Below are 57,671 nucleotides of genomic sequence, written 5' to 3' on the forward strand. Positions count from 1 at the left end.
CCTCCTCTTTGGAGATTATTTCAACTATTCTTTATGCAACAGAATATCAGTTCCCGGAACAATCTTTCCCATCGACCATACACATCGTACATTCAGTTCCTTATCAAGAATCACAATATCAGCATCCTTTCCCTTTGCCAACGCCCCTTTCCGGTCACTCACTCCAATTAAACGGGCAGGAGTTTCAGAAGCCATACGCACGGCATCTTCCAAAGGTATATTCGCTTTCTTCACCATGGTGCGAACCAATACATCCATCGTAGCCAGGCTACCGGCCAATGCAGAATGATCTGCCATCTTACATACGCCGTCCTCTATGATATAGCGAGGATCAATCGGTTCATTCCCTTCATAAGCAGCATAAGCCAAAGCATCGGTAACGAGGCACGTATTCTCTACACCTTTCAACTTATAAACCAACTTTAGAATCGTGGCAGGCAAGTGAATACCATCTGCAATCACTTCCACTGTCATCCCATCCGTCAAATATACGCTCTCCACCGTACCCTCATATTTATACTCACGACGTTTATGGAAACCCGGCATCGCATTATAAAAATGGGCAGCATGAGAGAAGCCCACTGCATACGCAGCCTTGATTTCATCATATTCGGCTTCCGTATGTGTTACGGCAGTCATAATTCCTTTCGAACGGGTATACTTTGCAAAATCATGTGCACCGGGTAGTTCGGGACTAATATCCCAACGTCTGATGCAAGACGTACGCGCCAATAAAGGAATATATTCATTTTCATCCGGAGTTTTCAGAAAACCGTCATACTGTGTTCCCGCCATCTTCGGATTCAAGTAAGGACCTTCGATATGCAGGCCAAGAACAGGAGAATCCTTCTCTTTCATCAGGTTTTCACAGACATCAACTGCCTGGTAGATTCTTTCGAACGAGGTAGATGATAATGTAGGAAATATCCCGGTAGCACCATGTTTCAGATGTGCAGTAGTTGCCGTGCGGAATGCTTCTTCCGTTGCTTCCGTATAATCATGTCCGCCACCTCCATGTGCATGCATACTTACAAATCCGGGCACAATCGTCATCCCTCTGGCATCAATAACCGTTGCACCGATAACCGCCAAATCACTGTTGGTCACCTCTAATATTTTTCCATCACAAATCAATACGGAACCATCTTTCAACCAGCCTTGCGGGGTCAATATTCTTCCATTTATTATTTGAGTCAACATAGTTTTCGTTATTTATTAGATTTAAAACAGTTTATTGGTGCCTTCCACCAGTTCTCCCATCGCCCATACAGCTCTCACATTCAAGTCTCTGTCTAAAGCAATTATATCGGCATCCTTGCCACGCTCCAGCGTTCCTTTACGGTCGAGTACTCCCATAATCCGGGCAGGAGTTTCGGAGGCCATTCTCACGGCATCCTCCAAAGGTATTTCCGCCTTCTGCACCATGGTACGAATCAGTCGATCCATCGTTGCAATACTTCCCGCCAGTGCTGAATGGTCTGCCAGCTTACATACTCCGTCCTCGATAATCACACGCGGATCAAAAGCCACCTGACTATCACTGGCGGCACAAGCCAATGCATCCGTTATCAGACAAGTGCGTTCCACTCCTTTTATCTTGTAAACAAGGCGCAAGATTGTTGGAGGCACATGAATACCGTCTGCCACCACTTCCACTGTCATATCATCAATCAGATAAATACTTTCTACCGTACCTTCATACTTGTACTCTTTCCGTTTATGGAATCCCGGCATTGCATTATAAAAATGAGTGGCATGCGTATATCCCGCCTCATAGGCTGTCTGTATATCCTCAAATTCGGCCTGGGTATGTCCTACCGAAGCCAACACCCCTTTCGCTGTGATATATTTACCAAATTGCATGGCTCCGGGAAGTTCCGGTGCGGCATCCCAACGTTTGATACAATGAGTTTCTTCCAGCAACGGAATATATTCTTCGGGATCGGGATCTTTGATATTTTCGGGAATCTGTCCACCTGCCATCGCCATATTGAAATAATGTCCTTCCAGATGAAGTCCGAGCACAGGGCTATTAGGCTCCGCCATCATTTTTTCAGTAGTTTCCGCGGCTGCACGGATCATTGGAATGGTAGAAGAAGAAAGAGTAGGAAAAATACTGGTAGTGCCATGCTGCATATGAGCTTTGATTGCTGTCCGGAAAGCCTCTTCGGTGCCTTCCATAAAGTCTCTTCCACCGCCACCGTGAACATGGATTTCTACACCTCCCGGAACAATATACATTCCTTTGGCATCAATCAGTTTGGCTCCGATAATTGCAAGGTCACAATTGGTTACTTCCAGAATTTTATTGTCACGAATAAGAACTGACCCATCCTTCAACCAGCCTTGCGGGGTGAGGATGCGTGCATTAATAATCTGTGTTAACATATCACAAATAGTTAAATTAATTAAAGGTCTGTGTGAATCAATGACGCTCTTTTTTGGGGGGAGTACATTGATTTTTTCGTTTGCAAAATTACGCTTTTCCGTTCAATCTATCGATACAATCGTCCGGTAAACTTCCAATATTATACAAAAAAAGGTTGCCAATCTTATCGACTGACAACCTCATCTTATATGGAGCGGAAAACGAGACTCGAACTCGCGACCCTAACCTTGGCAAGGTTATGCTCTACCAACTGAGCTATTTCCGCAAACTAAATTTCGTCATTCAGAAATCTGAAAGATGGGTGCCCAGAACAGGACTCGAACCTGCATGCCTCTCGACACACGCACCTGAAACGTGCGCGTCTACCAATTCCGCCACCTGGGCAAAACTTAGTTCCATTATTTCAAAGAAACAAGAGCGGAAAACGAGACTCGAACTCGCGACCCTAACCTTGGCAAGGTTATGCTCTACCAACTGAGCTATTTCCGCATTTCACTTTCATAAACTGTGAAGAGGAGGAGACTCGAACTCCCACAACATTTCTGTCACTACCACCTCAAAGTAGCGCGTCTACCAATTCCGCCACCTCTCCATAATTTTAAAGTTTAACCTTTGTGCCCAGAACAGGACTCGAACCTGCATGCCTCTCGACACACGCACCTGAAACGTGCGCGTCTACCAATTCCGCCACCTGGGCAAAGATTATTGTTCCAACATTTCAAAGAAACATGAGCGGAAAACGAGACTCGAACTCGCGACCCTAACCTTGGCAAGGTTATGCTCTACCAACTGAGCTATTTCCGCATTTTTTCGTTTGCGGTTGCAAAGGTAGGGATTTTCCGTAAACATGCAAACATTCTGCCTACTTTTTTCACAGAAATCTGTTCACTTTGCACCTACCGCAAAACAATCATTTTGATTATCAACTCATTCGGTCACGATAATCTTCATAAGAAAATTGCTTGTATATTTCAGCTTTCCCCTCTTTTGTCCAAATGGCAATGGCAGGATGATGAATTCCGTTAAACATATTTGTCTTGACCATCGTATAATGAATCATATCTTCGAACACGATACGCTCTCCGATTTGCAACTCGTGATCGAAGCTCCACAGTCCCATATAATCACCGCTCAAACAGGAATTTCCTCCGAGACGATAAATATATTTTCCTTCATTTCCCATCTCTGCACCACGCACGGCAGGTTGATATGGCATCTCCAGACAATCCGGCATGTGGCAAGTGAAACTAACATTCAAAATAGCCGTCTTGATACCACGACTTTCCACAATATCCACCACTTCGGAAGTCAGCACTCCCGTCTGCCAGGTAAAGGCCGAACCGGGCTCCAGGATAATGCGCAAATGAGGATAGCGTGCTTTTAATCCTTGCAACAGTCTTATCAAATGTTCGGTATCATAGTCCTTACGGGTCATCAGGTGTCCACCACCCAGATTCAACCATTTAATCTGTGGAAACCAATGGGCAAATTTAGCTTCAAGATGTTCCAATGTACGTTCCAGCTCATAAGAAGAAGATTCACAGTGACAATGACAATGAAAGCCTTCAATACCTTGCGGTAATGCTTCGGGCAGCAAATCGGTTGTTATCCCAAAACGTGTGCCGGGTGCACATGGATTATAAAGTTCGGTTTCCACTTCCGAATATTCAGGATTTACGCGGATACCACAAGAGATGCCACTTCCTTCTGCAACCACCATCGGATAGAAGCGTTCAAACTGCTGCATTGAGTTGAATGTGATATGACTGCTGCAACGCATGATTTCCGGGAAATCCTGTTCCGTATAAGCAGGAGAATATGTATGCGCCTTGCTGCCGAACTCTTCCAATGCCAAACGGGCTTCATACACCGAACTTGCCGTAGAATGATCTATATATTCACGGAATATGGGGAAAGAGCGCCACATGGCAAATGACTTAAAAGCAAGAATGATCTCCACTCCCGCCCTGTCGGCCACGCTTTTTATCAAACACAGGTTCTTTCTTAAAAGCTCTTCTTCCATGATGTAACAAGGAGAAGGGAACTGATTAAAATTTATCATATATAAATTATTATCTAAAATAACGCCTTACGAACGTGGATGCAAAAATACAAATTCAAAAGCAAAGAGGGATTGTTTTATTTTTAATTAAGATATTGGTTTTCGCGAACTTTTTCTTATTTTTACACCTTTATAATCTATAAGTAGTTATATCATCCTAAATACCTGATTGAATATGAATAAAGATTTAAGAAAAGTAGTGATCCTGCTGGCACATCCAAACATGAAAGGATCTCAAGCAAACAAAGCATTAATTGATGCCGTTGGTGACATTGAAGGAGTAGCCGTATTCAACCTTTACGAATTATCGCCTGACATCGCTTTCAATGTAGACGAATGGAGTAAAATCATCTCTGATGCCTCTGCTGTGATCTATCAGTTTCCTTTCTATTGGATGTCTGCACCGTCATTACTAAAGAAATGGCAGGATGAAGTCTTTACTTTCCTATCCAAGACTCCGGCAGTCGCCGGTAAACCGCTGACAGTGGTAACAACTACCGGATCTGAATTCGATGCTTACCGCAGCGGAGGAAGGAATGGTTTCACTACGGACGAACTTTTACGCCCTTATCAGGCCAGTGCTATCCATTCAGGTATGGTGTGGCAGACTCCTATCGTTGTTTATGGAATGGGAACAGCGGATGCGGGAAAGAATATCGCTGAAGGAGCAAATACATACAGACAGCGGGTAGAGATGCTGGTCAATAGCAGTAACGCCGGAAATAATTGGTAAGACTATGAAAAGCGTAGCTTTAGATTAGATAAAGCTACGCTTTACAGATGCTAAAGCATAGCTTTGGCTTTCACAAAACACTTCTTTTTTCAACGTCAGTAGCGGCAAGAAAATCTCCCCCCCGATTACAGACATTATTAATCCGCCAATAGTACCTTAAAAGGAACACATCGTTATTCAGACGAATATCTACCACGGATATTTATCTTTAGCAACAGCATTTTTCATATCATCTTCCTATTTTATGATCCACTGCCCCAAAGTCCGTGTTGGACTATCAAAATTCACTCCAACCTTGACAACCTTGCAATGATCTATCTCGTAAGGAATAGCATATTGTTTACTATCAATTTGAGCCAATGCTTCTTCAGGAGTTCCATCTACCTTAAATTCAAATACATAAATTGCATCGGACATCTTTATTACCACGTCAGCCCTGCCAATAGCATTCTTTACTTCTACATCTACATATTGGCCCATTAAACGGAATAATAAATAGAAGATAGTCTGATAATGTTTCTCCTGATTATTCTCCAAATCATAAGGTATGGAAGAAAAGAAAGAACGAGTACGAAGAAGACACTGCTCAATATCACCTTTCATCAGGTCTCTTACAAAAGAGACTACATAAAAGTTACTTTCTCGTGTCGGTTGATTGAGATAGGAAGGGATCAACGTCTCAATAAAGCCTATTTTAACTTCTTCGTTGGGATAACCTAATGTGTATGTACGAAAGAGAGGTTCATACCCTTTGATAGTCAAATAGCCACTCTGATAAAGCACAGGAATCGGATCGGTAATAACCTCTGTCGCTTTATCAAAATCTTCGTCTTTCACTTCCATCTTTTCCAATAGATTAAGACTGAAGTCCATTCGCTGTAACATTTCAATCAAGAAAGTAGGCGTGCCGGTAGAAAACCAAAAGCTCTTATAATCTCTTTGCGAAAATGCATTGAAAAGGCTGAACGGATTGTAAATATCTTCACAATTCTTACTGAAATGATAACCGTCATACTGCCGTTTCAAATGCCGACAAGCCTCTTCATAGGTTTCATTATTCGCTTGAGCTATCCTCTCAATATCCGGTTGCATCTGACTTAGCAACTCTTGCTCTGTAATACCACAAATAGCACTATAATCATCGCTCATACTGATATTCTGCAAGTTATTCAGCTCACTAAATATACTCATCTGACTGAACTTGCTGATTCCTGTCAAAAACAAGAAACGAAGATATTGCCCTTGTGCTTTAAGAGGACTGAAGAACTTCCGCATTTCAGTTCGCAATTGTCCTTGTAAAGCAGAGTCACTATTACTATCCAATAAAGGTGCATCATATTCGTCAATCAATACGACAGCCTGCTTTCCTGTCTGTTGGTAGATTCGTTGAAGCAAACCGGTTAAACGGGCTGCATAGCTCGTTTCTTCTTCATTTTTCCCATAAGTCCTCTCCCATTCGCTTAGATAAAGATTCAATTGCTCTTGCAAATCTTCGATTGTGGTGTATTTTGTTCTGCTAAAATCAATATGCAACACAGGATAAACAGTCCATTCCTGTTCCAATTGTTCCATTGCAAGTCCGTTAAATAATTCCTTTTTACCGGAAAAATATGCTTCCAACGTAGAGACTAGAAGACTCTTTCCAAAGCGGCGAGGACGACTAAGGAAATAAATCTTATTTGTATGGGTCAAATGATAAATTAATGCAGTTTTATCAATATACACACAATCATTATTACGTAAATCCTCAAAATTCTGTATTCCGATAGGATATCTTCTAAATGTCTCTTTCATACCACTCTAATGCTTTTATTGGAAATATGAACAAAGATACGAAATAAAATGATTACATGGCACTTAATATTATTATAAAACCCTACAATATCATTCAATTTCATTGTTCAATTCACTTAAACTTATCTAAAGAACTACCTTATTAACAGCTATTAAAAGAGTGACGCTATCCCACCAACATAGTGACGGTATATGCTTAGGATAGCGTCACTATTCCAGGCATATACCGTCACTATGTTTAAACCGGATATTCGGGCTGTTACTTCTAGTTTCCGCGCTGTGTAGGCAGAGTAAACTCTTGCGAATCACAAATCACTCCATTCTCGTCCGCCACTGCGACACGGAATGTCACTTCACCGTCTTTCAATTTTTCACCTGCGTGAATGGAAGCGGTATAACGGATGCCTTCACCCGGAAGAATTTCCTCCACCATCACGGAAGGAGAAATGCCGAGATGTTTCACCTTCCCCACCGTTTCTACCACAGGAACTACATTATAAACAGGATTTCTCCCTTCATTCATAATCTCAAAAATTATCTTGCTATTTTCTCCCGCATCAATCACATGACTGCGATTATCATCTATAAAACGGATCTTGCGCAACTTCAGTTGAGAAATAGGCTGCTGCACCGGCTGCTTCTTATATTTTTGCACACGGACTTCCCTCACTTCAGGAATATACGCATCTTCCTCTATTTGCTCTTGTCTCGGCGCCGTCAACGCGTTTCCAATAGCCGCACCGGCAATGGTTCCCACAATATTCCCAATAGCAGAACCACGGTAACCGCCCCTCCAGCCATGATTATTATCTCCGATAAGTCCGCCTATCGAACTTCCCAGACTACCTCCGATAGAAGCACCTGCCATGATAGCTCCCGGATTTCCCATACGCCCCGACGCACATCCACTCACAATCAAAGCGGAAAGCAAAATTACTGTTAGTTGTTTCTTCATGAGTCTCTCTATTTAGTGTTATTATTTATTCTACCACTTTAAAACGAGCGAAACGTAATAATAGTTGTTTGTCTCCCGCATTTTTAAAATGAATAGTTGCTTTCGCATTGTCTCCCGTTCCTTCTACTTTAATCACTTCACCCAATCCGAAACGTTCGTGCTCTATCATCTGTCCGGCCTGTACTCCTGCTATCGATGCTGAAGTGGAAGAGGTTGCCTGTACACCGTTACTTGGGCTAACAGTACTAACTTTCTTCAAATTCCTCGGTACGCTGGGAGCAATGATCTGTGCTTTCGGACGTTCACGCTGTTCGGAAGATGTACTTCCGAAAGGGGCACGCGACGGAGAAGCTGAACGGGTGAATCCTCCTTCAATCTCTCTACGGAAACGTCCTGCACCTTCATCGACAGCCCGACTCACTCCTGCCTCATGCGGCAGTTGCAAGTAATGAACATCGATATCACGCAAGAAACGACTGGGGCTTCCAAATTCCATCCTTCCATAACGGAAACGGGTTTTGGCAAAAGACAGATAACAATGTTCCTCCGCACGAGTAATAGCTACATAGAACAAACGACGTTCTTCTTCCAGTGCCCGGGGAGAATCTCCTACCATCCCACTGGGAAACAGGTTTTCTTCCAGACCGACCACAAATACATTCTTAAACTCTAATCCTTTAGCCGAATGAACTGTCATCAACGTTATCTTTTCCCCATCATCCGCCTTGTCGGAATCCTGATCGGTAAGCAATGCAATCTCCGAAAGGAAATCGGTAAGAGACACATTCGGATTACCCTCCTCCTGCCGCAAAGCGCAGAAGTCATTCATTCCATTCACCAACTCTTCTATATTTTCCTTACGACTTAGATTCTCGGGGGATGTGTCCTGACAAACATCGTTGATAATGCCGGACTGACGGATGATATTCGTTCCTATTTCATAAGCGTTCTTATCTGCCTGATCGACAATGAAACCTTCTATCAATTCACGAAAGCCTTGCAGTTTTGCATGCGTTCCTTTATTTATATCCAGTCCGTAACTCAATGGTTCACAGAGTGCCGCCCAAAGACTTACGCCATGATCGGTAGCCGCCGATATAATCTTCCCGACTGTCGTATCTCCAATACCACGAGCCGGATAATTAATGATTCGCTTGAATGCTTCTTCATCATTCGGATTCACTACCAAACGGAAATAAGCAATCACATCTTTTATCTCTTTTCGCTGGTAGAACGAAAGTCCTCCGTAAATCTTATAAGGTATACTCCGTTTCCGAAGAGCCTCTTCAAAAATACGGCTTTGTGCATTCGTACGATACAGGATGGCAAAATCAGCATATCCGTAGCGATACTCCCGTCGTAGCTCTGCAATCTTATTAGCTACAATATCTCCCTCTTCCACATCGCTATACGCCTGAAATACGCCGATAGGTTCCCCCTTTTCTTTCTCCGAAAACACGGCTTTCCGTATCTGGCGTTCATTCTTCTCAATCAAGCTGTTGGCAGCACAAACAATGGTTTGTGTGGAACGATAATTCTGCTCCAGTTTAAAAACTTTCGTATTGGGGTAGATTTTTGTAAAATAGAGAATATTGTCAATATCCGCCCCACGGAAAGAATAGATACTTTGCGCATCGTCTCCCACTACACAGACCCGTTGATTTTCTTTAGTCAGTTGCAGAACAATGCTATGCTGCGCATAATTCGTATCCTGATACTCGTCCACCAATACATAACGGAACTGATCGCGATAACGTGCCAGCACTTCCGGAAAGTCACGAAACAGAATATAGGTATATACCAATAAATCATCAAAATCCATCGCTCCCGCCTGACGGCATCTGTCCCAATAACGAGTATAGATATCACGGATAGCAGGCATCTTGGCAGCCATATCTCCTTCGTAAGCCTCTTTATTGGCAGCGTATCCCGTAGGAGTGACCAAATGGTTTTTGGCATTGGAGATGCGTGCCTGCACTACTCCCGGTTTATAAGTTTTCTCGTCCAATCCCATCTCTTTGATGATGGAACGGAGCAGACTCTTACTATCAGCCGTATCATAGATGGTGAACTGGGAAGTGAACCCGATAAATGTTGCTTCGGCACGAAGAATCCGTGAGAAGATGGAATGGAAAGTCCCCATCCACAAATAACGTGCCCGTTCCATACCTACCTGACGGGCAATACGCTCTTTCATCTCGCGCGCCGCCTTATTCGTAAAGGTCAGTGCAAGGATATTCCACGGATTGTAGCCGTTCTCCTGTTCCAGCAAGTAAGCGATTTTATAAGTCAATACGCGCGTCTTCCCCGAACCTGCACCGGCTATCACCAGCGAAGGACCGTCATTATAAGTCACTGCAGCACACTGACTCTCGTTCAATTCATCTATATAATTGGTATTCATAACAGCATTATAAAAACAATGTGGATTTTTAACAAACCCTTGGCATTCAAATTTGTTCTCAATACAAAAGTATAATATTCATTCGAGAATGAAGGTATTTTTATGAATTTTCATCACTAACTATTTTAACCTAACACCAAAAAGCAATGAAAAGAAGTATATTTTTATCGATTATTTTGAGTTTGTTTCTGGTCGCCTGCATTCCACAGGCAATGGCACAAAAGCAGAGCCGCCTGGAAAAGCTGCTAAGGTATCTGAACGATAATGACGCCGACAAATGGCAGAAAAACCGTGATAAGATAGATGACGAGACACAAACCTATTATGCCGAGGAACTGGCATTATTGGATGTGCTCAACGGATTGTGGAACGAGCAAAGCGAACAGGCTGCCACCAACTATTTCGGATGCTACGAAAGGGCAACGAAAGCTTATTTTCCCAATATCTGTGAAGAAGAGAAAATACAACTTTCCAACGTACAAAACAAAGCAGAACTGGCCGTTATCTCCATTCTGGATGCTTCGAAAGATCAAATTCCTTTTAGCAAGACGTTGATGGACAGTATCCAGTCAAGCGGTTATCCGGGAGATTCTGCCATCTTGCAAAAGGTACGGGACATCCGTGAAATGGCTTTACTGGAAGGTATGCTGAAAACACCTACGCTGAATATTTATCAAACGTACATCACGGAATATCCGAACGGCAAATTTATCTCTCAAATCAACACTGCGGAAAACAAACGGCTTTACCAGATTGTAAAGAGTAATCCGACATCAGCGAATTTCAAGGCATTTTTTGATAACGCCAACATGCAGAAATTCTTCACGGATAAAGATACGCGTCCATTCCTTCCGGAAGTCCGCGCGTTATACGATGATTTTCTGTTTCAAGGAATCGACAGCCTCCGGGAGAAAGGAAACGCAACAGCCATCCGGCAGATTATTGACGAGTATAAGCAATCACCTTACCTGACTTCCACAGCACGTACTCATCTGGACGAACTTGAATATCTTAGTGAAAAAGCTGATTTTGAGCTTTTAAAAGCTGCCATTGTCAATTCCGAATCTTTGAGTATGCTGCAGGATTTTCTTTGCACACACAAGTATAAGGAATTTCGTGACCAGGCCAATGCACTACGGACACCGTTTATTCTGCAAACAATCATATCCACTCCTACTTCCGTGAAATACTATAATGGAGGACGATTGATTAAGTCTGCGGAAAATGACAGTACGGGAAATACCTCGACCACTTATTCGTATGACGATAAGGGGCAGCTCATTTCTACATTGTCGCTTACCGTAAAGAACGGTCAGCCAAGCAATGAAATACAAACGAACAGATTATACGATCCGCAAGGTCACTGCATCTTTGAAGTGCAAACGAATCCGAAAACCAAAACGGATCTCTACCGACGGACACGCCGTATCGGTACGGACGGAAGTATCGAGAGTGATTCGCTCAAGTATACAGATGGAAGAGTTATCATAAGTTCCTATAATAAACAGGGATTATTGACCGAAACCAAAGAGTATAATAAGAATGGAGAACTTCAGGCATACACCGCAAACAAATATGATGATAAAGGCAGATTGATTTCATCCCAACATCAAAACCTGCTTTTTGCCAATTCTTCGGATCAGATTATTTCACAAAAAGATGCTTATGAATACGATAAATACGGTTATCTGACACAGATCGTTTACCAACGGATTTTAGGCAATAACCAGAAAACATCGGGATGCCTGACCTGCCTGTACGATAAATACGGAAACCAGATCGATAGCAATTCTTATTATGAATATGATAATACGGGCCAATGGATCTGCCGGACCGACCGTGAGCATCCGAAAGAAGTGGAACGTATACAGTACATTTACAAATAAAGTAAGATGCTGTGAACATTTTGCAAAGGGCTTCTGTTATTATAGTATAACAAGCCAATTAAAACTTGTAACATTATGAATACTATATTAATGTCTTTAATTATGATGACCATGACTTACGAAATGCCTAAACTTCCTTACGCTAACAATGCGTTGGAACCTGTAATCAGTCAGCAAACAATAGATTTCCATTACGGAAAACATCTACAAACGTATGTAAATAATCTGAATAGCCTCGTGCCCGGAACAGAATATGAAGGTAAAACGGTAGAAGAAATCGTTGCAGCCGCACCGGATGGAGCTATATTCAATAACGCCGGACAAGTATTGAACCACAACCTGTACTTCCTGCAATTTGCCCCGAAACCTTCAAAGAAGGAGCCGGCCGGTAAACTGGGAGAAGCCATCAAACGTGACTTTGGCAGCTTTGAAAACTTCAAGAAAGAATTCAATGCAGCAGCAGTCGGATTGTTTGGTTCAGGATGGGCTTGGCTATCCGTAGATAAAGACGGTAAACTGAAAATCACTAAAGAGGGGAACGGCAGCAATCCAATACGTGCCGGTTTGAAACCACTTCTTGGATTTGACGTTTGGGAACACTCCTATTATCTGGATTACCAGAACCGCCGTGCCGACCACGTAAACGCCCTGTGGGATATCATCGACTGGGATGTGGTTGAAAAAAGAATGTAAGCAAATTTACAAGCTAAACTATACTTATGGAAAAGGTCGCTGTGAAAAACACAACGACCTTTTTTACAGATTAAAAAGAACAGACTTTTATTGTATATCAGATGCATTAGTTGTATTTTTGCAACTCATAAAACAACATAACAAACAATTATGGTACTGTATAAAAGAAAAAAAATACGATTTATTGTCTCCATTGCCGTACTCCTTTTCCTCCCCTTTTTTAGCAATGTTGGCAATGCTGCCACCACAGAAGAATCTGAGGAAGAAATCCTGTTTATCACCTCTTATAATTCTGACACTAAATATACCTACGATAACATCAGCACATTTATAGAGACCTACACCCAATTGGGAGGAAGATATTCGACCATGGTAGAAAATATGAATGCAACAGACTTAATGCAGGCGCATCAATGGAAAAAAACATTAACTGATATTCTCGACAAACATCCGAAAGCCAAATTAGTTATTCTCCTGGGTGGTGAAGCATGGAGCAGTTTCCTTCATCTCGAAGATGAAAAGTACAAGCAGCTTCCTGTTTTCTGTGCAATGGCGTCACGCAACGGAATACGTATTCCGGAGGATTCGACCGACATCCGAAGCTATAATCCCGAAAGCATTAACTTAATGGAACGCATGAAGGAATACAACGTAAGATATTGTAGCACATACGAATATGACATTAAAAAAGATATTGAAATGATACAGGATTTCTATCCGGAAACAGAACACCTTGTATTTGTATCGGATAACACATACAACGGACTTGCCGAACTGGCATGGTTCAAGAAAAACCTGCAACATTTCCCACAGTTGTCTATCACCTACGTCGATGGCCGCATCCATACACTCGATATGGCTGCCAGTCAATTGCGCAATCTTCCCAGAAACACAGTCATGTTGCTTGGCATCTGGAGAATCGATAACCGGGGTATTACTTACATGAATAACTCCGTTTATGCTTTTTCCAAAGCCAATCCTCTCCTGCCTATGTTCAGCATGACTTCCACTGCAATAGGTTACTGGGCTATCGGAGGATATGTCCCGCAATATGAAGGAGTGGGACAAAGCATGGGAGAATATGCCTACCGCTTTTTAGACCAGAAGGAAACTGATATCAGCAGTATCAATATCTTACCCAACAGATATAAATTTGATGCGAAGAAACTAAAGGAATGGGGATTTGAAAACAAGAAGTTACCTGTTAACTCAATGGTAATCAATCAGCCCATCCCGTTCTTTGTGGCCTATAAGACAGAAGTGCAATTCATCCTGATTATATTTCTCGTATTAGTAGGAAGTCTAATGATTTCGCTGTATTACTATTACCGGACTAAAATCCTGAAGAATCACCTTGAAAGAACTACGAAACAACTACGGGAAGATAAAAAGAAGTTGGAAGAGTCTGAAGTCGAATTGCGTGATGCTAAAGAGCGCGCCGAAGAAGCTAACCAACTGAAAAGTGCCTTTGTTTCGAATATGAGCCACGAGATACGGACTCCGCTAAATGCTATTGTCGGTTTCTCCAGTCTGATTATCGGTTCGGTAGAGCAGAATAACGAACTGAAAGAATACGCAGATATTGTCCAGACCAACTCCAATCTGTTGCTCCAACTGATTAGTGATGTACTGGATATATCACGCCTGGAATCAGGAAAACTGCAATTCAACTATGAATGGTGTGAGCTGGTGAACCATTGCCAGAATATGATTACTCTGACCAACCGGAACAAGACAATGGATGTAGACATTAAACTGCAAATGCCTAAAGAGCCTTACATGCTCTACACAGATCCCTTGCGCCTGCAGCAGATTATTATCAATCTGCTGAACAATGCCTTGAAATTCACTCCTGCCGGAGGAAGTATTACGCTGGATTATGAAGTGGACGAAAAAAAGCAATGTATGCTGTTCTCGGTAACTGATACCGGCACCGGAATCCCCGAAGATAAACAGGAGCTGGTATTCCAACGTTTCGAAAAGCTGAACGAGTTCGTACAGGGTACAGGATTGGGACTGGCTATCTGCAAACTGACCATCCAATATATGGGAGGTGATATCTGGATTGACAAGAATTACAAAAATGGCGCCCGATTTATCTTTTCTCATCCTATCAAAAAACAGGAATCAACAGAAAAATGAAAAAAAATCGAATGATTTAGTGTTTTTCTGTTTCTTTTTCACTTACTTTGCCCCCGTAAAGACAAAGGGGTGCCCCATGAGGGGCTGAGATTATACCCTAGGAACCTGAGGCAGTTAGTACTGACGTAGGGATTGTGTTTCTTCTTATCGCCTTTCCATTCAAGCACGCTCTTTGTATTTACTTTCAACTTATTTATTCTGATAGGACAATGAAAGTACAAGTGAACAACAAAGAGGTGGAAATTACTCCCGACTCTACCCTTACACAACTGACAGCACAGCTCGAACTTCCGGTTCAAGGCATTGCTATCGCCGTAAACAACAAAATGATTCCCCGTACCGAATGGGAGGGTTTCATATTGCATGAGAACGATAACCTGGTGATTATCAAAGCTGCTTGCGGAGGATAAGGGAATGGTCAGTCTACAATTTATCACGCATCAGACCGAACGGTACTCGTACCTCGAATCGGCACGTATGGCACTCGAAGGCGGGTGCAAATGGATCCAACTACGCATGAAAGAGGCTCCTCTCGAAGAAGTGGAGGCAGTAGCCCTGCAACTGAAACCGCTTTGTAAAGAGCACGAAGCAATCCTGGTTCTGGACGATCACGTTGAACTGGCGCGAAAGCTGGAAGTGGACGGTGTTCATCTGGGCAAAAAGGATATGCCTATCGACCAGGCCCGCCAAATTCTTGGAGAGGCTTTCATTATCGGCGGCACTGCAAATACATTCGAAGATGTTGTACAGCACTATCGTGCCGGTGCCGATTATCTTGGCATCGGTCCTTTCCGGTTTACTACCACCAAAAAGAATTTAAGCCCTGTACTGGGATTGGAAGGCTATTCCTCCATCCTTTCACAGATGAAAGAGGCGAATATCGAAATCCCCGTAGTAGCGATTGGAGGAATCACTTATGAGGATATTCCTGCCATACTTCACACAGGAGTAAACGGGATAGCCCTGTCGGGAACCATTCTCGGAGCGGATAATCCGATAGAAGAAACACGTAGAATCCTGAATCATGCGTAAAGCAATGATGTACAATCAGTAATTTAATTTATAATATATATAGAATGGAAAAGTTAGTAATTGCGGGACGCGAATTTAACTCCCGTCTTTTCCTGGGAACAGGAAAATTCAATTCCAATGAAGTAATGGAACAAGCTATTCTGGCTTCAGGCACGGAAATGGTTACTGTTGCCATGAAACGAATCGACATGGACAACAAAGAGGATGACATGCTGAAACATATTATTCATCCGAATATTCAGCTATTGCCCAATACTTCCGGTGTACGTAATGCAGAGGAGGCTGTTTTTGCAGCACAACTGGCTCGCGAAGCCTTTGGAACAAACTGGCTGAAACTGGAAATTCACCCGGACCCACGCTATCTGCTCCCTGACTCTATCGAGACACTGAAAGCTACGGAAGAACTGGTAAAACTGGGTTTTATCGTGTTGCCTTATTGTCAGGCTGACCCTGTACTCTGCAAACGTCTGGAAGAAGCGGGCGCAGCTACCGTTATGCCGCTCGGTGCACCAATCGGTACCAATAAAGGATTGCAGACCAAAGAATTCCTGCAAATCATTATCGAACAGGCAGGTATCCCGGTAGTCGTAGATGCGGGTATCGGTGCACCCAGTCATGCTGCCGAAGCAATGGAACTGGGAGCTTCCGCTGTATTAGTTAATACCGCAATAGCCGTTGCCGGAAATCCGGTAGAAATGGCAAAAGCATTCAAAGCGGCTACAGAAGCCGGAAGACAGGCTTACGAAGCAGGATTAGGATTACAAGCCGTCGACTTCGTGGCAGAAGCAAGTTCACCTCTAACGGCTTTTCTTGATTAAAAACGAATAAACTATGGAACAAAAAATAAAATTCCCCCGCTCGCAGAAAGTCTATTTACCCGGTAAACTTTATCCGAATATCCGTGTAGCGATGCGGAAAGTGGAACAAGTGCCCAGTGTCAGCTTTGAAGGCGAAGAAAAGATAGCAACACCGAACCCGGAGATATATGTATATGATACCAGCGGACCGTTCAGCGATGCAGATATGAGCATTGATCTTAAAAAAGGACTGCCCCGTATGCGTGAAGAATGGATTGTAGGCCGTGGTGATGTGGAACAACTTCCCGAAATTACTTCGGAATACGGACAAATGAGAAGGGACGATAAAAGTCTCGATCACTTACGTTTCGAGCACATCGCTCTGCCCTATCGCGCTAAAAAAGGAGAAGCAATCACTCAAATGGCATACGCCAAAAGAGGGATTATCACCCCTGAAATGGAATATGTAGCAATCCGCGAGAACATGAATTGCGAGGAATTGGGAATTAAGACCCACATTACTCCAGAATTTGTCCGTCAGGAGATTGCAGAAGGACGTGCTGTATTACCGGCCAATATCAACCACCCAGAAGCTGAACCGATGATTATCGGACGCAACTTCCTTGTGAAAATCAATACGAATATCGGAAATTCGGCTACTACCTCAAGCATAGATGAAGAAGTGGAGAAAGCATTGTGGAGCTGCAAATGGGGTGGCGATACCTTGATGGATCTTTCCACAGGAGAAAATATCCATGAAACACGCGAATGGATTATCCGTAATTGTCCCGTACCCGTCGGCACGGTTCCTATTTATCAGGCACTTGAAAAGGTGAACGGCATAGTGGAAGACCTCACCTGGGAAATCTACCGGGATACATTGATTGAACAATGTGAACAAGGTGTAGATTACTTCACCATTCATGCAGGGATCCGCCGCCATAATGTTCATCTTGCCGATAAGCGGTTGTGCGGTATTGTCAGCCGTGGAGGAAGCATAATGAGTAAATGGTGTCTCGTACACGATCAGGAAAGTTTCTTATACGATCACTTTGATGATATTTGTGATATCCTGGCACAATATGATGTAGCCGTTTCTTTAGGCGACGGACTTCGTCCGGGTTCTATCTACGATGCGAACGATGAAGCGCAGTTCGCCGAACTGGATACCATGGGAGAATTAGTGCTTCGTGCCTGGGATAAGAATGTTCAGGCATTTATTGAAGGCCCCGGACACGTTCCGATGCATAAAATCAAAGAGAACATGGAACGTCAGATTGAAAAATGCCATGACGCCCCATTCTATACACTCGGCCCGTTGGTGACGGATATTGCTCCCGGATACGACCATATCACTTCTGCTATCGGTGCCGCACAAATCGGATGGCTGGGTACGGCTATGCTTTGTTATGTCACTCCGAAAGAACACCTTGCCTTACCCGACAAAGAGGATGTACGCGTAGGAGTCATTACCTACAAGATAGCCGCTCATGCCGCTGACCTGGCAAAAGGACACCCGGGTGCACAGGTACGAGACAACGCATTGAGTAAAGCTCGCTATGAGTTCCGCTGGAAAGATCAGTTCGACCTGTCTCTCGACCCGGAGCGGGCGCAGACCTATTTCCGTGCAGGACATCATATCGATGGAGAATATTGTACGATGTGCGGACCTAATTTCTGTGCAATGAGATTGTCACGCGATTTAAAGAAAAGCGCTAAAACCAACAAATAATGAGTGGGGAGAAACAGAAAGTCAGCCCACTGACCGAACCTGCCCTCCCCTCATTTCAATTTTCAATTTTTAATTCTCAATTTAATAAGAATGTTCTCCGACGAATTAGAAAAAATATCCTGGGAAGAGACGACAAAAGCCATCTATTCCAAAACAGATGCCGACGTACGCCGTGCATTGGGTAAAAAAGAGCATCTGGATGTCAACGACTTTATGGCGCTGATTTCACCTGCCGCCACTCCTTATCTGGAAGTGATGGCACGCCTTAGTCAGAAATATACGATGGAACGGTTCGGTAAGACTATCTCCATGTTCGTACCGCTCTACCTGACTAATTCATGTACCAACTCCTGCGTCTATTGCGGTTTCCACATCAGCAATCCGATGAAGAGAACGATACTGACAGAGGAAGAGATTGTCAACGAATACAAAGCCATCAAACGACTGGCTCCTTTTGAAAATCTACTGCTCGTAACCGGTGAAAACCCTGCCGCAGCAGGTGTTCCCTACATTGCCCGGGCGCTGGATTTGGCAAAACCTTATTTCAGCAACCTGCAAATTGAAGTAATGCCCCTTAAAGCAGAAGAATATCAGGAACTGACTAATCATGGTCTGAATGGAGTGATCTGTTTTCAAGAGACTTACCATAAAGCAAATTACAAGACATATCATCCGAGAGGCATGAAATCTAAATTCGAATGGCGTGTAGACGGCTTCGACCGTATGGGACAGGCAGGTGTACATAAGATTGGCATGGGTGTCCTGATCGGTCTGGAAGAATGGCGGACAGACGTAACGATGATGGCTTATCATCTGCGTTATCTGCAGAAGCATTATTGGAAAACAAAATACAGCGTAAATTTCCCGCGTATGCGTCCGTCTGAAAATGGCGGATTCCAACCGAATGTAGTCATGAACGACCGGGAACTGGCTCAACTTACATTCGCGATGCGAATCTTCGACCACGACGTAGATATCTCCTATTCCACCCGTGAAAGTGCAGAAATCCGAAATCACATGGCAACGCTCGGTGTTACAACCATGAGTGCGGAGAGTAAAACTGAACCGGGAGGATATTACAGTTATCCTCAAACCCTGGAACAATTTCACGTAAGTGATGAGCGAAAGGCGGTTGAAGTGGAACGTGACTTGAAGAAACTGGGTCGCGAACCGGTTTGGAAGGATTGGGATCAGTCTTTTGATTTTAAAAGATAGGCAGATGCGGTACGATAGACAAATCATACTTCCCGAAATCGGAGAAGAAGGTCAGAAGAAACTGCAGGAAGCCAAAGTGCTTATTGTAGGTGTGGGAGGGCTAGGCTCTCCCATCGCTCTCTACCTGGCAGGCGCCGGTGTGGGATGTCTCGGACTGGTAGATGACGATTTGGTAAGCATCACTAACCTGCAACGACAAGTTCTCTATTCCGAAAAAGAATTGGGTAAACCGAAAGCTATCTGTGCAGCGGAACGGCTCTCCGCTCTCAACAGCGAGATCAGAATACATCCCTACTCTACCCGGTTGACGAAAGAAAATGCTTATCATATCATTCAGGAATATGATATAGTAGTCGACGGCTGTGATAACTTTGCCACCCGCTACCTGATTAACGATATCTGCATTGAACAGAAAAAGCCATACGTATATGGTGCTATCTGCGGCTTTGAAGGACAGGTTTCTGTATTCAACTATGGAAACCAGAAAAAGAACTACCGGGATCTTTATCCTGATGAAGAAGAAATGCAACGAATGCCTCCTCCGCCCAAAGGTGTGATGGGAGTTACTCCTGCTATTGTAGGAAGCGTTGAAGCTACGGAAGTGCTGAAAATAATCTGTGATTTTGGAGATGTTTTAGCCGGCGAACTATGGACAATCGACCTGCGGACATGGCAATCTAACAAATTTTCACTATAAAGGTTGGTTTCTGACATAGTTAATTAGTAACTTTGCTAAGCAATCCAATTTTAACAAAAGAAATGAAACTAATTGTAGTTACCACCCCTACCTTCTTCGTCGAAGAAGATAAGATTATTACCGCTCTTTTCGAAGAGGGGCTGGATGTCCTACATCTTAGGAAGCCGGAAACTCCGGCTATGTATTCGGAACGGCTATTGACACTTATTCCGGATAAATATCACCGCCGTATCGTCACGCATGAACATTTCTATTTGAAAGAAGAATTTAATCTGATGGGGATCCACCTGAATGCACGTAATCCCAAAGAGCCGCATGATTATTATGGTCACATCAGCTGTTCGTGCCATTCAGTGGAGGAGGTAAAAAACAGAAAGCATTTTTACGACTATGTTTTTATGAGTCCTATTTATGATAGTATCTCTAAAGTGAATTACTATTCAACATATACTGCCGAAGAATTGCGTGAAGCACAAAGAGCCAAAATTATCGATTCGAAAGTGATGGCATTGGGAGGTATCAATGAAGATAATTTGCTGGAGATTAAAGATTTCGGTTTCGGAGGAGCTGTCGTATTAGGAGATCTTTGGAACAAATTCGACGCCTGTCAGGATCAGAACTATTTAGCCGTAATCGAGCACTTTAAAAAGTTGAAAAAGCTATCAGATTAATAAAAAGCCGATAGTAAACTGACTGTACATTCCTATTGTATATCCAATAAAGGAAATGACTTTCTCAATCATAAAATAAAAAAGCCGCCGCGAATTGTCTTCCGCAACGGCTTTCTGTATTTTCGGTGTTTTCTTATCAGAACTTATATCCCACGATAATAGAGAAGTTCATGTTTTTAGGATTACCAACTTTTTCCACATCAACCAGACCAAATTGACCATCCAAGCCTGCAATGATTCTACCAAATTCCAATGCAACTCCTACACCAAGACCTGCATCAAAACGCTTCAAAGCATCATCACCAAAAGTGTCGACTTTACGTTCTGTGTCATTACCTAAGTCAAACTTTGTTTTACCGGCAATACCACAAGCAAAATAAGGACCTGCATTCACCACCAGATTAGTATTATCTGCTACATTGAAACGTGCAGCAGCCATTACTGGCAATTCCAAATACATTGCATTAATGCTATTGCCATCTTTCTTTGCACCTTTACTAGTTAAGAATAATGAAGGTTGCAGTGACCATGTATCAGTAAAAGCATATTCAAAACCTCCACCAAGTTTGAATCCAACCTTTGCATTCAGATCAAGATCACCGGTGTAATTACTAAAGTTCATACCTACTTTGGCATTCCAACCTGTAATTTGAGAGAAACCTGCCACTGAAATCAGTGCAAATAAAACAAACAAAACACTCTTCTTCATAATTTTAAAGTTTTAAATTAATACTAAAGGTTTCTATTAACCTCATTGTTTAACAATACAAATGTATAATTGTAATTTGTATTAAACAACTTTTTCGTTAACAAGTGCGCAATTTATAGAGATTATACATAAAAAAAGGGAATTCCCTATTTTTGAGAACTCCCTTTCCTAATTTGTTGATTTGTTTTCTTCTTATTAGAATGCGTAATGGAAACCAATTGAAAGATCTTCACTAGTAAGTTCAAGACCAAAAGAATCTCCAAGCGTATTTATATTTCTACGATATCCCAGGAAACCATACTTGGCAATGAAAGAGAAGTGATCGTTCAATTTAACAGCAATACCCGGTCTAAGTCCCACTTGTCCGGCTTTAGTAGTGTCTCCGTCTTTAACCTTCACGAAGCCGAGAGCAGCAGTTCCGTCCAGAAACAGGCGAACCGCACCGGTTTCACAGTAAGACCAACGAATGTATGGAGCAACAATTACTGAATTCTTTGTTAGTCCACCATTATAATTATGTGAATAATCCAATTCAGCACCCAATGCCCATGTTTCATTAAAGTTGTATCCAACTTCCGGAGCAACTTTAAAAGAAGTAGTGTTGCCTGTGCTGTTACGCCAAACGTTCAAAGATCCGCCTACGTAAATGTCTTGTGCTTTTACAGCGATAGTTGCTAACATTACAACTACCAATAATAAACCCTTTTTCATTTTCTTTGTTTTTTTAAATTAAACGTTAGACCCCAATTCGGTCGATTTCTGGGGTGCAAATGTAAAGCTGTTTTTATGATTAAACAAACATTTAGTTAGTTTTTTATAATAAATACCAAATAAATATTGGGTGGTAAACGGACATCAATACCCAACAGGCATAAAATAAAATAGACTGCAAATACTTTCACAAGTATTTACAGTCTATTTATCAGATAGTTAAGTACCTAACCAGCGTATTTGACTATCCTTCTATTGCTGCCTGCGCCCCACTTCAACACTATTGATTTTCAATGACTTCAGCCATTTTCGTAAGTGTTTTGTAAGTGGTTTGTGGCCTTTTCTATGTTTATTTGATGAAGATGTGATTTAATCCTTCTATTGCTGCTTGCGCCCCTCTAATACTATACTGATAACCAATATATTTGAGGGCTTTCGTCAGTGTTTCGTAAGTCAAACTTTTGTTGGATACTATAACAAAGACATGTGTAGCAGCAGAAGAGCTAATTATTGTAGCATTGTAACGGAAAAGGGTGCTACATAATTATATTGTTATTGCGTAAGAGTTTCTATTCCCTCCTTTCTTTTAAGAGTTCTATAATGGCGTCTTTATCCTTCATGTTGGCTACAAGACCTGCGATTTGTTCTTTTAATAACTGATTTTCTCGCTTCTCGTGCTCTAAATCACTTTGGACTTCTTTCAATTCTCCTTTGACTTTCTCCAGCTGTGCCAATAATGCAGCATCACCGATGAGATTATTGGCATCACCTTCTAAAGATATAGCGGAGAGATAAGCTGAAATCTGCTGGGTATGTAGTGGGCAAAACAGACTGAAGAAGTTGAAATTGAGTTCCTGACAGACTTTGACGAGTCGTTTAGTCTCCATGGTGTCACGCTCCAAAATACGGTTCACATGTTGTTGGGGCACACCAATTCTACGCCCAAACTCAGACTTACTAAGCTTGAGTTTTTCGCGTTGTTCATCAATCGCTTTGCCTATATGGACGTCATTTACGGGTATATTCATATATTAAACATCAAAAATTGAACATCAGTTGAATAATAATCAAACAAATATTTGGCTATCTAAACCATTTTATGTTACTTTGCGCTTGTTGACAGCAGCTATTCCAAGCGCAAAGTTAAACATTAAATATTAAACATCAAACAATTATGGAAGAAAAAGTAGAAAAAATTCGTCCTGCGCTCATGGCACTCGAAGTTGGTCAAGAAATCAACTTCCCCATTACACGATTGAAAAGCGTCCGTACACAAGCTTCCGAGCTGGGTGTAATGTATAGTCGCCAGTTCAAAACCAGAACCGACAAGGTGAACCACCTCATCATTGTCCGGCGAGTATCTTAGGCCTGAACTCTTGATAGGCCTATGCAATTCTTGCAGTTTTTGGACCACTTAATTCCCTATGATACATTCCTTAACGATTTGGCAGCAAGGGTGGTAAAGCTGCTCAAATCAGACAAAGACGACCCGGAGTTTATCAGCCAGCGCAAAGCTTATGAAATGTTTGGTCGTCGGAATGTGGAACGATGGAGACGCCAAGGGAAGGTGCAATGCTATAAGCGCCCTGGTAAAGTGGAGTATCGAACAGCCGATTTGCGCTTGTTGCAGCGCACCGTTCAGGACTATTTTGATGATTCCCCATCAAAGGATAAGAAGTAATGGATATATTGGTTGTTTTTGCAAACAATATAGTGGCTATATAAATGCGAAGCAGTTCCTACTATATAGTTGCATTTAAATATCAATTTTAGGGACTGCTGCATCATATAGTAGGTAAAATGAAAGAGTTAAAGCCAACTTGCGACCCCAATGGAGTCTATTCGGTGAAGCGAACCTGTGCTGAGTTGGGTATCAGCCACAAGACGCTTCGCAAGTACAAGAAGAGTGGCTATATCAAGCCACTTAACCCAGATAATGTTTGCCGCCCCAAATATTCCGGTCAGTCCATCATCGACTGCTGGACTTTACTGACAACATTATGATTAGCGAAACCACTATCAATAAAGTGAGAGACCTCGACATTAAAGAGGTACTTGAACCATACGTCACGCTAACCAAAAAAGGTGTGGCGCTGATAGGTCTGTGCCCGTTTCATTCGGAAAATACGGCTTCATTTAAGGTCAATCCTCAGAAGAATCTCTATCATTGCTTCGGTTGTGGCCGTGGTGGCGACGCTATCACCTTCATCATGGAGAAAGAAAATCTCTCCTTCATGGAAGCGGTACTGTTCATCGCCAAGAAGCACAATATCGAGATAGAATATGTGGATGAAAAGCAAACGGAGGATCAGAAAGCTGAAGCCAAACATCGGGAATCTTTGTTGATTGTGCTGGATCATGTTCAGCGTTTCTTTCAAGAAAACATGAGAATCAACACGAATGACGAATGTCGGGCAGCCAGAGACTATACTTATGGTCGTTGGCCAGAGGAGTTCTGTGCGACATCCGCTATTGGCTATGCCCCCAAGGATAGTCAAGCCTTCCTGGACTTTTGTCGACAAAAAGCACTCAACGAAGAGCTTCTCTTTGAGTTGGGCCTTTTGAAGCGTAGTGAAGATGGCCGTGCCTATGCCATGTTTCGGGAGCGCATTATGATTCCTATCCGCAATCGCTGGGGGCGTATCATCGCTTATACGGCTCGCTATATCGGCAAGAATTCCCAAGCACCTAAGTACATCAACTCGGCTACGAGTATAGTCTATTCCAAAGGCGAAACTTTGTTCGGTATTGACCGTGCCAGTCGTCAGCGTGGAGCGAACTACTTTATCATCGTAGAAGGAGCGCCTGATGTACTGAAGATGCAATCGATTGGCTTTGACAATACAGTAGCTTCACTCGGTACCGCATGGACAGAGGAGCAGTTTGAGCAGTTGAAAAAATTCACGTCCTCCGTCTGCTTTGTTCCAGACTCCGATGTGGCCTTAGACAAATTTTATGGCCCCGGTTTTGAGGCTGTCATGGCCAATGGCGCTTCGGCTATCAAGAAAGGTTTTCATGTAACCGTTCGAGAGCTTCCTTTTGCCCAAGCACCGATGACAGATGAAGAGTTGCAGAATCTGTATGCTGATAGTGAAGTTCCTGAAGATGCGCCAAGAATGAAGCCCGTCAAGAACGATGCGGATAGCTTTATCCATTGTCGAGAGGATTATACCTCCCTAACAGAAAAGCATTTCATCGTTTGGCTGGCTCAGAAGCGCTTCTTTGTAGCAGGTTCACTGATGGAAGAGCGCAAATGTGTGGCAGAAATAGCCGATTTGCTTCGCTATGTCAAAGACCAATTGGTGTTCGATCAATGTATCGAACAGCTGGCCAAGCTACATGGCAAGGTAAAACTCTGGCGGGATGCCGTTTCGCAAGCTCGCGGAGAAGCCCGAAAGCGAAATGAGAAGCAGACGGGCATGAACGACCAGCAGCGAGAGGCTGAATTGCTACGACAGTTTGGCCTGTTCGTGCGCGACCATTGTTACTATGCGATTGGCGACGAGGACGAAGATCCGTCTCGCATCTCCAATTTCATCATGGAACCGCTCTTTCATATCGAGGATGAGAGTAATGGCACTCGCATCTTCCGCCTGCGCAATATGTACAATGTATGCCGCGTCATCGAGCTAAAGGAGTCTGAGCTTTGCTCTTTGAGTAACTTCCAGCAGAAAGCTGGTTCGTTGGGCAACTACGTGTGGCTGGCCAAGATTGATAAGCTCAATCGCGTCAAGGAATATCTTTATTCCAAGACAGATACGGCAGAGCGCATTCGAAAACTGGGTTGGAACGACATCGAAGGCTTCTTTGCTTTTGGCAATGGTTTGTGGTTTGATGGAAGCTTCAAGGCGGTCGATGAGTTGGGCATTGTACGAGGCATCAACGACAAAGCCTTCTATATTCCGGCCACCTCAAAGATTTACATTCACAACCAGGAAATTTTCCAATTCGAGCGTCTGATGGTACATGAAAACCGAAATGGTGTCAAATTATACGACTTTGTAGCCAGACTCACCGAAGTGTTTGGAGAGAACGCTCGTGTCGCCTTCTCCTACCTCCTATCGACCTTGTTTCGCGACATCATCTTCCGCCGTACCCGCCATTTCCCAATACTTAACCTCTTTGGTGAAAAAGGCACTGGTAAGACCACCTTGGCTACTTCCCTCCAGTCGTTCTTCCTGCATGGCATCGACCCTCCTAACCTGGGTGTAACGTCGGTTCCTGCTATGAACGACCGTGTTTCACAAGCAATCAATACCCTGGTGGTGCTGGATGAGTACAAGAACGACCTCGACCTCCGAAAGATAGCCTACCTCAAAGGACTTTGGGGTGGCGGTGGCCAGACCAAGAAGAATACCAATACCGATGGCATGGCTGCTCAAACCATTGTCACTACCGGCGTGGCACTATGTGGACAGGACAAACCAACGCAAGATATGGCACTCTACACCCGTGTCATCTTTTTGGCTTTCACAAAAACCTCCTTCAATCAGCTGGAAAAACGTCACTATGAGGATTTGGTCTCGTTGTGCAACTTGGGCCTTACCCATCTCACCATCGAGGTCTTATCTCATCGAGAATTATTCGAGAAGAACTTTCCCGAAATCTACAGCATCACGAAGCGTGAGCTGGCTACGAAGTTGGATCAAGAGGTGATTCACGACCGCATCTTCGGCAATTGGCTGATACCCTTGGCCACTTTCCGGACCGTGGAAACGGTAATAGAGGTACCTTTCAGCTTCACTGAATTATTCGACACCACTATTCGAGGAATGCGCAATCAGAATGAGCTGGCACAAGAGAGTTCCGAGGTGGCCGACTTCTGGAGTATGCTGCAGGGCTTCCAAACTTCAGGAAAATGTATCGACCGAGCACATTACCGCATTCGCTATATGAAGTCTTTCCGTCCGCTGAACGTCAAGGAGGACATCGAATTTCAAGAAGCTCGCCCCATCCTCTACCTGAATACAGCAGCCGTAGCTTCGCTCTTCAATAGCCGAAACATGAATGCCACGGCCAACCGTTCCAACTGGTCCACCATCATCTCCTACCTCAAGTCCCATGCGTCCTACCTGGGCTTGAAACAGGACCGCTTCACCATTCTCCTGCCCAGCGGTATGCCCGACTTTTCTATCGACATCGTGAATGGTCAGCAGGTAAAGCATGTGAAGGTCAATCGTCCCAAAGCGCTCTGCTTCGACTATTTGCAGTTGAAGGAGATGTTTGGTCTGGATTTGGAAACAGAAGTGGTTGTGGATGATCAAGATGAATGAGTAAACCATGTATCACCATTAAAACAAAGAATCATGTCAAGAAAGAAATTAACTCCTGCGCAAATTCGAGAACGCTTTACAGCCCAAGGTGCGGCCATTGCCGCCATGGTAGAATTTGCCAAAGACCAATGGTCGGGCTATAAGCCTACGAAAAAGCAGACCGAAGAGGTCAATCACTACATTGAATTACTCCATGGCGATTCACTCAAATACGCAAGGACACCCGAAGATGTGTACTTTTGGCGAGAAGTCGTCACTCATAATGTCGCATCAGACTGCAACGACTATCTGGAAGAAGAGGAATGGCAGAAAGCCCAAGATGCTTTGAGTAAGATAACCAAAGACCAGAAGTATTATGTGCCTGAGCAATAGGTGTGTTCATGAAAGCAGCAGTGTTCACGAATTTGTGAACACTCTATAAATAGTGAACAAAAAGTTTGGCTAGTCGGAAATTGTTCACTAAATTTGCAGTGTTCACAAATTCGTGAACACTCTATAAATAGTGAACAAAAGAATAAAAAATATGGGAACCGACTATCAGGAACTGCTCCACGATGCTATCCACCGATTGAAGGTAGCAACGGGTAATGAGAGAATAACCACTGATGCTTTGCCACAAACGGTAAGCATCAATGGCACAAGATTTCATTGCATCGTAAAAAAGACCATTAGCAATGCCAATATCCTCTCAACTATTGATACCTTGAAAGCTGAAAGTGCCCTCAAAAAGGTGCCTGTGCTTTTAATCACCAATCACTTATATGAAAAATTGGCCAATCAATTGGCTGACAACCATATCAGTTGGGTGGATAAAGCTGGAAACTGCGACATTAGACACGAGAACCTGACAATGAAGGTTGTGGGCCAGAAAGGCAGCGCAGAAACCAAGGTAACAGCTACGGGTAAAATCAATGAGGCAAGCATGAAACTTATCCTGTTCTTTCTGCAACACCCTGATACCATCAATCTCTCCTATCGTGAGATTCAAGAGAAGGTGGGCTACTCACTAGGTACCATCACCAAGGCTTTTGACTTACTGAAAGCGAACAATTACCTTGCGCAGACAGAAAAAGGAAGAAAGATTGCCATGCGAGAGGAACTGATTGAATGGTGGCAACAACAATACAATGAGTTCTTGAAGCCTAAATTGTTGGTCAACCGAATGGCTTTTCGTTCGCCGGAGGCAAGAAAGCATTGGAAAGAGATAGAGTTACCCCTTGGAGTCTATTGGGGTGGCGACTGTGGAGCCAATTTACTGGATGGCTATTTGATTCCCGGAGAGTTCGAACTTTACTCAGATGTAGTCAGCACCATGCTTCTAAAAACCGGAGCGGTGATGCCCGACCCTCAGGGAGAGATAAAGATTTACAAGAAATTTTGGATAGGAGAAAGTGATGAACGCTTGGCACCTGCCTTAGTGATTTACGCCGACTTGATGGGAACGGGTGATAGCCGTTGCCGTGAAGCTGCTTTAAGAATCAAAGAAAATGGAATTTAAACTTACACGAGAGCAATTGCAAAATGACTTACTCTATGACGCTTTGTGTGCATTGAGTAAGGTGATGAACGACTTACAGCTAGAGGTGTTCATCGTGGGCGCTTTGGCAAGAGACATCGCCATGGAAATCCTCAAGATGCCACCTTCGCCTCGAAGAACGGCCGATCTCGATGTGGCCATCACCCTCAAAGACTGGAGTCAGTTTGAGCTACTAAAGGAACACTTGTTGAAGAATCATTTCATCAAAGGTGAGCCTAAACAACGCTTCTACTATCAAGGGGAAGATGGTAATAATGACTACGAGATTGACATCGTACCCTTCGGGGAACTTGAAGCGGACGAGAAAGTGGCTTGGCCTCCTGAGGGAAATCCCGAAATGTCGGTTAAGTGCTTCAAGGACGTCATGAACATCGCCGATACGGTGGTCATTGATGATGCCATTGCCGTGAAGATGGCTCCCTTATCAGGTCAATTTCTTATTAAGTTTGATACTTGGTTGGATAGACATCTGCTCACCGATAAAGATGCCTCCGATATGCTCTATATCATGGACAACTTCTATTTGGCCTATGTTTCGTTCAAACAGCCCGTACCAGATGACGTGGAAGAAGAAAGCGAAGATTTTGACCTGCTGACAGGTGGTGCCAAATGGATTGCTTGTGAAATGCGTGAGTTCCTTTCCAAAGAGCATCTTCAATTCTATATTGACCAATTGCAGGAGCAAATTGCATTGGATGAGAACAGTCCTTTGTTGCGAGCTATGAGCAGCAAATATCCCGCAAGCAATGGTCATATGATGCTTAAGAAAACGCTCATTGGAATGACTAACGTACTACGAAAGGGAATAAAAGATGAGGATTGATAGTTTCTCTGCCGAAGGCAAGCTTTACCCTAATGAGGACAGTCTGTGCGTATGCCAAGTATCTCCCAATCAAGTAGTAGCAGTTTTGGCAGATGGTATGGGAGGACTGAGCTTTGGAAAAGAAGCAGCTGACCTCATCGTTCATGCAGTTTCTGAGTATATTTGCGAGAATCTGGGTAGAAACTCTATTCAAGAACTGATTGGCAAGGCATTGGAACATGCAGATCGAATCATCGCCCAAAGGAGTAAAGAAATGCATAGTAAGATGGGTGCTGCTGTAGCTCTTGTTTTCGTAGATAGTAACACCGTACATTTTACTTGGCTCGGAAATGTGCGAATCTATTTCTCCGAACAAGCAGAAGCAAAGCTTCTCACTACCGACCATAGCTTGGATGCAGGATATGGTAAACAACTGCTGACTCGATGCATCAAAGGTAAGGGAGTGAGACCGGATTGGCCCTATCAAGTATTGTCTGTAAAGGCGGGAAGTAAGCTCATACTTTGCACGGATGGGCTATACAAGCAATTAGATTTGGAACGACTGTTTACGGCAGCACTCCCCATCCTTGAGGAGTTTGAGGATGACGCTTCGATGATCAGGGTAGAAATCTAAGAATATCATCTCCTATATAGCAAATTAAAGTGCGATTTCTGCGGATTTTCTGCAAGAATCGCACTTTAATTTTCAAAACGAAGGGTTATGGCTTGCCCATACAGTCCTCACCCCTCCGCCTCAAAACAGATTCTCCACCTTCATTCCACATAGCTTGGCTTTCTTACAAGTATAATACGTGCCACCTTTGGGCTGGCCATTAAAGTAGGCTATTACCTGGTGGGTATGCTCCAGCAGATAGTCGTTCCTGCGAAGCAAGCAACCAGGATAATAGTTCACGCTCAGCACTACCACTTCATCCGCTTGACTGAGCAACTGATGATACCGTTTCCGCTCGATGGCACTCCATCGGCACGCTTGGCCACTGAAGGGGACGACTGCCACTAATCGGATGTTGGGCAAGTCTTCCTTGAGAGAAAGAACTGCCTCTGCGGCCAAACTGTCGAAGCCAATGGCCATGCCGCATAAGAAACGGCGGTTGCCGTTAGCATAAGCCAAAGAGACGGCTGCTTTGAGTCGTCTTCTCACTTCTCCCTGAAGGGGCACCGGAATAGTCCGATGCCCTGTGAAGGCTACTGATTGAGCCTTTAAATACAATCCTTTGTCCATATTCATTTAACTTTATAATGGGTCTTTGCCAAGAAGATGCCGCCAAGTACATTTCCACCAAAGCTTTCGAGCTGAATGGCAAATGTAGCGTAACTGATGCCACGTGTAATGATGTCATCAAATGCTACGATGGTCTTGCCATTGAACCACTCTTCGTCGAACTCGATGATGTTCACCTTGCGGATTTCCTTCTCGGCCTTGCGATTCTCGTGAATGGCCAAACGCTCGCCACACACTCTTACATGTTCATAGCCGTTGATGGCTCCGGTCAGTTCACAAACTCGCTCACAAAAAGCCTTGTAGCGGAGTTCGTTCTTCTGAGGGGTGGATGCCGGTACCGGTGTAAAGACGATGGTGGAACACGCTGCGCCATACTGCTGCTTCATGCTTTCAGCCGTTAGTTGAGCCACCTCTTCATGGGCCACTCCGTCCTTGAACTTATATACCCGAGTTCTATCGGAGACCTCTTTCTCACCGACATTACGAATACGTTTGGGGAAATACTTGCAAAACCAAGTCTGAGGTTTCGCCAACTGCTTTCTGATGTTTTCTGCTACTTGTGGTGCCATACGCTCTGATTATTTTCCCTCTTGTTTCAGCTTTTCAGCTGGCCCAAGAGATATTTTTGCTTTTCCAGAGTGCAGGCAGACGGCATGTAGGCAAATTATAGAGCAGAAAATACGCTCTGCTTGACAGAGGAAGATTTTCTACTCGAATTTGACGTTTGCTGTTGGCGGCACTTCCTTTGCAAAACATATCCGCAGCGGCACAGATGAACACATGAGTAGGTATCAAACCTCTTTTCTCAGAAAATAATATGCGTACATTTCAGAGTTGCTATCGTTGACAAAGCACAAACCATTATGTATCAATATCTTTCATCACAAAGACATGGTTGACAAACGTTGACAAGCGTTGATGAAAATCCGTCCAAAGAAAAAATGCCGTGCCAAGCGTTGACAAACTCTGGCCTATCTATATCTACTCTTTTTTCAAGAAGAAAGAAGAAATAACTGATATACAGCGGCTTTCGTCAGGCCTCACAGCCTGCAATCATCGGCATCAACCGTGTCAACGCAGTCAACCCTCCAGCATATGCCTTTCTCATACTCACACAATAAACCTCATCACCTTTATCAATCCTCACCATCAGCATACGGCCACATATTCCTACAAGTTCCCACTAAAGCACTGATTCTCCAATATTTAACGTCTCGTATCGCTTCCCAATCCTCCTTACCTTTACCTTAAAAAGCAGAAAGCGTATGATGAATAGATGTCGTAACTTCATGGAGATTGTTCCTGAGCGGCTTTACTCGGTGAGTGAAGCCGCCCGATTACTGGGTGTACATCGTTGCACCATCTATACGTATATCAGCCTTCCAGAGCGACCCTTGCCTTTCATGCGACTACCGCAGAGCGACCGGCTTTCGTTTCAAGGCACCGAACTAATAGCTTTCAAATCAGCAGGACTCCCCAAGAAGGGGCGCAAGCGCAAGTGAGCCTACCGATAAACAGAAGGCCAACTGCTGCACCCTCTGCCGGATGTCTTCCATATCGGCTACTGCCTGATGGTACCTCGATGGTGCTACAGCCCCTGTTTGAATCATCCATTCCTCGGCACAAGCGGAAGGGTCGATGCTGTAAGCCAGCGAGAAGACTTCATCCGCCAAGGTTTGACAGTCCTCTTCATTGGGCGAAGTCACCGTAAAACAGAACGGCACACCGCTCAACGTCTTCCGATGAAAGTCGAAGCACCAGGCATTCTGTTTCCATTGAATTATTGCATTTCATCCCAACTGGGAGGCAATGCGCATCACATCTTCATTTCTCATTTTCAAAGTGTTGAATTATCATTTGACCTACTATATATGATATAGCGGCCTGCCTTGTCCGAGATGGATCAGACAGGCCGCGATTGCTAATGGGCTGCGCACGATACTATTTCAACCTTGCCAGAAAAGATTGCAGCCGTTTATCCTGAAGGAGCTTCAAGGGTGTCGGTGGCAAGTTAGGCTGCTGCCGGACTTGCATAATACCCAAGCCATGCTTCGTCAAATCAACCTTCAAGTCCGAAAGTTCATTGAGCGATACATAACCATATTCATCCTCCGGCATTCCGATGACGATACCAAAGAGTATGGTGTCATTGCCTTCAACTTGGCCTTCAAGAATGTACCAACGAATGGAGCCAAGCACAAAGATGGCACGGCAAATAGCCTCTTTGCCTTTGTTGTCCTGAGAATACAGCGGATAGCCTTTCAAAGCTTCCGCCAATTCTGCTGTCATAAGTCTACACATAACAAACTACTATTTAGTGGTTAAACAATCGTGATTCCGATTCTTTTCCCTTTCGTGAAGCTTTTGAAACTTCAAGGCCGGGAAAGTCGTTTTTCGTGCAGCACTTACTGTGGACTAAAGGGAGAATAAGGCAAATGTGAGGTCAGAGAGCGCAGACGGAATACCCCAATTTCTGAGGAACGAGGAAATTTGTGGAAGGCTGCCGGTAAGCTCTCCGGCCGAAAGCGTAAGCGGCATTTGACGTTTCTCCCGTCCACAGTAGCTTTGCAACGAAAAACGTCACGGCCTTGATGTTCCCAAAGCCTTCAAAAACAAATAGAGCTGACGCGTCACTTCCTTGCGTCCCATGTAATAGGACCAGTGGGAAGTGGCGTGTCAGCTCTGCTCCTGTCCTCCAAACCGCTGTGGCCGATGTGAGAACCTACAAAGTGAAGTGGAGCATTATTTGCGAAACGAAGCCTTGTAGCTTCTCTCTTTGGCCACAGCCTTGGATTTATCCTGCTGACCATCGCAGTCTATCAGCTAAAACTTGCTTGGTGTCGTAGACACGGAGTAAGTCAGCTGGCAGTAATCTTCCAACTTCCACATCGCTTCCGTGCGCCCATGCAGTAGGGCTTGTCGGAAGCGGGGTGAAACTCCTCAAAGGCTCATCTTCATTTGCAGACCAACCATCTAGAAACAAACTCAGCAGCCCTCTATTGCAAGTGCAACCTGCAACAGTAGAGCTGCTGAACTCATATTCCTCACAAACCGCCAGTCTTCCAACCGCTGTGGCCGATGTGAGAACCTACGAAGCGAAGTGGAGCATCTTTATGTCGAAACGTAGCCTTGTAGGTTCTCTCTTTGCCCACAGCCTTGGATTTATCCTGCTGACTATCACAACCTATCAGCTGAAACTTGCTTGGTGTCGCAGACACGGAGTAAGTCAGCTGGTAGTAATCTTCCAACTTCCTCATCGCTTCCGTGCGCCCCATGCAATAGGGCTTGTCGGAAGCGGGATGACCCCCTCCATAGGCTTATCTTCATTTGCAGACCAACCATCCAAAAACAAACTCAGCAGCCCTCTATTGCAAGTGCAACCTGCAACAGTAAAGCTGCTGAACAATTAATTATCTTTTTAAGCTATACAACATCTATCTGTTTGAGTTCACTAAAGTGAGCTCCGTCATAAAGTCCCCAATAAATATGTTTTCTTCCAATTATTGCAAAAAGTACAATATCAAATGGGGATTTAACAGATTCATATATCTTCCTTATAGCCATTTTATCTATTGACGAAGGTTTGGGTATGTCTTCGGGATGTGAATGCCATTCTCCTATATAGGCTCTTGTATGATTGGAGTGCTCAAAATCGTTATGTATAAAATCGTTTGCCAATTTAGCGTCACGAATACATCCTGAGAATGAAGCATATATTTTTTGTGAACACGAAGGAGAAACCCTACTAATCCTATATATTCCATTGTTCGTTTTCGATCCTGTAAAAACGCCACAATCTTCTATGCCGCAAATATTTATTGTCTGCAAGAAATCTATTACATCCTGAGTAACCTCTATCTTTATTGAATCGGAAAGGTTTCTATTTGATATTTTTGCATTTCTGTTTGAAAAATGCCTATTCGTTTTTCTATTGCAATTTGAGTGTTTCCTATCCATCGATAACAAGTTGAAGGTGAGTCTGAATTTATTAAATCACAAATCAATGGGAATATGGCTGATAAGAATAGCATAACATCATTTCCTGAATAAAGAGTATACGAACCGTTACAGCCTGCATCTCTTTTTGTAAAAGCATCTGGGTTCTTATATTCCTCTGGACGAATCAGATTATGCTTATACAATTCGTTTGTAAAGAGCGATTGTAAAGTCCTATCATTATCTAGTTTATTCAGATAAATCATATGTCCAGCTATAGCATAAGGCTCAAACCAGACGATGAATTTTGGAGTAAGAACATTGTGCTTCGTAAACCTTCCAAGCAATTCTAGTTCGGCCATGAGATTGCCCGTACAGAAAAATATTGCTGAGCTCTCTACAAAAGATGAAACGCTACAATCATAACTGCTCCTGCTGATAGCTTGAACATCCATCTCTGGCCTTGTTGATTGTAAGACATTTTTAATAGCTACCGTCTTAAACTGATTAATACTATCAAAGCCAAGTAAATGCCTTCCGATATTATCAATTGTAAACAAATCATTGTCGACAAGAACAAAAGAGGCATCATTATAGCTTCTTAGAAATGAGCATAAATTACTGCCTATGCTGCCACAGCCAACAATCGAAAACTTATAAGGCGTGGAAATGCCACCGCTGGTTCTACCTTCTATCCTATTTTTGTTATAGGCTTTGGCCATGATGCGTGGGATTTTCTTAGTCTTATATATTTTATTAAGGGCCTTTACTGGGGTGAAATAGGTATCTCGAAATCCATTAATTCTCGTATTGATACGTTCAAAATATACTCCACCAAATAAAGAATTATTTGCCAATGGGAATAGAATATTCAAGCAGCCTGTTGTACGTATAAAACGCTCAATTTCGTCTAAATCTACTTGATCTACACAATCTTTTAACCCCTGCCATGTGATGACATATGGTGGGCGTCTTGAAATTGTAAATCTAGGTAAAAATAAAATTTTACCTACGACCACAGAATGAAAATGTTTCCGCACAAATTGAAGATCATTATCATTTACAATCAACTTATTGCCATTGTAATGTTGAAGAATATTTAAGACTTCAATCTTTTCTGGTTGTGTCCCGTATATGATATATCTTGTGTCTACAGTAGATTCATTATTGTAGGATAATGTCCAGTAGCTTTCTACTTCTTGAGTAAAGTCCATAATATTTTGATTATTGATTCCATTACTAATTACTCGTTTTGCCTGTTTTAGGCAACTTAAAATAATCAATTCTGGATATTCTACATTCAAAACAAGATTCTCTTCGAAGATACACAACTTCCTATTTTGATAGTCAATATGAGGAAAATAATCGTATTGACTATCAAAATAATAGAAATCAGGGATTACATAAGGAAAACTATTAGGTATACCAACATATAAATCTATATTGTTGGACATACCTTGTATGTCAACCTCAGTTTTTATATGCCAACATTGAACATACTTTTCTTTTTTGATATTGGGTATGTTTGGAATTACTTCGACAAAATCCTGTTCGAAGATTTTGTCGAAGCATGTTTGTAATATAGAGCTATAGTTATGCAAACCGATTGTTATTTGTTAAAATACCACTTGTGGACTGTCTCTCAGCATCTTCATCCTCATCTTTTGCTGTACTACAGCAAAAACGATCACCAAAATGATTTTGCCATTTTAAACATGCATCATGAGGATTTTTGCTATTTACGGCTCTTTCTGCATCTTCTTTGAACGACTTTAATTCAGCTAAGAAATCCTTTTTACGTGTAGCCGAATATCCATCAAACAAGTCCTCATTTTTTGGGAAAGTTGGGCGATAACAATGGAAACCATCTTCTTTAGAAAGTGACTCATGCATACTAACCAAAATATCCCGAAGAACTATATCATCGCGATCGTTAGCCTTGTAATGCTCTACAGCTAGCATCATTAATGCACAACCTGTTGGCATTTTCTTTGATGTAGAATCATCTACGTAGTCTGCCCACGCCTTAAGATAGCGAACTACACGCCTTAGCTGGGGATGCTCAGATCTACCTTTGAACCAATCAGACAACTCTCTTGGATCCGAATCTGTCCAATCACTACTTTTATGTGCTAATTGCGGATGATCTTCTTTCTCAGCCCAAAAATAAGCTGGTAAATCGATATGATGTCCATCTGCATAATATACTGTAACACAGGGTTTATTATCCTTTGCCCCTTGTTTCGTATGAGTTTTGACTGCCTTAAATATCTCCTGATGATACCATTCTATGGTCTCACGTTCATCTTCTTTACCAATAAAGTAAATGCCATCATCTAAGTCATAGGCACCTAGACCGCTTTCATCCGTGATTGGTGAAAGTAGCGTAAACATAGCGTATGACCCTTGCCAATAAAAAGATGGTTGTGGTTTGTCGGGCCAGTTATCCTTGAAATGTTTGCGAATCTTTTTACGCAGTGCATCTCGGTTAGTCTTCAACGTATCTCTACGTGAAGAACTCGCTGTAATAGCCTTGTCAAAGGCTATGAACTGATCGTGATTGTTTGCCATTATTTTATAGTTTTACCTGTTTGAAATATTTCTTGAATTTTGGATTTCATTTTTTCTTTCATAGCCACATTATAACCTATGTCTTTTAAAGCTTCTAATGCTTTATGACTAGCATTGTCCATATCAATAACATGCGCCTGCTTTTCAGATAAAGAAGGGTTTGCAATCCTAACATATTCCAAAGGAAACGTTAGGCTATCCTTTAATTTATCTAACAAGAATAACGCTGATTTCGATTGGCCAACTGAGTAATCATCAAAAAGCGTATCTTTCCAACTCCAAAAAGACCTATTACACCTTTTTTTACACTCTCCGCTTGATTTTTCCATGCTACTAATGGACAGTATCTGCACACCATCAAAGCGTGAATCATCTTTAAAAGAATACAGGAACTCTACAAGTCCTGTAAGAATTGGATTATTAGCCCATAGCCCACCATCAGCAAACTGTCCACTCCCTATGTTCCTGACAGGAAGATAGGTCGGTGCGGCAGAAGTAGCCATAGCTATATCAACGTATTTACGACAGGAGTCTTCAGTGAAACTATTATAATCTTTTTTGAAAATTCTTCTATCGCCGGTAGTGATATTAAAAGCAGGAATACAAAGCAACGTTTTACTTTCAGCTAAAGTTAAACTTCCAAACTCTCTAATTAGAGCCGCTTCTAAAGCTTTACCTGAATACTTTGTACCCCACAGAACCCTGCGAGCATTTAAATAAAAATTATACGGCCACTTAAATAGCTGTTTATTTCTTTCGTCAAAGATCTTAGGCCCATCGTTTTCGTAAAATGATACTATGTCTGTCATCCTTTTTCCAGCAGATGCGCCTAATGCTATAATTCCACCAGTAGATGTTCCGCAAATCAAATCAAATTGTTCATGAATTTGTGTATTAAACACCTCTTCAAATTTCTCCAATATAGCAGCACTAAACAAGCCTTTAATACCACCTCCATCAATACTTAGTATTTTAAATGGTTTTCTTTCTTCCATTGTTATTATCGCGTTTAAATATTTTTTTAATTGTAGTTACCAGACCAGAAGGCGTCTGTTTTCCCTTGCATTCACAAGGAACTTTGCAGTTTGACTTGCGCTTTAATTCTTTTCGTTCTCTCGACATAGGCTTGCTTCTTTGTTAATGCTCTTGTTAAGAAGAGTTCGGAACTCATCTTCATTAAACTTGGGTACACCACCGAAGGCTCCTTCAAGGTAGCTACCTCGAAGTTCTTTGTCGAATCGCACTTTATACTCTTCCAAAGAAACCAGTTTGCTTTCGCCCAACTTGTTTTTCTCCATGAACCAAATCTCATCCTTTCGCAATAAATTTTGCGTCATCAATGTCGTTTCGTGGCTCGTAACAATAAGTTGACTATCGACCTGACCACATGATTCTAAGAAAAGTTGGAATATTTGGTACACTAACGAAGGATGCAGACTTCTTTCAATTTCATCCACTAGGAATACTTTTGAACCTTTCAGCAAGTCTAGTATCAGGGGGATGTAATCGAACAAGCGTTTGGTACCATCGCTTTCATTACTCAATGAGAACATAGCCACATCATTCTTCAAGCCATCTATCATTTTATGAATGGTAATAAGCTTCTTTGTTTTGATCTGGCCACCTTCTGCTGAAACGAGGTAGAGCTCATCATCGAAAGAAAGTGTGCCATAAGCATCTTTATCTTTCGACTTAAGCAAATCAGCCTTTATATCTCTTAGAAGAGATTGGGGAATGCCCAACTTGTCAATATCAACATCATTAAATTTGACACTGTCAATTCCCGTATCAAAATAACGAAGCAACACTGCATAGAAACGATGCAGCTCGTCATCGTTAGCTGCTTGCAACATCACACCATTTTTATATGGGGTACCAGGAAAGATTATCTTGAGTTTATTAAGGAACCAATCTATAACGGCAACAAGGTCTGATATGTCATTGACATTATCCTCGACGTTACGTGTAAAGACCTCGTGGAGGAATAATTGGTTTTTGGGAGTAGATTGTGCGAAGAACTGAAGATATTGCCTTGCTTCGTTTGATTTATTACGTTTCAGTAATCCATCCATCTCGAATTTATTAATATCGCGATGGAATATCTTATTCTCAGATCGTTTCGTAAACTCATAGAGCCATTCACCCACAATCTCCTTGTTGTTAAACTCAATTCCGTAATTGTAGTTTTTCTTATTTGCCTGAAAATCAATTTCAATTTTAGAATCTTCCTCCTTTGATTCTTTAGAGAGAAGAAACTTGTGATAATCTATGAGACCATCAGGACGCGTACCATGTAGAACCATATACTTTATGAAGGCTACAGCCTTCACTAAGTTGCTTTTACCGCCTGCATTAGCGCCGCAAACGGCAGTCGTTTTCAAGGTGCTATAGCCTCCAACTGGTGCAGACTTGTGTTCTGACTTTAAGCGTCCTTGCCCTGGCACCATATTTAGCTCAATTTCATCATGAAATGAGAGGAAATTTTTGATTCTTATTCTTATAATCATATGTTCTTAAATTACATTCATGTGCAAAGGTGGTGATTATTTCACATCCAATAAACATTTTTCGATTAAATATTTCAATAGTTTGTTTCAAGCAGAGAGTACATCACTATTTGATGTATACAAAGACAACAAAAGCACAATCTGAGCAGCATTTACTCAGGTTGTGCTTTTAAATAAGTTCAAGACGCTTCTTATTTCATCTTCGTCAGATCAAAGTATCCGTTTTCCTGATTGCCAAATCGCATCTTATTACCCGTTACTGATATTTCGTAGGTAAATGGTGGTGTGGAAGAATTGGTGGTACTCTGCATGGTGATGGTGCTACCTTTATATACATAGGTGAAGTAAACAGTGACATCCTTCGTGATGATGTTGTTCATCTTGATGTACATTCTTTCCGAAGCCGTATTATCAGCCTTGAAAGTCCATTTAACCTGCATTTCCATGTCGGGTACATATTCGCCGCCCTCTATTACGTCTTCGGTAGTTGTCCACGTTCCTAAAATAACGGCGTTGTCAAATGCTTCATCATCATCGCTGCTGCATGATGAAAGAGAGATTGTCATTACTGCCATGAGCAGCATAGACAGTACAGATAAAAGTTTCTTCATGATAGGATTCGTTTACTTCTTGTTTAACCACTTATCGATATTGAACACAAAGGTGTAGTCGTTCTGCACATTCTCAATCATAATAGGCATCAAGATGGTCATCTTCTTGCCTACATAGCTTTCGGCGCCATTGGCCATCGCTTCAGGAGTGCTATAGTAAGAAGGAATCAGGTTTGATTCTCTCCAACCACCATACTGACCCGAGATGAAGTTTACATTGTCTGTGGGCAACAGGATATCAGACAGGCTTGCACCCTTGGGGATGCTGGAAGCGGGTTGGCTATTGTTGCGCTCGTTGTACTTCACACCGGCGTGCATCACACGACCAGTCTTGCCATTGATATCAACATAACTGATGTCGTCCCAGTTAATCTTCATTGTGTGGGTTGACTTATTCTTCAGCTCAAAGTTAAACTGCTTCAACCCCACATACCATACGATTTCGATGAAGTCGTCCTCATAACGATATTTATCTACCTCACCATCCTTAAAGGTGACTACCTTCGTCTCACCGAATTGCTTCTTAGCATCGGCAGGACTTTCCACTGACGACAAACCTACAGAGTAAGATGCCATGTAACTTGTTCCGCAAGAACTGAGCATTAGCATTGAAGCGAACAATGCGAATGCCATAAGATAATTTTTCTTCATTGTAATTGAGTTTTTAATGAGTTATCTGTTGCAAATGAACGGCCTATCTGTGCAGTCTTTGTGCATACGTCACAAAAACTTTCGTTAAGTCTACCTACAATCTCTCCCAGCCCCTTCCAAATGGTAGGATAAGAAATGTGGCTAATGCTTTTCAGGCAGCCAGCCGCATATTTCTGGAGCTCATACACATTATTAATAATGTCTGCTTTTGAGTTCGGCGTAGCATGCCCCAAACGGAAACCTTCCGTTTGGTAGTAGCCTACCTGATAGAGCTTTTCACTCATCTGAAAGATATTGGGCATCATATTGTTACGAATCTGGGGAATTCGCTCTACCGTTTCGCAAAGCAAATCCTCACTCTCCACTTGGGAATAGTATAGCGCTTTTATCCTTGACAGCTCATCTTGGAAAGCATGAACCGTCTCTACCCATTCTGTAAGCATCTCCTTTGTGCCCAATTGGCACATCATTGCCTGTATGCACTCATTGGCATAGAAAGCAGCCTTCGACAGTCGGTCAAAGCGCTTCACGGCAGTGGCTCTTCTTATGTTTCTAAACTTAGTCATAATGCTGATTTTGAAGATTTTCTGCAAATATGAGCGCCTCGAATGCACTCTTTCTGCATAAAACATATGTTTAACATACATACATACATGGCATATTTGCCTAAGATTCCTTTGCGATTCTCATACATCATCATTATATTTGCAATGAAATCACTTAATTGATGTCAGCAATGAGCAAGAAAATAAATCGATTAAAGGTGGTATTGGCCGAGAAGGACCTTACCAACAAGTGGCTCGCCGAGCAGCTGGGCCGCAATGTGACTACCGTTTCCAAATGGTGTACGAATGATAACCAGCCAAATCTGGAAACCCTCCTGCAGATAGCACGTCTGCTGAAAGTGGAAGTACAAGATTTGCTTGTGAAAGATGTCGATTAAGACGTTAATGTTGAAATTGTAAGAACCTATGCAGAAACAGTGCACACATAGCACTGTTCTTTGCAATATAATATATATGTAAGGAATGGCTAATGAAGTTGACATAAGCGAGAATGACCTCTTGCGTACCCATCCTGTAGTGCTTGAAAAGCTTCTATTGGATCACACCACCCATAAGAATATCTTTTGGGCAACCGACTCTTACGCCTCCTTGGGAAAGGGATTTAGTTTCTCAGATGAGATTACGATAGCGCATATCACCGGCGAGAATGGTCGTATGATTCAACCGCGTGCCGTAAAGAGTGCGGAGGTGCAGACTCAACGCTCCAAAGATATGGCCGAGGTGTTCACGCCTTCATGGATCTGTAATGCGCAAAACAATCTGGTGGATGAAGCCTGGTTTGGACGCCACAACGTGTTCAATCAGGAGAATCAGGAGGAACATACTTGGATACCTACTGAGGGAGTGATTGAGTTTCCTGAAGATGTGAAGGGGCGTTCGTGGAAAGATTATGTACGTGACATTCGCTTGGAGATGACTTGCGGTGAAGGACCGTATTTAGTCAGTCGATACGATACGGTAACCGGACTTCCCATCATGCCACTCAGTCAGCGCATCGGTTTGCTCGACCGCAAGTTGCGTGTGGTGAGTGAGAATACCACGACCAGTCGTGATTGGCTCAAGTGGGGCAAAGAGGCCTTGATGTCCATCTATGGCTTTGAATGGCAGGGAGACAATCTGCTGCTGGCTCGCGAAGCGGTATTTTATACCTTCTGCGACTTCTACGAAGCTAAATTTGACAAGCAGGTGCCTGAGCAGTCGCTCGAAGGAATGGCGTATATCATTTCTTGGAACCTCTGGCAGATGGACGGCTTGCGTATGGTAATCCCCGGCTCATGCGACAACGTGTTTGCTCCTTCGCACGATTTATTCGACCCCACGCCCCAGAAACAGGAATGTCCGGGCTGTAAGAACGGCACTCGCACAGAGCATATCGGCATCAAGTGCCGCATTCGCGACTGGCGCACCACGAGCAAGGACGAGGACAAGCAGAAGCCTTACTTCATCTCTCTATTGAATAACAAATAAAACGAAATATACTATGGCAGTCTACACCACTATACAGCCTGTGCAGGCCAAACAGTCGGATAGTTTGTTTGGTAGCGATCAGATCGTGCTGCGCGATGAGCAAGAAGATGCCATCCGGGCGGCACTGAAATATTTCAAGAAAAATGCCAAAGAGAAGAAGTTTCTTTGGAATGCCAAGATGCGTTTTGGTAAAACTGTCTGTGCGCTTGAATTGGCCAAGCGTATGGGCGAACTTCCTGACGATAAGGCGGTGCACCGCACCCTGATTGTGACCCATCGACCGGTGGTAAACGACAGTTGGAGCACGGACTTTAAGAAAATCTTTGGCCAGCAGAATCCTGACTACCATTACGCGACTAAGTTCGACGACTCTGCCGAAGGCGACTTCTATGCCTTGGAGCGGAGCGTGAAGCAAGAGGGAATGCACTATGTGTTCTTTGCCTCGATGCAATATTTGCGCCGCGCTCGCATGGTGGGTGGTGATAACGATGAACAGCTCAAGATAGATATTCTCACGAATGCTTGGGACTTGGTGGTGATTGACGAGGCGCACGAAGGCACTCGCACCAACCTCGGTCAGCGGGTCATTGACACCTTGACTAAGCCGGGAACCAATGTGCTCCACCTCTCGGGTACGCCCTTCAACCTCTACGAGGACTTCACCGATGAGCAGATTTATACGTGGGACTATATCAAGGAGCAGACAGCCAAACGTGACTGGCCGAAGTTTCATCCGCACGAACCGGCTGAGAACAATCCCTACCGTGAATTGCCCGAAATGGAGATTCGCACCTACAACTTGGGCAAGCTGGTGAAGGAGAACTTTGGCGATGATGCCACCTTCCAGTTCAAGGAGTTTTTCCGCACCAAGCAAGGTCAAGGGGTACCTCGTGAAGAGAAAGGAAAGTTTGTGCATGAAGATGCTGTGCGACAGTTCCTCGACCTTATGTGTAGCGAAGATGAGCACAGTCACTATCCCTTCAGCAACGATGACTACCGCACCTTCTTCAACCATACGCTCTGGGTGGTGCCAGGCGTCAAGGAGGCGAAAGCCTTGGAGCGTCTGCTCAAGGAACATGAAATCTTTGGCGAGGATGGTCCTTTCGAGATTATCAACGTGGCGGGTAACAACGACGACGATGAAACACGTTCGGATGCTCTCGATAAGGTGAAGAAGAAGATTGGCGATGTGCCCGATCAGACTTATACCATCACCATCTCTTGTGGTCGATTGACCACTGGTGTCACCGTTCGCCCCTGGACAGCGGTGTTCTACCTCAAAGGCTCGGAGAATACTTCGGCCGCGACCTATATGCAGACCATCTTCCGTGTGCAGTCGCCTTATCAGTATGTGGATGCCGATGGCCAACTGCAGATGAAGACCAAGTGCTATGTGTTCGACTTTGCGCCCGACCGCTCACTCAAGATGGTGGCGGAGACGGCTAAGTTTGCAACCCTTACCCAGAAAGAAAAGAGTTATGCCCGTGCCGCCACTACGCGCGACAAGGATATTGAGAACATGGACACCTTCATCTCCTTCTGCCCCATCATTGCCATGGAAGGCGGAAAGATGGAGAAGTACAATGCCAATCAGCTATTCGAACAGTTGGAGCATGTGTATGTGGACCGTGTGGTGCGCAATGGCTTCAACGACAATAGCCTCTACGACGTGCGTGAGCTGATGAGCTTGGCGCCCGACGAGCTGGAGGACTTCAACCTGATGGGTGAAGAGATTGGCAAGACCACCAATATGGAGAAGCCGAAGAAAGCGGATAAGAAGTTCGACCTCAACAAGAATGGTCTCTCTCCCAACCAGCAGGCTGCTGCCGACCGTGCGCACAAGAAGCAGAAGAACAAGGAACCGCTTACACCGGAAGAGGAAGCGGCGCTCGAAGCCGAGAAGAAGCGCAAGGCAGAAGAGCGTAAGGAGCGTGACAACCGTATCACCATCCTGCGTGGCATCTCTTTGCGCATTCCCTTAATGATGTATGGTGCCAAGATTGACGATGAAGAGGAAGGTATCACCCTCAACAACTTCACCCGTATCGTAGATGATGCATCATGGGCCGAGTTCATGCCTCGTGGCGTAACGAAGCCGATGTTCAATAAGTTCAAGAAGTGCTACAATACCACGGTGTTTGTAGCTGCCGGTAAGCGCTATCGCCAGTTGGCACGCGAGGCCGACCGTATGCATACCGACGACCGCATTCAGCGCATTGCCGAAATCTTCTCATACTTCCACAATCCCGACAAGGAAACCGTATTGACGCCTTGGCGCGTGGTGAACATGCACATGAGCGACTGTTTGGGTGGCTACACGTTCTTCAACGACCGTTTCGATGGCCCCAACGAGATATGTGTTACTTCGGGCGAGAACGGCAAGCTCTTCGACTGGATTCCTACGGTAGCCCCTCGCTATGTAAATCGTGGCGAAGTGACGAAGGAGGTATTTGGCGATAGCAAGGCGAAAATCCTTGAGATTAACTCCAAGACGGGTCTTTATCCCCTCTATGTGGCTTACTCGCTCTATCGCCAGCGTACCCAAGATTTCTTGGCGGCCAATCTGATTGAGGATGTGGACAACTACTCGGTGGAAGAAGAACAGGTGATTTGGGACGACATTTTGGCCAACAATATCTACGTGATTTGCAATACGCCCATGGCGCAACGCATCACGCATCGTACCCTTTTAGGTTTCCGCCCCATCACGCAGAAGGACGGCAACGAACGTGTGAACATTAAAGCAGAAAAATTAATAGAACGTGCCACTACAGAGAAAGAGTCGCTGATTGCTGACCTCAAATCTGTGGGTTATTGGCGCGGCACAAGAAGTAAAGAAGATATGAAGTTTAGTGCTGTGGTGGGGAATCCGCCGTATCAAATAATGGATGGTGGTGCTGGTGTATCTGCCAAACCTGTTTATAATAGTTTTGTAGAAGTAGCCAAAGATTTGCAGCCATTGAATATTTCTATGATTATGCCTGCAAAGTGGTACACCGATGGTAAAGGCTTGGAAGCCTTTCGTTCTGCCATGCTGAATGACAAGCGATTAAGCAAACTTGTGGACTTTACTGATTCACGCGACTGCTTTGAAAATGTTGATATTGCTGGTGGTATTTGCTATTTCCTTTGGAATAAGGATTATAATGGCCAGTGTAATTTTGTAAGCAAACATCAGGGAGAAACTAAATCATCTATGCGAGATTTGGCTGCTACTGATGATTTTATTCGTCACATCGAAGCTGTATCTATTATTGACAAAGTAAAGAATTACAGTAATGTAGGTTACTATAGTGAACGAGTAAGTACTCGTAAGCCATTTGGTCTAAGTACTAACGATACAGCCCTTGATTTTGGCGATATTACATTAATTTTCAATGGAGGCAAAGGTCCATACAAATCTTCACTTATTAGTAAGGGTAAGGATATGATACCTTTGTGGAAAGTAACAATATCAAGACTTACGGCTGAACATGCTGGACAGGCTGACAAAGAAGGACGAAAACGAGTCCTTTCTTCTTTGAATTACCTGAAGCCTAATGAAATATGTACAGAGACATATCTTGTTGTTGATACTTTTAAAACAGAGAAAGAGACTCTTGCCTTAATGTCGTATTTAAAAACTCGATTTGTACGTTTCCTAATTGCTCAATTAGCATCTACTCAACAAATGACTAAAGAGAAATTTGCCTTTGTCCCCCTCCAAGACTTCACACCCCAGAGCGACATCGACTGGACGCAATCCGTTGCCGACATCGACAAGCAGCTCTATAAGAAGTATGGACTCACCACCGAGGAGCAGCAATTCATTGAAAGCATGATTAAACCTATGGAATAAAACGATTGAAGCCTTATGAACTACGAAGACATACCCTACGGATACGCGCACTGCTACGCTACGGCGGAGCAGTGCCCCCAGTGCAACCACTGTTTGCGCCATCATGCCGCCGTGATGAACGAAGCACTCGCTACACCCCATGAGCGAGTGAATTGTGTCACTACGGCCTACAGTCATAAAGTAGCCTCAGGACAGCCCTGCGCCCACTATCGTAGCGATGAACCGATACGCTATGCCCAAGGCATGAAAGGCATCTTCGACATGGTGCCCAAGAAGTTATACCCTCAGGTGCGAAACCAAGTGATCAACTGTTTCAGCAGCGAGCGAGTGTTCTATTATGCCCAAAACGGGAAACAACTTATCTCGCCCGCCCAGCAACAACGTATTGCCCGCGTCTTCGAAAGCATCGGATTGGCTGCACCTACCTATACGCATTACATCATGCGGCCTAATTGGGATTCGTAGTCTGCCTTATGCAGAAATACTGCAACCACTATTGCAGTAACATTGCAAAGCATTTGCAGCACTACTGCAAGACTTTTGCAGCAATACTGCAAGCCACATGCAGTAAAACTGCAGGCAAATGGCAATCATTATTCCATATAGCCACGATGTGAATATGAATGCTGACTATATGGAAAAACTGAACCAAATTGGTTCAGAAATACGTGATATTGATAAACAGGTAAATACAAGACTCCACCAAGTTGGTGGAGAAATATAACCATCAAAAGCAAAAGATATGGCACAATTCAACATAGGAGATAAGGTATTGTTGGTAGATACCAATGCACACGGAGTAGTCATCAAAGTGATGCCCGCACGCCGTGGAAGGCAGCTCTATACGGTAAACTTTCCATCGGGCAATCAAGATGTGCTCGAAGCCGACCTGAAGGCAGACTTTGATGAGAGCGATCCCTTTGAACGCTGCAAGAGTGGTATCTATGGTAGCTACTCAGAGTATTCAAAGCGTAATACCGCCTTTAAGATTAAGAACTCCAACAACTCTACCATTTCGTCGCTCAAAGCGTCGAAAACCTTGTTTCGTGCCTATCAGTTTAAGCCCTTGCTCAAGTTCTTGAATTCACCCAACCGCCGCCTGTTGGTGGCTGATGAAGTGGGTCTCGGTAAAACCATCGAGGCCGGCCATATCATGCTCGAACTGAAAGCGCGTCGTGAACTGAAGAATGTACTCATCGTTTGTCCTAAGTCACTACAAGAAAAGTGGAAAGCCGAACTCTATGAGAAGTTTGGCCTTACCTTTAAGATAGTGGACAATGCGAAAGATCTCATTGCTGACTTGCAAGCCAAGACCGGTACGGTACGTGCCATCGTCAACTATGAAAAGGTACGTATGCGCAAGCGAGCTACCAAAGACGAACAGCGAGGTGGTGAACACAGATATACCAATCTGATAGACTACCTGTCGGAGAATCCCCAACGATTCAGCCTGGTACTCTGCGACGAAGCTCACAAAATGCGTAACCGTGAGACCCAGACTTACAAAGGTTCGGAGATCATCATGAGTTGTGCCGATGCAGCCCTCTTCCTGACCGCTACTCCTATCATGATTAGCGAAGAGAACTTGTATAACTTGCTGCACTTGCTGGACAATAGTCGTTACTTCAATCCTCAGATTTTTATGAACCGATTGAAGGAAAACCGTCCATTTGTAGAAGCCATCACTCTTCTGAACCACAATGTACCCTTACCTACGATTATGGAAGGATTGCTGGATGCAGATGTACAGTTGACCTTCTCGGCCGATGGTAATGAAATTTATTCGCGCAGCAGGCACATCAGCGAGTTGTATGCCGATGACCCCATCTTTCAAGAGATTAAAGAACTGATGGAGGGTGAAGACACTCCCAAAGTGAGAGCACGCTTGCAATATCTGCTCTCAACGATGAGCGTGATGAACACCGTGTTTTCACGCACCCGTAAGCGTGAAGTAACTACCGATATGTCGCAAGCTGAGCGTAAGCCTCATGCACGTAAAGTGGTATTAAACCCTGAAGAGCAAGAAGAATTTAATGCTGTCATTGAGAACTATACGGAGGACAATTCCTATACGGATTATGATGGTGAAGAAGTACTGACACAAGGTGGTGCATTGGGCTTGGTACAAAGAAAACGTCAGGTAGCCAGCAGTGTGTGGGGCTATTTGAATAAGGAAACCGATTTGGATCGTGGCATTGATGCTTTCGAAAGCTGTCCGGATGCCAAGGTAGAAGAACTTCAACGGATTATAGAAGCCGTATTCAAGAGTGGTACCAAGAAGCTTGTGGTATTTGCCTTGTTCCGTCGTACACTGAAGTATCTGCATATTCGCCTGAAAAAGGCTGGATACAATGCCCTGATTATTCATGGTCAGGTAGAAAACCGTGCAGAGATCCTTACGCAGTTCAAGAAAGACAAAAATACCCATATTCTACTTTCATCAGAAGTAGGTAGTGAAGGTTTGGATATGCAGTTCTGCAACTCGATGGTCAATTACGACCTTCCTTGGAACCCCATGGTCGTGGAACAACGTATTGGTCGTATCGACCGTTTCGGCCAGAAAGCCAAGGTGGTAAATATTTACAACTTGGTAGTAGCAGGCTCTATTCAAGAAGAAATCTATATGCGTCTGTTGGAACGTATCGGTATCTTCCGTGGCACCATTGGTGACATGGAAGCCATCCTCGACGCACAAGTGGGTAACACCGCGATGACCATTCAAGATGTGTACAACAAAATGGAAAAGGAGTTCTTTACCAAGGAGTTGACCCGCGAAGAAAAGGAACAGAAAATTGCAGAAGTAGCTCGTGCCATCGAAAATGAGAAGGAGAACTTGCAGCATCTGCAAGAAGGCCTCAGCAACACGTTGACCAATGACGCCTATTTCCGCGATGAGATTAACCGCATTCTCTATAACAATGCCTATGTGACCGATGAAGAGTTGCACAATTTTATCACCTCTGCCATACGTCAGCGTCTTACCACTTGCAATATGGAGGAAGTTGAAAAGGGTGTGATGGAGTTTGCTGTACCCATTAGTCAGCCTACCATCTTAAAGAACTTCTTGACGCAATATTGCGAAAACACCGATGAATCGAATATCAGTGTCAATCAGTTCAAACGTCGCATTGATGAACAACAGAAGTTTCTCTTGACCTTCAACCAGGAAAAGGCTTATGAAGACGGTACGCTCAACTACCTGAACATCTACCACCCCATGATTCAAGCCTGTTTGAACTACTTCATCGAGAACGATGATGAGACACGCACCTCATTCAGTTATGCCCTTCAAGCCGATGAACTTCTGCATGAAGGTGATAAATACTTTATGGGACTCTATCAACTGACCACCTCCCGCATGGTACAAAACGTAAAGAAAACCACGGCTGAACTACAGCCGGTACTCTTTAACTTACAGACTGGCGAAGTGGAAAGCAATGAAGCGGTTGTTGACCGCATCTATCGTCGTTCACAAGTAGAAGGTAACGAACGCAATGCCAGCAATGATGATGCTCAGGCAGAAGTAATCGAAGATATGCGTTACGACTTTGCTGATTATATCAGTGGAGAAAAGAAGCGCAGAATTGACGAGGCCAATCGCCAAGTGGAAAGTGACCGCAAGCGCAATGAACAACAGACGAAGGAATACTACACCTCTCGTATTGCCAACCACGAGTCTAACATTCGTACTTGGGAAGGTCTGTTGGAATTTGGCTTGGACGAGAAGGAGCATCGCAATCGTCAAGGTGCTATCCGTCTGGCCAAAGCCAATATAGCCCAGTTGCAACGTGAGCGTGATGAACGCCTTTCGTTGATCAATGAAGACCCACAATTATCCATCGAAGATAAATTGCTATCTTTGAATTTAATAACCATCATCTAAGAAAAAAGTGAAGACCATGATAACAGTTGGATTAGATTTCGGAACACACCAGACCAAGGTGTGTGTAGAAGAAAAGAACGGAGTGGAACTCAGTTACTCCTTCTTCAAATTTGCCGATACCGAAGGCAAACTTCAATACACCTTGCCCTCTATCATCATGATAGATGGACAAAATCGTTTGAAATATGGTTACGTACCTAAAGGGAAGAAAAAGAAGCTGATACGCTACTTCAAGCAAGCTACCTTTACGAGCATCAACAATGGACAAACGCAAAATGAAGCCATCTACTATTCCATCTGGTATATCGCTTTCATCCTTTTCGATCTGGAAGAAATGTATGGACAAGACTTTGCGATTCAAATGGGGGTTCCCACTGATGGCGCTCGACTGACCCATCAGAAGCAGTTGGCCGCTGTCATATTGGCCAGCGCTTATACGTTGGTGGAAGATGTCTTTGAAAACGATAAAGAAGCTTTCTTGGCTTGCACATTGAATCAACTGAAGGAAAAGACCGAAGTGGCTATCTATTCCAAAGAATTGAAGGATAATTATGGTATGCTGGTATTTCCTGAGGCTTACGCCTGCTTGATGCCGCTTATCTCCTCCTCCAAGATTGCCAATGGCATGTCGTTGATGGTGGATATAGGTGGTGGTACTACAGACATCTCTTTCTTCACCATTAAGAAAGATCCAAAGACGAAACAATATCGTCCCGTAGTCTATGATTTCAACTCCATCAACATGGGATTGAACTTTCTGACAAGCCCTGATGAAATGGATCCGGATAGATTGGATTCAAATGTTCAGGATGTCAGTGAAATTCTCAAAAACAAACGAAGCGATTTCTCCAACAACATCAACCAAGTGTGCGTGGCATTGATTGGTAAACTTCAAAGGGAGTTTAAGAAACAATGCAATCTGCGTATGGAAAGACTGATGGATGCTTTGAAATCACGTCCCATCATCTATACAGGTGGTGGTAGTACATTTACCATTCTACGTCGAGGTTATGGGGGCTTCAAAGACGTCATCCATATTTCGGAAAAGGAATGGCGCACTAAGTCTATTCAAGAACTAAGTACCATCAAAGCATTAGGTCTATGTCCCATTTTATCGACAGCTTATGGACTCTCTATCAGTGTGGCTGACGATAACATTAGTTGCGAACCTTTCCAGGACATCTTTGAGAATATCCGAGGTGCAGAGGAAGAAGGCGGACACGTTGTAAATAAATACGAATATGGCAAAGCATACGGTGGTTTTAGCTACGGCGATGACTATGATGCTTGGAAATAAATTTGACTCGTGCTTATGACACAATATGAATCTATCCATCAGAAGTTTCTACTCTATCTGGAGAAGAATGTGCGTACGTTTTCCGTAGAAGAACGGGAAGCGCTGGTACATTTTGCAGAGACCCAACTGGTGGACTATATACGAACCTATTTCATTCCTCACTTTGGGAAACTTTATGCAAAGACGGATGCTGCTTTGTATCAAGACTTACGCAACAAAGTAAATACCAAACCTGAGGCTAAAGCTGAGAACGAAGCATGTGAAGGCCGATATTCTATGGCATTGAAATACTATGCAGCATTTCTGCAATCGGCTATCTTCAAGGGAAAAGAAAAGGTGAAGCTTATGGCAGGCGAAGCAAAAGCATGTCAAGACCCTTTGCTGCCTGTAGAAGAAGCCGCACTCACAGAAGGAAAACTCCATCAGGTTAGTCTGACTAAGCACGAACGAAACCAAGCGCTTCGTCAGCTGTGCTTGAAGCACTATGGCTATACTTGTCAAGTGTGCGGAATGAACTTCGAAGCTGTATATGGCAAACTCGGTAAGAACTACATCGAGGTTCATCACATCAACCCTATTGCAGAAACCGATGGTGAGCATGTATTGGACCCCAAAACGGGTCTTATTCCCTTATGTAGTAACTGCCACAGCATGATTCATCGAGGAAAGAATGGTAGAGTGCTCACTCCGGAGGAATTGAAGGCCATTCTTCACCAGCAATAATCTAAACAAAAATAGCCTATGGGAAAGATAGATAACATAGAAGCTCTATTGGAGTTTAGACAAAAGCGATTGGCCTCATTTGATGTCAACGAGCCTTATGTCTGGCGTTTGCACCTCACTCATGAAGAGTTTGCACAGCTTGACAGCTGTATCTACGAAGTGGTGACTCATCATAGCGGAAGTTTGCGCGGAATGATGACGGAAGATCTCTCCCTTGTGATGATTGTCTATTTGGCTGAATGGTACAAGCGTGTGTATTGTGGCAACAAACAAGAGACATCTTTTGTTGCTAAGATTGGAAGCGGTGAACTGAAACAATTATGGGAACTATCCGGTATTTCCAGGGATAAGTATGTCTATAAAACTGACAATGGTATAAGTTTGTGGAAATACTCTATCTATGTACTGGGAGGTTTGGCTATTCAGCATGAATTGGCGCGTGGCGACCATAATCGATTCCTTAAGATGTTGTGCCGCATCTATTATGGAGAAGAGTGCAACTTAGAGGAATTGAATGATGCTGGTAGAGCCATTGCTTTTCAGCAATCTATCCGCCAGGGACATAGCCTGCACGTCTTCCTCAATGATATACTCAGAGGTAATTATGAGGATTCAGATGCTGATATGACTCGACTGCTGACCGCTATTCGGTGTGCAAACGATGAAGTGCTTCGATCAAAGTTTCGCATCGAGTGGTTGGTACATTATGACCCTGCTGCTACCACTATGCAACGTAAGTTGCGTGTATGGTTAAAGCCCGAAGAAACGGGAGGCGTACTGTATCAGTATCTTCGTTACGAGCGACTGCAGAGTTGGGGGTTGGTTCATCCTGAACAGATCAAATGGCTCCACTTCGGACTCCGCTGGTACGATAAAACGAAAGTCGTACAGGATATTGACCGCAAGAAACCACTCATCAGTTATTGTAATACCAACAATGGCTATGGCTTCTTGAGCTGGGGCATAGATAAATATGCCGTCAGCAATAGCATCCCAACCGAAGAGTTTACTCATCTTGAAATCATTGCCTTCGATGATAACCATCAAGAATGCTTTATTCAACGTGAAGAGGTCTTTGAGTGGTTGCAACTTTGGCGCATAGATGCATGGAAAGATGATTGGTCGAGCATGAAGAGTGCCCAGCATCAAACAGCTGTCATCTATAGTGCCCGCTGCTTGGCCAATCAAGAGGCAGATGATTGTAAAGCTTTTCATGGTAAAGGAACAGCAATGAGTGATGTTTGGAGTTGGAACTATATACAGAGTTCGATTATCCTGACTGATTCAAGAGGCCAAGAGCATGTGCTGTACAATCACATGGGTTACGACCAAATCTTTGCGCACCTCTATAAAGATACGATCTGTTATCAAGATGGCGGTCTGGTGCGTGTCATGGTTCATGACGAAGAAGAGGGTGACATAGAAGAACTCTTTCCCCTCATCTTTGGCAAGCATGATGTACGCATCTGCCACTTCGACACAAAAGAAAGCGACGAAGAACCCATGACGGATGAGGTTGCTGATGAAGTAGAGTTCAAGGGTGAAAATGGAAGATATGTGCTTTGGACGGAGGATGATGAGCCGCCCATGGGTCTGATTACGATTCGAGTACAAATAAAAGGCAAGTATTGTACCGAACGAATGGCTCACTTACAGGGCCCTATCGTCCGTGACTTGCAGCATCAAACCATCTGCTACCTTAATGAGGAAGGACAATTATCTACTTATCAGGATACCATCTCTCTGGATAAGCAACCCCTTGCCCCCACTGTGGAGCTGGAAATTGGTGACGTGACACTGAACGTATATCGACCTACTGATGTGAAAGAGGTTTACATAGATGGCCAGGTACTTACCTATGCCAATAAGGAAGATGGACTTACGATTCCTTACATCCTCAAGCATCGCCTTGCTATTGCAGATTTCGGTATGCATGGGTATTATCATTATGATTGCAGCTATCTATCGTCTATCTATCCGTTGATGGGCGACAATAACAATTCGGCATTAGGCTGTTGGCGTGATGGAAAGCTTTGGTCAGCTCAAGAGCTTGACGAGAAAGCTCCCGATTGGCTATCTGTCTGCGTGGGTACCAAACAAGAAACGGACGCACAAAGTTTTGACAAGCAGGACCTACAGTTCTACCTGTGTAACCTCTATAAGAATGAACCACCAAAGGCAGTCAATTATAACGAAGTACATTGCATCGGAAAGGGAGAAATCTTGTTTCAAGACTTGAGGGCTCCTACTGAAAGTCTGACGAATATCTTTCCTAAGATTGGCAAACCTGATCCTTGGGCTAAGAAAAAGAAGATTGAGAATATTGAATTGAATTGCTTCTTAATCGCTGCCCAATACAATCTCTATTTCGAGATCTTCTCGCCACTCAGAGATATAGGTTATGCGGATAAAAAGAGGCAACTCCATGAATGGAACGAAAAGGTATTACGACCTTTGCTCTGTTTCAGGAATGGGGAGCTAACTCAAAATGATAAAGATTGCATCGCACGGTTTGCGGAAGAATTCCGATGGGATGCCATCCCCTGTGAGTATATTCAAGTAGATAATAACATATAACATCATAAGTATGAAGTTTGCAAAATTATATAAGGACAATCGCGAAGCTGTAGAACGGGCGCTTCGTTCGATGTGGTGCGGTGAATCCGGCAATGATAGCCAACGCAAATATGCGGAAAGGCTTCGAGACGTCATCAAGGACATTTTTGCACCAGATGATGCCGTGCCTCTGGTGCAATGCATGAACTCCTACGAATCCGTTCATTCTGTGCCAGCCAAAACGGCAGAAAGTTTGGTGGGTGACTTATGGGAGAAGAGCTTGCCTAAGGGTGTGTATTATTCGCCTTTTGAACACCAATATCAATGTTGGCATGCACTCCTTGAGGAGAAGGATGCTAACGGCCATCCCATGTCCATCTGTGTGACTACAGGTACCGGTTCGGGTAAGACAGAGTGCTTTATGATGCCTCTCGTAAAAGACTTGATTGACGAACAAAAGAATCGATTGGAAATTTCTTCCAGTCAAATTCAAGCGCTCTTCCTCTATCCGCTCAATGCCCTGATGGAGGACCAGAAGGAACGTTTGGAGAAGCTGCTCGCAGGAACCAATCTTACCTATACGGTCTATAATGGTGACTTACCTGAGTATGAGCCCAAAAGTACCGATCACTCCAAGGCCGCAGACAATCTGCGCAAGCGCATTCGCCAAATCAGAGGTTGGGACGAGAAGACGAAGACCTATAAGTTCGAGCACATGGTCTATACCCGTGATGCTGTACGTAAGAATCCTCCCAACATTCTGCTCACCAATCCTACGATGTTGGAATATATCTTGCTTCGTGGTACAGATGCCAAGCTCACTAATCCTGAATTGAAGAGTTTGCGCTGGATTGCCATTGACGAAACGCATACCTATACCGGAGCCGGTGCAGCCGAACTGGCCATGCTCCTGCGCCGTGTATTGTTGGCCTTTGGAGTCAAGGCGGAAGATATTCGTTTTGCCACCTCATCAGCCACCTTTGGCAATGGTTCTGATCCAAAGAAGGAAGAACAGCAGTTGCGTGAGTTTATTGCCGGCATCACAGGGGTGTCGCAACAACAAGTAAAGGCCATTGGCGGCAATCGTGTAGGCGAAAATGAGATTCCACAAGGTGAAGACGAAGACCGTTGGCGTAAAATATTCCAGCGCGATTACGTAAGTCTGAATGAACTCTATCCTCAGTCGGATCAGACCATCGAAGAGAAGTTAGCCCTGTTGGATGAAATGTGCGCCAAAGTTCCTATGGGCAGCAATGGACTACCCTTGATGAAGGCCAAAGTCCACTATTTCTATCGTGTACCCAATAATGGCCTATTCGTCCGACTGACTGAACACGAGGATGGTGCTTTCAAAATCTACACCAAGAATACAAGCGAAGATGCCAATGAGGAGCAACCTCTGCTGGAGCTGAGTCGCTGCAAACACTGTGGCGAATATGTGGCTATTGCCAAAATCAATACCTCACCCGGAGAAGAGAATGGTACCTATCAACCGCTTGAACGGGATGATAGCGATATGTTCGACCTCGAAGAGGATGAAGAGGATGCAGTACAGAAATATGGCATTATCGGTCTGGCCAAAGATGAT

Annotated in this window: 51 protein-coding genes, 6 tRNA genes, 1 pseudogene and 1 riboswitch (1 of these 59 cut by a window edge); of the genes and pseudogenes, 32 read left to right on the plus strand and 26 right to left on the minus strand. The window is 43.6% G+C overall.

Annotated features, from left to right (window positions below; all coding sequences use genetic code 11):
• Positions 1-24: 24 nt before the first annotated feature.
• The 9 genes from nagA (NQ505_RS20330) to nspC all read right to left on the minus strand — a co-directional run bounded on the left by nagA (NQ505_RS20330) (position 25) and on the right by nspC (position 4,451).
• A complete protein-coding gene (gene nagA, locus NQ505_RS20330; protein ID WP_004310043.1) occupies positions 25-1,200 on the minus strand; it encodes an N-acetylglucosamine-6-phosphate deacetylase in 1,176 nt (391 codons plus the stop codon).
• A 21-nt stretch (positions 1,201-1,221) separates the two neighbouring features.
• Positions 1,222-2,388 (minus strand): N-acetylglucosamine-6-phosphate deacetylase, encoded by a 1,167-nt coding sequence (gene nagA / locus NQ505_RS20335; RefSeq protein WP_004295719.1) that lies wholly within the window; start codon positions 2,386-2,388, stop codon positions 1,222-1,224.
• A 190-nt stretch (positions 2,389-2,578) separates the two neighbouring features.
• A tRNA-Gly gene (locus NQ505_RS20340) sits at positions 2,579-2,654 on the minus strand.
• 37 nt (positions 2,655-2,691) lie between these two features.
• Positions 2,692-2,773: transfer RNA gene (locus NQ505_RS20345), tRNA-Leu, on the minus strand.
• 32 nt (positions 2,774-2,805) lie between these two features.
• Positions 2,806-2,878 (minus strand) — tRNA-Gly (locus NQ505_RS20350).
• A 19-nt stretch (positions 2,879-2,897) separates the two neighbouring features.
• Positions 2,898-2,981: transfer RNA gene (locus NQ505_RS20355), tRNA-Leu, on the minus strand.
• 23 nt (positions 2,982-3,004) lie between these two features.
• Positions 3,005-3,086: transfer RNA gene (locus NQ505_RS20360), tRNA-Leu, on the minus strand.
• 34 nt (positions 3,087-3,120) lie between these two features.
• A tRNA-Gly gene (locus NQ505_RS20365) sits at positions 3,121-3,193 on the minus strand.
• 118 nt (positions 3,194-3,311) lie between these two features.
• On the minus strand, positions 3,312-4,451 hold the full coding sequence (gene nspC / locus NQ505_RS20370) for a carboxynorspermidine decarboxylase (RefSeq protein ID WP_008998447.1): 1,140 nt from the start codon (positions 4,449-4,451) through the stop codon (positions 3,312-3,314).
• Between the two features lie 175 nt (positions 4,452-4,626).
• Here nspC and NQ505_RS20375 point away from each other — a divergent pair, with 175 nt between their 5' ends.
• Positions 4,627-5,184, plus strand: coding sequence for an NAD(P)H-dependent oxidoreductase (locus NQ505_RS20375; protein ID WP_008998448.1), 558 nt, complete (start codon positions 4,627-4,629; stop codon positions 5,182-5,184).
• A gap of 237 nt (positions 5,185-5,421) precedes the next feature.
• On the opposite strand, the gene NQ505_RS20380 is transcribed toward NQ505_RS20375, so the two are convergent.
• The 3 genes from NQ505_RS20380 to NQ505_RS20390 form a co-directional block, all read right to left on the minus strand.
• Entirely contained in the window at positions 5,422-6,978 is a 1,557-nt protein-coding gene (locus NQ505_RS20380; protein ID WP_008998449.1) for an ATP-binding protein, read from the minus strand.
• Between the two features lie 265 nt (positions 6,979-7,243).
• Positions 7,244-7,933, minus strand: a complete 690-nt coding sequence (locus NQ505_RS20385; protein WP_008998451.1) for a hypothetical protein — start codon at positions 7,931-7,933, stop codon at positions 7,244-7,246.
• A gap of 25 nt (positions 7,934-7,958) precedes the next feature.
• The gene (locus NQ505_RS20390; RefSeq protein WP_008998452.1) at positions 7,959-10,337 is read right to left on the minus strand and encodes an ATP-dependent helicase; all 2,379 of its coding nucleotides are present in this window, start codon (positions 10,335-10,337) and stop codon (positions 7,959-7,961) included.
• A 146-nt stretch (positions 10,338-10,483) separates the two neighbouring features.
• Here NQ505_RS20390 and NQ505_RS20395 point away from each other — a divergent pair, with 146 nt between their 5' ends.
• From NQ505_RS20395 to NQ505_RS20440, 10 genes are all read left to right on the plus strand, one after another.
• Positions 10,484-12,223, plus strand: a complete 1,740-nt coding sequence (locus NQ505_RS20395) for a hypothetical protein (protein ID WP_008998453.1) — start codon at positions 10,484-10,486, stop codon at positions 12,221-12,223.
• 75 nt (positions 12,224-12,298) lie between these two features.
• Complete coding sequence (locus NQ505_RS20400) at positions 12,299-12,916, plus strand: superoxide dismutase (RefSeq protein ID WP_008998454.1); 618 nt, start codon at positions 12,299-12,301, stop codon at positions 12,914-12,916.
• Between the two features lie 150 nt (positions 12,917-13,066).
• Positions 13,067-15,058 carry a sensor histidine kinase gene (locus NQ505_RS20405; protein ID WP_008998455.1) on the plus strand — a complete coding sequence of 664 codons (1,992 nt, stop codon included), beginning with the start codon at positions 13,067-13,069 and terminating at the stop codon, positions 15,056-15,058.
• 55 nt (positions 15,059-15,113) lie between these two features.
• Positions 15,114-15,207: riboswitch (TPP riboswitch) on the plus strand.
• Positions 15,208-15,267: 60 nt separating this feature from the next.
• Complete coding sequence (thiS, locus tag NQ505_RS20410) at positions 15,268-15,468, plus strand: sulfur carrier protein ThiS (RefSeq protein WP_004303537.1); 201 nt, start codon at positions 15,268-15,270, stop codon at positions 15,466-15,468.
• 4 nt (positions 15,469-15,472) lie between these two features.
• Positions 15,473-16,090 carry a thiamine phosphate synthase gene (locus NQ505_RS20415; protein ID WP_004312310.1) on the plus strand — a complete coding sequence of 206 codons (618 nt, stop codon included), beginning with the start codon at positions 15,473-15,475 and terminating at the stop codon, positions 16,088-16,090.
• A gap of 44 nt (positions 16,091-16,134) precedes the next feature.
• A complete protein-coding gene (locus NQ505_RS20420) occupies positions 16,135-16,908 on the plus strand; it encodes a thiazole synthase (RefSeq protein ID WP_004295706.1) in 774 nt (257 codons plus the stop codon).
• 13 nt (positions 16,909-16,921) lie between these two features.
• On the plus strand, positions 16,922-18,619 hold the full coding sequence (gene thiC / locus NQ505_RS20425) for a phosphomethylpyrimidine synthase ThiC (protein ID WP_004303540.1): 1,698 nt from the start codon (positions 16,922-16,924) through the stop codon (positions 18,617-18,619).
• Between the two features lie 90 nt (positions 18,620-18,709).
• A complete protein-coding gene (gene thiH / locus NQ505_RS20430) occupies positions 18,710-19,834 on the plus strand; it encodes a 2-iminoacetate synthase ThiH (RefSeq protein WP_004295704.1) in 1,125 nt (374 codons plus the stop codon).
• Positions 19,835-19,838: 4 nt separating this feature from the next.
• On the plus strand, positions 19,839-20,531 hold the full coding sequence (locus NQ505_RS20435) for a HesA/MoeB/ThiF family protein (RefSeq protein ID WP_004303541.1): 693 nt from the start codon (positions 19,839-19,841) through the stop codon (positions 20,529-20,531).
• 62 nt (positions 20,532-20,593) lie between these two features.
• Positions 20,594-21,202: a thiamine phosphate synthase gene (locus tag NQ505_RS20440; protein ID WP_004295702.1), complete on the plus strand. Its 609-nt coding sequence runs from the start codon at positions 20,594-20,596 to the stop codon at positions 21,200-21,202.
• 136 nt (positions 21,203-21,338) lie between these two features.
• Here the strand turns inward: NQ505_RS20440 and NQ505_RS20445 are convergent, their stop codons facing one another.
• The 3 genes from NQ505_RS20445 to NQ505_RS20455 all read right to left on the minus strand — a co-directional run bounded on the left by NQ505_RS20445 (position 21,339) and on the right by NQ505_RS20455 (position 23,650).
• The gene (locus NQ505_RS20445; protein WP_004295701.1) at positions 21,339-21,911 is read right to left on the minus strand and encodes a porin family protein; all 573 of its coding nucleotides are present in this window, start codon (positions 21,909-21,911) and stop codon (positions 21,339-21,341) included.
• 195 nt (positions 21,912-22,106) lie between these two features.
• A complete protein-coding gene (locus NQ505_RS20450) occupies positions 22,107-22,622 on the minus strand; it encodes an outer membrane beta-barrel protein (RefSeq protein ID WP_004295700.1) in 516 nt (171 codons plus the stop codon).
• A 569-nt stretch (positions 22,623-23,191) separates the two neighbouring features.
• Positions 23,192-23,650, minus strand: a complete 459-nt coding sequence (locus NQ505_RS20455) for a helix-turn-helix domain-containing protein (RefSeq protein ID WP_008998457.1) — start codon at positions 23,648-23,650, stop codon at positions 23,192-23,194.
• Positions 23,651-23,796: 146 nt separating this feature from the next.
• On the opposite strand from NQ505_RS20455, the gene NQ505_RS20460 reads away from it, so the two are divergent.
• From NQ505_RS20460 to NQ505_RS20495, 8 genes are all read left to right on the plus strand, one after another.
• The gene (locus tag NQ505_RS20460; RefSeq protein WP_008998458.1) at positions 23,797-23,988 is read left to right on the plus strand and encodes a hypothetical protein; all 192 of its coding nucleotides are present in this window, start codon (positions 23,797-23,799) and stop codon (positions 23,986-23,988) included.
• Between the two features lie 21 nt (positions 23,989-24,009).
• Positions 24,010-24,303, plus strand: coding sequence for a hypothetical protein (locus NQ505_RS20465; RefSeq protein ID WP_008998459.1), 294 nt, complete (start codon positions 24,010-24,012; stop codon positions 24,301-24,303).
• 119 nt (positions 24,304-24,422) lie between these two features.
• Positions 24,423-24,626: a hypothetical protein gene (locus NQ505_RS20470; protein ID WP_082099873.1), complete on the plus strand. Its 204-nt coding sequence runs from the start codon at positions 24,423-24,425 to the stop codon at positions 24,624-24,626.
• Entirely contained in the window at positions 24,623-27,895 is a 3,273-nt protein-coding gene (gene dnaG / locus NQ505_RS20475; RefSeq protein WP_008998460.1) for a DNA primase, read from the plus strand. The genes NQ505_RS20470 and dnaG overlap by 4 nt, the downstream gene beginning before the upstream one ends.
• Positions 27,896-27,928: 33 nt before the next feature.
• Entirely contained in the window at positions 27,929-28,267 is a 339-nt protein-coding gene (locus NQ505_RS20480) for a hypothetical protein (protein WP_008998461.1), read from the plus strand.
• Between the two features lie 151 nt (positions 28,268-28,418).
• Complete coding sequence (locus NQ505_RS20485; RefSeq protein WP_008998462.1) at positions 28,419-29,393, plus strand: type IV toxin-antitoxin system AbiEi family antitoxin; 975 nt, start codon at positions 28,419-28,421, stop codon at positions 29,391-29,393.
• A gap of 136 nt (positions 29,394-29,529) precedes the next feature.
• Positions 29,530-30,255, plus strand: coding sequence for a hypothetical protein (locus NQ505_RS20490; RefSeq protein ID WP_232292990.1), 726 nt, complete (start codon positions 29,530-29,532; stop codon positions 30,253-30,255).
• Complete coding sequence (locus NQ505_RS20495) at positions 30,245-30,868, plus strand: PP2C family protein-serine/threonine phosphatase (RefSeq protein WP_008998464.1); 624 nt, start codon at positions 30,245-30,247, stop codon at positions 30,866-30,868. Before NQ505_RS20490 ends, NQ505_RS20495 begins: the two co-directional genes overlap by 11 nt.
• A gap of 120 nt (positions 30,869-30,988) precedes the next feature.
• Here NQ505_RS20495 and NQ505_RS20500 read toward each other — a convergent pair whose 3' ends face one another.
• Both NQ505_RS20500 and NQ505_RS20505 read right to left on the minus strand, forming a co-directional pair.
• Positions 30,989-31,477, minus strand: coding sequence for an SLOG family protein (locus NQ505_RS20500; RefSeq protein ID WP_008998465.1), 489 nt, complete (start codon positions 31,475-31,477; stop codon positions 30,989-30,991).
• 2 nt (positions 31,478-31,479) lie between these two features.
• Positions 31,480-32,046, minus strand: coding sequence for a ribonucleotide-diphosphate reductase subunit alpha (locus NQ505_RS20505; protein WP_008998466.1), 567 nt, complete (start codon positions 32,044-32,046; stop codon positions 31,480-31,482).
• Between the two features lie 696 nt (positions 32,047-32,742).
• Here NQ505_RS20505 and NQ505_RS20510 point away from each other — a divergent pair.
• Complete coding sequence (locus NQ505_RS20510) at positions 32,743-32,979, plus strand: helix-turn-helix domain-containing protein (protein WP_008998467.1); 237 nt, start codon at positions 32,743-32,745, stop codon at positions 32,977-32,979.
• Positions 32,980-33,418: 439 nt separating this feature from the next.
• Here the strand turns inward: NQ505_RS20510 and NQ505_RS20515 are convergent, their stop codons facing one another.
• The gene (locus tag NQ505_RS20515; protein ID WP_008998468.1) at positions 33,419-33,778 is read right to left on the minus strand and encodes a hypothetical protein; all 360 of its coding nucleotides are present in this window, start codon (positions 33,776-33,778) and stop codon (positions 33,419-33,421) included.
• A 779-nt stretch (positions 33,779-34,557) separates the two neighbouring features.
• On the opposite strand from NQ505_RS20515, the gene NQ505_RS20520 reads away from it, so the two are divergent.
• On the plus strand, positions 34,558-34,887 hold the full coding sequence (locus NQ505_RS20520; protein ID WP_198286882.1) for a hypothetical protein: 330 nt from the start codon (positions 34,558-34,560) through the stop codon (positions 34,885-34,887).
• A gap of 13 nt (positions 34,888-34,900) precedes the next feature.
• Here the strand turns inward: NQ505_RS20520 and NQ505_RS20525 are convergent, their stop codons facing one another.
• From NQ505_RS20525 to NQ505_RS20560, 8 genes are all read right to left on the minus strand, one after another.
• Positions 34,901-35,434, minus strand: coding sequence for a Mov34/MPN/PAD-1 family protein (locus NQ505_RS20525; RefSeq protein WP_083852301.1), 534 nt, complete (start codon positions 35,432-35,434; stop codon positions 34,901-34,903).
• Positions 35,338-36,867: an E2/UBC family protein gene (locus NQ505_RS20530; RefSeq protein ID WP_157179065.1), complete on the minus strand. Its 1,530-nt coding sequence runs from the start codon at positions 36,865-36,867 to the stop codon at positions 35,338-35,340. Before NQ505_RS20530 ends, NQ505_RS20525 begins: the two co-directional genes overlap by 97 nt.
• Before the next feature lie 139 nt (positions 36,868-37,006).
• Positions 37,007-37,984 carry a CBASS cGAMP synthase gene (locus NQ505_RS20535; protein WP_008998470.1) on the minus strand — a complete coding sequence of 326 codons (978 nt, stop codon included), beginning with the start codon at positions 37,982-37,984 and terminating at the stop codon, positions 37,007-37,009.
• Positions 37,984-38,979: a CBASS cGAMP-activated phospholipase gene (locus NQ505_RS20540; protein ID WP_008998471.1), complete on the minus strand. Its 996-nt coding sequence runs from the start codon at positions 38,977-38,979 to the stop codon at positions 37,984-37,986. The genes NQ505_RS20535 and NQ505_RS20540 overlap by 1 nt, the downstream gene beginning before the upstream one ends.
• 102 nt (positions 38,980-39,081) lie before the next feature.
• Entirely contained in the window at positions 39,082-40,491 is a 1,410-nt protein-coding gene (locus NQ505_RS20545) for an AAA family ATPase (protein WP_008998472.1), read from the minus strand.
• 191 nt (positions 40,492-40,682) lie between these two features.
• Positions 40,683-41,102, minus strand: a complete 420-nt coding sequence (locus NQ505_RS20550) for a lipocalin family protein (RefSeq protein WP_008998474.1) — start codon at positions 41,100-41,102, stop codon at positions 40,683-40,685.
• A gap of 12 nt (positions 41,103-41,114) precedes the next feature.
• Positions 41,115-41,753 (minus strand): hypothetical protein, encoded by a 639-nt coding sequence (locus NQ505_RS20555; RefSeq protein WP_008998475.1) that lies wholly within the window; start codon positions 41,751-41,753, stop codon positions 41,115-41,117.
• A complete protein-coding gene (locus tag NQ505_RS20560; RefSeq protein WP_157179066.1) occupies positions 41,750-42,319 on the minus strand; it encodes a hypothetical protein in 570 nt (189 codons plus the stop codon). Before NQ505_RS20560 ends, NQ505_RS20555 begins: the two co-directional genes overlap by 4 nt.
• Before the next feature lie 170 nt (positions 42,320-42,489).
• Between NQ505_RS20560 and NQ505_RS20565 the strand changes: the two genes are divergently transcribed.
• From NQ505_RS20565 to NQ505_RS20615, 11 genes and pseudogenes are all read left to right on the plus strand, one after another.
• Positions 42,490-42,696, plus strand: coding sequence for a helix-turn-helix transcriptional regulator (locus NQ505_RS20565; RefSeq protein ID WP_008998477.1), 207 nt, complete (start codon positions 42,490-42,492; stop codon positions 42,694-42,696).
• A gap of 85 nt (positions 42,697-42,781) precedes the next feature.
• Positions 42,782-43,786 carry a hypothetical protein gene (locus tag NQ505_RS20570; protein ID WP_008998478.1) on the plus strand — a complete coding sequence of 335 codons (1,005 nt, stop codon included), beginning with the start codon at positions 42,782-42,784 and terminating at the stop codon, positions 43,784-43,786.
• Between the two features lie 13 nt (positions 43,787-43,799).
• A pseudogene (locus tag NQ505_RS20575) lies at positions 43,800-44,369 on the plus strand (DEAD/DEAH box helicase); the annotation flags it as partial.
• 363 nt (positions 44,370-44,732) lie between these two features.
• Positions 44,733-47,624, plus strand: a complete 2,892-nt coding sequence (locus NQ505_RS20580; RefSeq protein ID WP_259828389.1) for an Eco57I restriction-modification methylase domain-containing protein — start codon at positions 44,733-44,735, stop codon at positions 47,622-47,624.
• A 15-nt stretch (positions 47,625-47,639) separates the two neighbouring features.
• Positions 47,640-48,089 (plus strand): DUF6078 family protein, encoded by a 450-nt coding sequence (locus NQ505_RS20585; protein ID WP_008998480.1) that lies wholly within the window; start codon positions 47,640-47,642, stop codon positions 48,087-48,089.
• Between the two features lie 118 nt (positions 48,090-48,207).
• Positions 48,208-48,348 carry a hypothetical protein gene (locus NQ505_RS20590; RefSeq protein ID WP_008998481.1) on the plus strand — a complete coding sequence of 47 codons (141 nt, stop codon included), beginning with the start codon at positions 48,208-48,210 and terminating at the stop codon, positions 48,346-48,348.
• A gap of 18 nt (positions 48,349-48,366) precedes the next feature.
• The gene (locus NQ505_RS20595; protein ID WP_008998482.1) at positions 48,367-51,507 is read left to right on the plus strand and encodes a DEAD/DEAH box helicase; all 3,141 of its coding nucleotides are present in this window, start codon (positions 48,367-48,369) and stop codon (positions 51,505-51,507) included.
• Positions 51,508-51,523: 16 nt separating this feature from the next.
• The gene (locus NQ505_RS20600; RefSeq protein WP_008998483.1) at positions 51,524-52,804 is read left to right on the plus strand and encodes a hypothetical protein; all 1,281 of its coding nucleotides are present in this window, start codon (positions 51,524-51,526) and stop codon (positions 52,802-52,804) included.
• Positions 52,805-52,819: 15 nt separating this feature from the next.
• Positions 52,820-53,527: an HNH endonuclease gene (locus tag NQ505_RS20605; RefSeq protein ID WP_008998484.1), complete on the plus strand. Its 708-nt coding sequence runs from the start codon at positions 52,820-52,822 to the stop codon at positions 53,525-53,527.
• An 18-nt stretch (positions 53,528-53,545) separates the two neighbouring features.
• Positions 53,546-56,104 carry a hypothetical protein gene (locus NQ505_RS20610; protein WP_008998485.1) on the plus strand — a complete coding sequence of 853 codons (2,559 nt, stop codon included), beginning with the start codon at positions 53,546-53,548 and terminating at the stop codon, positions 56,102-56,104.
• A 10-nt stretch (positions 56,105-56,114) separates the two neighbouring features.
• Positions 56,115-57,671: the start of a DEAD/DEAH box helicase gene (locus NQ505_RS20615; RefSeq protein ID WP_008998486.1), read on the plus strand. The gene runs 4,746 nt beyond the window's last position; 1,557 of the gene's 6,303 nt are visible here — the first part of the coding sequence; it begins with the start codon at positions 56,115-56,117; the stop codon falls past the right edge of the window.

The organism is Bacteroides sp. D2 (genome assembly GCF_025147085.1).
Taxonomy (GTDB): Bacteria; Bacteroidota; Bacteroidia; order Bacteroidales; family Bacteroidaceae; genus Bacteroides.

What these genes read in the sequence shown, in the direction of transcription:
- NQ505_RS20390 (WP_008998452.1), bottom strand. Translation starts at nt 10,337, where the DNA reads ATGAATACCAATTATATAGATGAATTGAACGAGAGTCAGTGTGCTGCA.
- NQ505_RS20560 (WP_157179066.1), bottom strand. Translation starts at nt 42,319, where the DNA reads ATGACTAAGTTTAGAAACATAAGAAGAGCCACTGCCGTGAAGCGCTTT.
- NQ505_RS20490 (WP_232292990.1), top strand. Translation starts at nt 29,530, where the DNA reads ATGCCACCTTCGCCTCGAAGAACGGCCGATCTCGATGTGGCCATCACC.
- NQ505_RS20535 (WP_008998470.1), bottom strand. Translation starts at nt 37,984, where the DNA reads ATGGCAAACAATCACGATCAGTTCATAGCCTTTGACAAGGCTATTACA.
- NQ505_RS20485 (WP_008998462.1), top strand. Translation starts at nt 28,419, where the DNA reads ATGGGAACCGACTATCAGGAACTGCTCCACGATGCTATCCACCGATTG.
- NQ505_RS20400 (WP_008998454.1), top strand. Translation starts at nt 12,299, where the DNA reads ATGAATACTATATTAATGTCTTTAATTATGATGACCATGACTTACGAA.
- NQ505_RS20375 (WP_008998448.1), top strand. Translation starts at nt 4,627, where the DNA reads ATGAATAAAGATTTAAGAAAAGTAGTGATCCTGCTGGCACATCCAAAC.
- NQ505_RS20550 (WP_008998474.1), bottom strand. Translation starts at nt 41,102, where the DNA reads ATGAAGAAACTTTTATCTGTACTGTCTATGCTGCTCATGGCAGTAATG.
- thiS (WP_004303537.1), top strand. Translation starts at nt 15,268, where the DNA reads ATGAAAGTACAAGTGAACAACAAAGAGGTGGAAATTACTCCCGACTCT.
- NQ505_RS20480 (WP_008998461.1), top strand. Translation starts at nt 27,929, where the DNA reads ATGTCAAGAAAGAAATTAACTCCTGCGCAAATTCGAGAACGCTTTACA.
- NQ505_RS20590 (WP_008998481.1), top strand. Translation starts at nt 48,208, where the DNA reads ATGGCAATCATTATTCCATATAGCCACGATGTGAATATGAATGCTGAC.
- NQ505_RS20455 (WP_008998457.1), bottom strand. Translation starts at nt 23,650, where the DNA reads ATGAATATACCCGTAAATGACGTCCATATAGGCAAAGCGATTGATGAA.
- NQ505_RS20460 (WP_008998458.1), top strand. Translation starts at nt 23,797, where the DNA reads ATGGAAGAAAAAGTAGAAAAAATTCGTCCTGCGCTCATGGCACTCGAA.
- NQ505_RS20515 (WP_008998468.1), bottom strand. Translation starts at nt 33,778, where the DNA reads ATGTGTAGACTTATGACAGCAGAATTGGCGGAAGCTTTGAAAGGCTAT.
- NQ505_RS20385 (WP_008998451.1), bottom strand. Translation starts at nt 7,933, where the DNA reads ATGAAGAAACAACTAACAGTAATTTTGCTTTCCGCTTTGATTGTGAGT.
- NQ505_RS20450 (WP_004295700.1), bottom strand. Translation starts at nt 22,622, where the DNA reads ATGAAAAAGGGTTTATTATTGGTAGTTGTAATGTTAGCAACTATCGCT.
- NQ505_RS20545 (WP_008998472.1), bottom strand. Translation starts at nt 40,491, where the DNA reads ATGATTATAAGAATAAGAATCAAAAATTTCCTCTCATTTCATGATGAA.
- NQ505_RS20585 (WP_008998480.1), top strand. Translation starts at nt 47,640, where the DNA reads ATGAACTACGAAGACATACCCTACGGATACGCGCACTGCTACGCTACG.
- NQ505_RS20540 (WP_008998471.1), bottom strand. Translation starts at nt 38,979, where the DNA reads ATGGAAGAAAGAAAACCATTTAAAATACTAAGTATTGATGGAGGTGGT.
- NQ505_RS20445 (WP_004295701.1), bottom strand. Translation starts at nt 21,911, where the DNA reads ATGAAGAAGAGTGTTTTGTTTGTTTTATTTGCACTGATTTCAGTGGCA.
- NQ505_RS20595 (WP_008998482.1), top strand. Translation starts at nt 48,367, where the DNA reads ATGGCACAATTCAACATAGGAGATAAGGTATTGTTGGTAGATACCAAT.
- NQ505_RS20380 (WP_008998449.1), bottom strand. Translation starts at nt 6,978, where the DNA reads ATGAAAGAGACATTTAGAAGATATCCTATCGGAATACAGAATTTTGAG.
- nagA (WP_004310043.1), bottom strand. Translation starts at nt 1,200, where the DNA reads ATGTTGACTCAAATAATAAATGGAAGAATATTGACCCCGCAAGGCTGG.
- NQ505_RS20570 (WP_008998478.1), top strand. Translation starts at nt 42,782, where the DNA reads ATGGCTAATGAAGTTGACATAAGCGAGAATGACCTCTTGCGTACCCAT.
- NQ505_RS20405 (WP_008998455.1), top strand. Translation starts at nt 13,067, where the DNA reads ATGGTACTGTATAAAAGAAAAAAAATACGATTTATTGTCTCCATTGCC.
- thiH (WP_004295704.1), top strand. Translation starts at nt 18,710, where the DNA reads ATGTTCTCCGACGAATTAGAAAAAATATCCTGGGAAGAGACGACAAAA.
- NQ505_RS20420 (WP_004295706.1), top strand. Translation starts at nt 16,135, where the DNA reads ATGGAAAAGTTAGTAATTGCGGGACGCGAATTTAACTCCCGTCTTTTC.
- NQ505_RS20470 (WP_082099873.1), top strand. Translation starts at nt 24,423, where the DNA reads ATGAAAGAGTTAAAGCCAACTTGCGACCCCAATGGAGTCTATTCGGTG.
- NQ505_RS20495 (WP_008998464.1), top strand. Translation starts at nt 30,245, where the DNA reads ATGAGGATTGATAGTTTCTCTGCCGAAGGCAAGCTTTACCCTAATGAG.
- nagA (WP_004295719.1), bottom strand. Translation starts at nt 2,388, where the DNA reads ATGTTAACACAGATTATTAATGCACGCATCCTCACCCCGCAAGGCTGG.
- NQ505_RS20435 (WP_004303541.1), top strand. Translation starts at nt 19,839, where the DNA reads ATGCGGTACGATAGACAAATCATACTTCCCGAAATCGGAGAAGAAGGT.
- NQ505_RS20395 (WP_008998453.1), top strand. Translation starts at nt 10,484, where the DNA reads ATGAAAAGAAGTATATTTTTATCGATTATTTTGAGTTTGTTTCTGGTC.
- NQ505_RS20600 (WP_008998483.1), top strand. Translation starts at nt 51,524, where the DNA reads ATGATAACAGTTGGATTAGATTTCGGAACACACCAGACCAAGGTGTGT.
- nspC (WP_008998447.1), bottom strand. Translation starts at nt 4,451, where the DNA reads ATGATAAATTTTAATCAGTTCCCTTCTCCTTGTTACATCATGGAAGAA.
- NQ505_RS20565 (WP_008998477.1), top strand. Translation starts at nt 42,490, where the DNA reads ATGAGCAAGAAAATAAATCGATTAAAGGTGGTATTGGCCGAGAAGGAC.
- NQ505_RS20530 (WP_157179065.1), bottom strand. Translation starts at nt 36,867, where the DNA reads ATGTCCAACAATATAGATTTATATGTTGGTATACCTAATAGTTTTCCT.
- NQ505_RS20580 (WP_259828389.1), top strand. Translation starts at nt 44,733, where the DNA reads ATGTGTAGCGAAGATGAGCACAGTCACTATCCCTTCAGCAACGATGAC.
- NQ505_RS20610 (WP_008998485.1), top strand. Translation starts at nt 53,546, where the DNA reads ATGGGAAAGATAGATAACATAGAAGCTCTATTGGAGTTTAGACAAAAG.
- NQ505_RS20415 (WP_004312310.1), top strand. Translation starts at nt 15,473, where the DNA reads ATGGTCAGTCTACAATTTATCACGCATCAGACCGAACGGTACTCGTAC.
- NQ505_RS20525 (WP_083852301.1), bottom strand. Translation starts at nt 35,434, where the DNA reads ATGGATAGGAAACACTCAAATTGCAATAGAAAAACGAATAGGCATTTT.
- NQ505_RS20465 (WP_008998459.1), top strand. Translation starts at nt 24,010, where the DNA reads ATGCAATTCTTGCAGTTTTTGGACCACTTAATTCCCTATGATACATTC.
- NQ505_RS20555 (WP_008998475.1), bottom strand. Translation starts at nt 41,753, where the DNA reads ATGAAGAAAAATTATCTTATGGCATTCGCATTGTTCGCTTCAATGCTA.
- dnaG (WP_008998460.1), top strand. Translation starts at nt 24,623, where the DNA reads ATGATTAGCGAAACCACTATCAATAAAGTGAGAGACCTCGACATTAAA.
- thiC (WP_004303540.1), top strand. Translation starts at nt 16,922, where the DNA reads ATGGAACAAAAAATAAAATTCCCCCGCTCGCAGAAAGTCTATTTACCC.
- NQ505_RS20605 (WP_008998484.1), top strand. Translation starts at nt 52,820, where the DNA reads ATGACACAATATGAATCTATCCATCAGAAGTTTCTACTCTATCTGGAG.
- NQ505_RS20500 (WP_008998465.1), bottom strand. Translation starts at nt 31,477, where the DNA reads ATGGACAAAGGATTGTATTTAAAGGCTCAATCAGTAGCCTTCACAGGG.
- NQ505_RS20440 (WP_004295702.1), top strand. Translation starts at nt 20,594, where the DNA reads ATGAAACTAATTGTAGTTACCACCCCTACCTTCTTCGTCGAAGAAGAT.
- NQ505_RS20505 (WP_008998466.1), bottom strand. Translation starts at nt 32,046, where the DNA reads ATGGCACCACAAGTAGCAGAAAACATCAGAAAGCAGTTGGCGAAACCT.
- NQ505_RS20510 (WP_008998467.1), top strand. Translation starts at nt 32,743, where the DNA reads ATGATGAATAGATGTCGTAACTTCATGGAGATTGTTCCTGAGCGGCTT.